This window comes from Streptomyces sp. NPDC002536, from assembly GCF_053594995.1.
Window position 1 is genome coordinate 1 of sequence record NZ_JBSFWU010000025.1, and the last position, 40,401, is coordinate 40,401.

Genomic DNA, 40,401 nt, shown 5'->3' on the forward strand with positions numbered 1-40,401 from the left:
TTCCCCCACCAACCACCGACCACTCTCTCGCAACCCGACGCTCTTCCGATCTCGCGCCGTCGCTACGCGACGGAAGCAGTGCCGAACTCCGTTCGGCACTCCGGGACTTCGTCCCGAGAATCCGGGCCACTCCGTGGCCCGGGAGGCCAACTCCGTTGACCTCAGGCTCGGATCGCTCCGCGATCCGGCCTGACGGAACACGCTCCGCGCGTTCCTAGGGCTGGCTGGAGGGGACGGGAGGTGGCGGTGCCTCGGGTGACGGGGACTCAGAGGGCCTGATGTCGACCTGTCGTTGGGATGGAGTGCGGATAGGACATGCCAGGAAACGCTCACTACAAGGGTCCCAGGATAGCAGGAACGAACAGACCAGAACACTCCCAACAAGCAGCGTGCGTCATCCTGCCAGACCCGCTAACTTATGGATAGACAAGCAACCTCCACCACAGGGCCCGGAGACCGGAACGGGGACACAACGCGCGGCCCGGAAAACCGTTCACGAAGAGGATAGAAAGCCAATCATCCGGCCCTCTGGTTTCCGGCATAACCGGATTCTAGCTGACCCAATAAAACGTCAGACGCGAGCGAGGAAGGGAAATTGCATGCCGGGGAAAGAACTGTTTCCGCATCAGGTGGAGGCCGTCGATGCCGTCCTCCGCGCTCTGCAGACACCTGCTGGCGGACACATGCCGGCTGAGGGGCTACGGACCCAGGTCATCGCCGCGACCGGCTCGGGCAAGACGCTGATCGCCACTGAGGCCGCCCAAAAACTGGCTGCGCGGCGGGTGTTGGTCTTGGTGCCGACCCTGGATCTGCTGACACAGACCGCAGCCGCATGGCGGGAGGACGGCCGTACCGGGGCGATGATCGGGGTCTGCTCGCTACGGGCCGAGGACTCCGACAGCGTGCCCTGCACGACGGATCCGGCCGAACTCGTGGCATGGGTACGGGGACTGGAGCGGGTGACGGTCTTCGCCACCTACGCCGCCGTCGGCCTCGGCATCCTCCAACGCGCACACGACGAGGGGCTGGGCGTGTGGGACCTGATGGTCGTCGACGAGGCGCACCGCACCAGCGGAGACGCGGGCAAGCCGTGGGCGGCCGTGCATGACCAGGCCAAAATCCCGGCGGCCCGCCGGCTCTACATGACCGCCACAGCGCGCGTCTGGGAGGCAGCCGGAAGCGGTCGTGACGAGGTGCCGCGGCTGATCGCGAGCATGGACCCCGGCTCCGCCGTCTTCGGGCCCGTGGCGTTCAAGCTGACCCTGTCCGATGCCATCAGCCGCGGACTGGTCGCCCCCTACCAGGTGCTGTGCGTCGACATCAGCGACCCCGAGCTCCACGACGCGCACCAGGTCGCCGGCCCCGGCTCGGACGCTGTGCGTGGGGCGCGGCTGGCGGCGCTGCAGACCGGGGTGTTGACGGCGGCGGCGCAGGAGGGGCTGCGGAAGGTGCTGACGTTCCACAGCAAGGTCAGCGAGGCCGAGGCCATGGCCACTGGAGTCGTCGACGTCGCCGAGCGGCTGTGGCAGGACGATCCACGACGATTCCCCGTGCCGGGTCGGGTGTGGGCCGACTGGCTGTGCGGCGAGCACGCCCCCGGCCACCGACGGGCCGTGCTCGCCGAGTTCGCCTCCGACGTCATCGAGCGCCCGGGGCGCAGCGGCGGGGAGCAGGAGCTGCTGCCTGCGGCACTGCGCGTGCTCAGCTCTGTGAAGGTGCTGGGTGAAGGGGTCGATACAGCGAATTGTGATTCCGTCGCCTTTTGCGATGCGCGGGGCTCGATGGTCGATATCGTGCAAATGGTCGGCCGCGCTCTGCGCATCAAGCCCAGTGAAGGAAAAATCGCGTCACTTATCGTTCCCGTATTCCTCGCGCCAGGCGAAACTCCGGACGAAATGCTGACCTCTCCGGCCTACAACACCCTCGCCAAGGTCCTCGAAGCACTCCGCGCCCACGACACCGACACCATCGAAGCTCTCACCGACCCCCGGCGGCGCAGCGGCAGTTACATGCCGGAGGAGGAAACCGGTGAGGGCGACCAGGAGTGGCCGGAGGGTGAGCCGGGTCCGAGTGCGCCCGCGCGGGAGTTGTTGAAGTTCAGCACGCCGCGGGATCCGGCGCAGTTGGCCCGGTTCGTGAAGCTGCGGGTGATCGAGCCGGAGAACAGCTTCTGGAGGCGTGGGATCGAGGCCGTCGTGCGGTACGTGGAGGAGACTGGCGCTCAGCAGCTGAAGGTGCCGTACGACTTCGTCACGCCGGACGACTGGTCGCCGGCCGGGTTTCCGCTGGGCGCGTGGCTGGCCGATCAGCGGCGCTTTCACAAGGCCGGACGTCTGGCCCCGGCCCGCGCCGCCGAGCTCGACGGGCTCGGGATGGTGTGGTCGCACCAGGACGTCGCGTTCGAGGAAGGACTCACCGCCGCCCGCAACTGGGCTTCGGTCCACGGCCATTTCCTGCCGCCGGCCACCGCCGTCTGGGACGGTTACCCTGTCGGGACCTGGGCGAAAAATCAACGCACCGCCGCCCGGCTCGCGGATGCCATCGCGGAGCGCCGCGAGGCCGGCCTCCCCGTCAGGTCCAGTGCCAAAGCCCTCACCGAGGCACGGCGTGAGGCGCTGGAGGAGATCGACCCGGGCTGGTGCCCGGCGTGGAACACCGGATGGCAGCGATGCTTCCGCCTCACCCAAACCCATCTCGAGGGCGGCGGAGCGGTGCCGACCGTTGCGGGTGAGGTGATCGTGCAGGGCGAAGACCTCGGCCGCTGGGTGACCTCCTGCCGCCTCAGCTGGGACATGCTCCGGCCCGTCCAGCAATGGCTCCTCGCCAACGTCCTCGGCCTTGCTCCGGCCGAGGAGGACGAGCGGCCCGTGAAACGCACACAGGAAGACAAGTGGGCACTCAACCTACGTGCCGCACGGCAGTTCCACGCCCGTGAAGGACACCTCAACGTCCCCAGGAAGCACATCGAGCACTTGGAGCCGGAAGGCGGGCTGGCAGGCCGTCAGGGCGGTGCCGAGGAGCTTGTGGCGGTGAAGCTCGGCATGGTCCTCGACAACATCCGCAAACGCGCCCACAAACTCACCGCACAACGCCGCACCGACCTCGACACATTGGGCATGCGCTGGACCACCACCGCAACCAGCAAGGGATCGCGGTAGAAGCGACCAGAATGCTGGAGGGCCGGGTCCATCTGGATCTGCTGGCCTCCCCTGACAAAACAGGTTCCATCGCTGGCGAGCGTGGCGTGCCCGGCGGCCGCACTTGCGCGGAGCAGCGCTAGACGGCGACGAAGCGGCGGTTGCCGTCGGCGGCGAGGATGCGGCCGAAGCGCATGCCGGGGAAGTGCGCGGCGACCAGCAGGTCCTCGGTGCCGGCGGCCTCGTCGGCGATGCGGTTGCGCACCGCGGACGCGGCTGCTGGGTCGACGTCCCAGATCACCTGCCAGTCGCGCTCGCCGAACTGGACCACCGAGTGGACGACGTCGCCCAGCAGCAGCGCACGGCGTCCGCCGGAGGAGAGCACGTACACGGTGGTGCCGGGGGTGTGGCCGGGCAGGTGGAGGGCGTCGATGCCGGGGGCGAGGGTGAAGTCGGTGTCGAACAGCTCCAGTCGGCCTTCGAGCGGGGTGAGCTTGGCGACGGCTTCGGGAGTCGCGGCCTGCCCGGTGACGAAGTGCTGCCAGTCGGCGCGGTGGGCGCGGTAGGTGGCGCGCGGGAAGACCGGCCGGCCCTCGACCGCGGCCCAGCCGACGTGGTCGAAGTGAAGATGTGTGAAGACCACATCGGTCACGTCCTCGGGCGCGACACCCTGGGCGGCGAGCGAGTCCAGCAGCGCGCCCCCGCGGTAGCGGCCGTCGTCGAACGGGCCGACCCCGGCGTCCACCAGGACGGTCCTGTGCCCGCTGCGCACCAGGAAGCCGCCGAGTGGCAGGTTCAGGGTGCCGTCCGGCTCCCGGTGATGGTCGTGGCAGGTCCACGGGTCGTCCGTGCCGGGGCGGGTGAGGATCTCGGCGGCGGTCTCGGTGCCCACCCCGTCCATGACCGCCAGGACCTCGATGTCGCCGATCTTCACGTACAACCCCTCCCGCAACCGTCCGTCATGGGCCCGCGCCGGAACCGGCGTCCGCTCGCGGGTCGTCGGCTGCAACCGCCCCCGGTAGCCGGGCATTCCCACGGGGGACCGCCACGAGCACCGCCGGGCAGGCCGGCCCAGGCATTGCTGAAGTTCTCCGCCCCGCGCGACCCGGCGGCTCTGGCACAGTTCATCCGGCTACGAGTGATCAACCTCAGGACATCCAGCCGGTGACTCAGCACCAGCTGGCACAGGCGCTGCGCTGGTCATCGCGGTGCGGTCCTGCACTGCGCCAAGGGGCCGAGCAGCCGGTTCAGGACGGCGTGATCGTGACCGCCGCCCAGCCGTACCGCACCGGCGAGGTGGAGGAAGTTCCGTACCCGGGTGGCGGATCTCGCGGTAGTCCGCCCGGCGACGGTCGCCGCCTGAGAGCATCGCCTCCCATGGGCAAGTGCTCCCGGCCCGGGCCGCCGAACCAGCCGCCCCGTGCCCCCAGCGGCGCACGTTCAGCGTCTGGTATTCCTCCATCCGCGGCACCTGGGACTGATCGAGAGGATGGAGCTCCACCCGGGTCCCGCGACCCTCGCGGTACAGACGCCCCGCCCGCCTCAGCTACCACCTCACCGCATGAAGGTGAAGCTGCTCCCCGGCCTGCCCAGACTGAAGCCGAAGGTGCCCACATCCATTAATGGATGCTCTTATCTTTCGCTAAGAACGTCCCCCTAGCGTCTCGTTCATGATGACGCAACGTGGTGCAGTCGGATCTGTTGTCCTCACGGCCGTCGCCCTGACGGCCGGCGCCGGGGTCGCCGTCGCGGCTCCCGCCCCCGCCCCTGCCAAGGCCGCCGCCGTGTCCCACGGCAAGGTGACGGACAATCTGTACATGTCGCTCGGCGACTTCGAGGATGCCACGTCCGGCGAGAACCCGAAGATCAAGGCCATGATTGACCGTCCGGACATCGGCGGCGTGCAGGTAGTGGCGCCCTGGAAGGCCCTCGAGGGGAAGAAGGGGGAGTACAAGTGGTCGCGGCTGGACGATGCCCTGAAGTATCTCCAGGAACGTCACAAGAAGTTGTTCGTCCAGGTCCAGGACCGGTTCTTCGACGTCGCCATGAAGGACGCCAACATCCCCCAGTATGTGAAGGACGAGGGCGGGGTCGCGCCGACGATCGATGAGAACCCTGACAACCCCACCACCCACGGGGCCATGGCCGCCCAGTGGAACAAGAATGTGCGGGCGGACTTCCAGGCCATGCTGAAGGCGATGGCGCGGAAGTTCGACGGAAAGCTCGCCGGGGTGAACCTCCCGGAGACCGCGGTCGAGGTGGACACCAAGACGGACCAGACCAAGTACACCTCGAAGTCCTACATCGATGCCGAGATCGACAACATGCGCTACGGCAAGAAGGTCTTCACCAAGACGCAGTTCATCCAGTACATCAACTTCCTGCCGGATGACGACGACCACAAGCGCATGAAGGAGATGTTCGACCTCGCCAGGGACAAGAAGATCGGCATCGGGGGACCGGACACCCTGCCGGACCGCAAGTACCAGATGGAGAACTCCTACAAGTTCCTCCACGCATACAAGGATGCCCTTCCCCTCATCGCGATGGCCGTCCAGGAACCCGACATCAACGCCAAGGACCCCAAGACAGGCAAGCCGTACACCCGCGAACGGTTCACCGACTTCGCCCACGACTACCTCGGTGCGCGCCACATGTTCTGGACCACCGAAGCAGACTGGCTGCAGAAACCCGCTACATGACACATACACGAGTGCGGCTCCTCAAACCCGCGTGAGCGACCGACCGCTCCCGGGGCGACACAGCCACACGACGTGATCACCACATGGCCAACGGGAACTGCACAGCAGGCTCGCTCCCGGACTCACAGCAGGCCCCGGCCGCTCTCCTTCGTGGAGGGCGGCCAGGGCCTGCTGCGGAACGGGACGGAACCGGAGGGCGAGCGGGAACTCCCCACCGGGCCAGCCACCGCCCGCCGACATGCCGCCTGTCGGCGCCGGTCGCGGACCCTACCGCGGAGGCACCAGCCATCTGCGCCAGCCCGCCCGGCCAGGAGGCCGCCTCCGCCTCCTGTGTCTGTGCAGAAGGCCACCTATTCCCCCTCCAGACGGTCCCCGGATACCTTCTGTCCGGGGACGCTCAGGCCGGAGAGGGTGCTGCCGGCCCCGTTGCGTGTGCCGCGGTTCGTCGGTCGTCGACGAGTGCGTGCCAGTGATGCTGGTCGGCATACTCCCGGTCCAGGTATGCCTGCAGTTCTTCCACGACGACCGGCCAGCCCCACGGGCCCCGGCGCGCGTGCTCGGCTGCCGGCACGCGAACCCACCAGGCGTAGCAGGGATCGTTGTCGCTTCCGAAGGTTCCGTCGTCCTTGCAGCCCTCGTAGACGCACCCCAGCCGGGCGGCAAGCTCGGTCATCGGCGCGCGGGTCTCCTCAGCGAGCATGAACCCGATTCCTGCAGTCTCGTACGGCGCGCTGATCCGGTTCTCGGGATCGTCCACGACGATCTGCCAGACGACCCACTCGAGACCAGACCAGCGGTCCGTACCGAAAGTGTTCCGCACCATAAACGGGGACCCTCCTCGCAGTACGGCGCGCCACCGGATACGGGCGCGCCGTTGGACGAGGCCATGACGATACTCCGGCCGTGCTGCGGTGCAGGATCTCGTGCCCTGCGTCATGTGCCATCGCTCTGAACAGCGGGTTCGTCGGCTGTCTCAGGAACTGTCCGGCGCTTTTGTCTCACGAGCTGTGTCACTTCCTCTGCAGAGACCGCGCAAATCGCCGTGACGAGCTGCTCTCCATCGGGAGTCAGCCGTTGCGGGGTTTTGGACGTCGCCCGGACGAGGAGCTTGCGGCCAAGTTCTCGTTCAAGGCGTAGGGCGTGTTCCGAGAGTTGTCGGGCAGGGGCTCCGATCTCGGCTGCGGCTTGCATCATCGAGGGATAGGCGGTGGCGGCAGCAAATCGTTCAAGACGCAGCCATGCATAGCGGCTGGTCATGGCCGGTGCGAGAACCTCGGTCGGAGACAGACCGATCGAGCCGGTGGGTTCAGGCGTGAAGTCGGCCCCATACTGCTGGCTGTCGGAGCAGAGCCCGTAGGTGTCGAGCGCGTGCGGCAGAGGGATAGCCCTGCTCGCGGTGTCCGTGCCGGAGATCTGAAGGCCGTCAAGGAGGTGGAGCGGAGGCACCCATGCGACGGGCTCGCCCTTGATCCCTTGTCCGGTCAGGAACTCCTGCGCTTCCCGCTCCAGAGCGGCAAGCGTTTCCGGCGGAGCAAGTCTTCTGAACTGCGCTTGCTGCGATCGGAGTTGAGCTGCAGAGGCTGATGCCTTGCGTATCACCAGTTCCTGTTGTGTCCCGCTGATCCTGCGGATCAAGCCGTTGCGGGCGGCTCCGATCAGCCGCGTGAGATCCGCTGGGGCCGCGGTCCGGGTGAGGATCTCTTGCCACCGGTGGTCCGGAAGCAACTGCTCGTAGTCGAGAGTCCGGCGTCGCTCATAGTCGATGACCGCGGGGCGGTCATCGAGATGGTCGGCGAGGTGGGTGAGCGCGAGCGATAGCTCGTTCCATGACTGCTGGCGGACAAGGCGCCGTGTCACCCGGGAAACGGTGAGAGGGTCGATCGGCGAGCTGAGCCTGTCGATGGCGTTCTTGAACGTCATGTCCTGCCCCGTCGTCAGGAGCAGGACGGACAAGGCGGAGGCCAGTGTCCGGGGCGGATATCCGTCGAGTGTGCCCAGTCGTGCTGTCCATGGCGGCCAGCAGATCGTCGGGACTTTCCTCGCCCGTTCCCTTGCGGGGGAAGGACCTGCCTCCGGTCGCCGGGGAAAGCCGGTCGCCGTGCGGTAGCGCAGTTGCAGGCTGGGGCGAAGTGTGGGAGCGATCGAGGCGAGGTGGATGGCCTCGAGGACCGGGCTCAGCTCGCGGCCCCAGTCTTCGATGCTGCTGGCGATGACTGGTTGGGTCAGGTGTGGGCGACGGGCCTGGTGGATGGTTCGGATCAGTGCCCCTCCGGTCCGGACGTCGGGGTCGTTGAGGATGTGCAAGGCGATAGTGACCGCGACTGCGGTGCTGGTCGCACGCGTGGGGGCCATGAATCCGGGGCGGCGGGCAGGTTCTCCCGGTGACAGGAACCCTGGCCGGGGATGGTGCGGGACTGAAGAGGCGGACGACTTGGACCTGAGGTAGGCAGTGATCAGGTCGTCCGGCAACAGCTCGGGCAGGTACTCGTCCGGCAGGTTGGTCAGGACGCGTTGGGCGACGGCCCGGATGTCCAGGAGGACCTGACGGGTGGTCTGTGGGCGGTGAGTGTAGGCGCCTGAGGTGATCACCGTCGGGTTCTCGATGATCTCCTTGAGTTGCTTCTGCGCCTGCAGTGCCGGGTGCTTTTCGGTGAGTTGAAGTGACGAGGTGTTCGCGAGCCTATGTCCGCATCCTCGGGTGTATGGGGCGCCCGGCTGGCGGGGGGCATGGCCGCAGAATCCGGGACGCGGAACGGACTGTCCGGAGTGGGGGCGGTGGCGGGGGAAGCGGCCGCAGTCCGGGCAGTCGTCGGCGAGGAGCCGCCGGTGTCGCGTGCAGGCGAATGCCCAGCCCAGGCGCCAGAACAACTGCCATCGCCCCTGGTGTTCGCGCAGACAGTCAGGGCAGTAGCGCGATCCGCTGCCCCTCCCCCAGAGGAGTTTGCGGTCGACGTGACGGCGCTCGAGGTCGAGGTGAATGGCGTGCGGGAAGTAGCGGACGAGTGTCATCGCAGTGATGGTCTCGGGGGTCAATCCGCTTGCGCGGGCCAGGCGGTGAGCTTCCTCATCCCGCAGCAGGATCGTCCAGTCGGGCGGTCTGAGATCGCCGGCGCCGCGGGACTGCTGGGTCCTGGACGGGAACCCGAGATGGTGAAGGGTCTGCCCGAAAGGGGTGTCCGTTCTCGCGGACACCGCCTCCAGCCAGGAGTCCAGCGCCTCCCCGGGCAGCGGGTCAACGCGCAGCGGGAGGGTACGCGTGAGTACGGGCCTCAGGCTGCCTTTCGCCGGGTGCGGCGCGGGCGGGACGTCAGCTTGCCCCGATCGAGGGCGGCCGCGAGTTCCCGGCGGGCTTGTTCGGCGGCCTCGTCGTTTTTGACCTCATCCAGCAGGCCGGTCTCCAGCCGTTCGACGCCGCAGCGCATGGCGCGCTGGCAGCCACGGTTGACCAGGGTCATCAGCGAGCCGATGTGGCCGGTTGAGCGGGCGAAGAGGTAGTCGGACAGATCGTCGGCGAGCATGCCGGGATAGGCGTCGGTGAGCACGATGCGCTGTTCGAGGGTGAGCAGCAGTCGGCGCCATTCGCGGCGCCCGACGTCGGTGTCGATGGTGAAGGGGCGCATGCCCAGGCGGGTGGTGCGGCGGCCGGTCTGTGCCAGCACGGTCTCCTTGGCGGTGCCGCCCTCGGTGAACAGGCCTTTGTCGGCGAGGTTCACGCCGACCATCAGCAGCGTGACCGGGAACTCGTTCGCGATCCACTTCAGATGGTTGCTGACCTCGATGCCGCTGCTGTGGTGCCATCGGAGGAAGTGCAGGTCGTCCAGGATCAGCAGGCGAGTCTCACAGGACAGTACGCAGTCCAGGGCGCGTTTGCCGAGCTGGGCGGTGGTGCCCCGCTCGCGTCCGGGGTGGCCGAAGAACTCCAGCACGGCCCGGTTGAGGTCCTTCATCCCGGTGTTGCCGCTCAGCCCGACCCGGCACACCGGCCACCGCTCATGCCCCTGCCCGGTCAGCTCTCCCTGCTCGGCGATCTCCCGGCGGTGAAAGGCCCGCGCGAACGCCAGCACCGCTGTGGTCTTGCCCAGACCGGGGAACGCATCGACGGCCACAGCTCCCTTGGCCTTGTCGCCGTCTTGCAGATTGCTGTCGATGATGTCCCACAAGTCCTCGTGCAGTGATGTCAGTTGCGCGGTGCGCACCGGGCCGAGGTTGGCGTGCCACACCCGCCGCCGCCGGTTGTAGGCGGCCCGCGCACCGGAGCTCAGAGCGGTCAGTTCCGTCCTGGTCAGCGGCTGTGGCCGCTCACGCCGCGGGGCAGTGACGAACGCGTGGAAGTCTTCCTTGCGTGACAGCGCCAGATTGCCCAAGTCCAGCGGGTCCGCCGTAGTGTTCACACGTCCTCCAGGGCGTCGGCATAGAAGTCGTCCCCGTCAGAGCCGAGGTCGTCGTCGAAGTCGGCGGCGTCGTCGTCACCTGTCTGTGCCAGAGCATCGGCTGCAGGCTGGTGCGCGCAGGGGCCCGGTCCGGGGATTGCGGGTGGCGGAGCGGCCTCGGTGGGGATGATTTCGGGGAGCGCGATCGCGGCCTCGCGGGCCAGCCTCAGCGCCATGCGCCGCTCGGTGCGCGTGTTGCCCAGCCCCAGCCGCCAGCGCTGAAGCAGGTCGGCCACGGCCACCCGGTCGTCCGGAAAGCGGTAGGCCGAGGCGGCCAGCTTCCGGGCGAATGTCAGGGCGTCCTCGCTCAGCGGCATCCCGTCCGGCGGCGCGTGCTCCCACAGCAGGGCGCGCCATTGGCGGTCGTCGGGGCGGCGGAAGTAGATCCGGGTGATGTCGTCGGGGTCCACCTGGAACGGCCAGGTGTTCGTGCCCGGGCCGTCGTAGGGGCTGCGTGTGCCGGGGGCGGGCAGGCCCGTTCCGCGGTAGCGGCGGCCGCCGATCTCCACCCCGTAGTGCTGGATCGTGCGCCACTCGGTGCGCAGGAACTCAAAGGCCAGATCCCGGTCTCTGGGCGCTTCGATGTAGCCGGCCCGGGCCATGCCGTGCTCGAACATGACCGCCGGAGACAGCTGAAGCCCGGGCAGGCCCGGCTCGACCAGGCCCGTGTGCGGGCGGTGGTGGTAGACCACCGCCACCCACTGGCGGATGATCGCCTCCAGCTCGTCCAGGAAGAAAAACGCCTCATCCTCCGGGCTGCTGCCGCGGGAAGCGAGGTCGGGACCCTTGTAGCCGGGCAGCGCCTGCAGCAGGTCCTCGCGCAGCGTGCGGAAGAACCGCTCCAGCGGTCCCTTGTCCCGGCCGGTGCGCAGCCGGGCGGGCTGGAGGGAGATGCCCATCCGGCGGCAGACGGAGGTCAGGTGCTCCGAGACGTAGACCTTGCCGTGGTCGACCACCAGGGTCTCGGGCACCAGCGGCGGCGTGGCCAGCCCCGGGCCCTGGACGGCACCGGCATCAAGGAGCACGGTGCGGGAGATGCCGTGTTCGGGCCACACCGCATGCCACGGCCAGTCGGGAGGAGCGGGGCGGGGACGGAAGCACTGGTAGAGGACCGCGCTGACGTCCACCGCCTTCGTCGAGACGGGAGTGAGGCGGATCCCGGTGATGCAGCGGGTGTACCAGTCCATGCCGATGGTCAGCTCCGCCTGTACCCAGCGCAGGGTGAGCGGATCACACGCGAAGACATCCAGCCGGGTGGAGTCCATCAGCAGGTACTCCCCCGGTCTGGCCGGGCGCAGCTTCCCGTACGGGCCCGGCGGGCGGGCGGCGATGTCCCGGTTGCGTTTCGTACTCAGCCTGAACAGCGGGTGCTCCCGCTCGAGTTGGGCCAGCACCCGGTAGGCGGTGGCCTGGCTGGGCTCCGGCACCGTGCCGGCCCCGAACCGGGCGGTCGTCCTGGCCCGGGTGCGGGTGATGACCATCTTGCGGGACGGTTTCGATGCACTGGTGTGCTCGGCCATCACCTCCCGCGCCGTTGCCACCCAGCGGTCGTCCACACGGGCCTGGGCCCTGCCTGTTCCCCGTCCCTGGCTGGCGAGCCCGGCCTCGCCGTGCTGGCGGTAGGCGGCGGCCCAGCGCCGGATCGTGCGGTCGGTGACACCGAGCTCGTGGGCTTTGGCACGGTAGCGGGCCTCCAGCGGCACCGCGGCGGCGTACTCGGGCCGGGGCTCACCGGGCCGGGCCAGCTCAGCACTGCCCGAGCGGTATCCCGTGAGCACCTCACGGACGTGCCCGGCACGCTCCATGACCTGCTCGCGCTGTGCGTCGTCCAACTGGGACAGCACCACGGAAGCGATCTCTTGCGCGTCGTGCGAGGACGGTCCCGCCTCCTCGGGAACGATCTCGGCGCGGCCGGAGAACAGCAGCTCCCTCACCGACAGGCGCACCAGACGTCCCCGCCCGTCCTTCAGGACAGCTTCGTTGCCGGCCGCGGTCGCGGTCATCTCGACGATCTCGGCCATCTCGCCGTCGTAGCGGAAACGTGTCCCGACACCCACCCGCACCGCGGCCCCGCTCACGACGCCCTCCGCAGTACCCGCGACGAACTCAGCAGCCGGCCGAGGTCCACGGTGAAGTGGCCGTTCCACAGCAGGTGGTAGACCGCCGCCCGCACCAGGGGGCCGGGCCGGCCGGGCAGGCATGCCGCAGCGTAGCCCAGATCCCTGCCGTCGAGTTTGATACGGCGCAGTTCCTCCACGAGTTCGGGGCTGAACAGCCAGGGCCTGCGGTAGCCGGCCAGGAACCAGATGTTCGCCAGCACCACCGGCGGCGGCTCGTGAAAGACCTCATACCGCCAGCCACGTGCTTCAACGGCCTGCCGGGTCCAGCCCAGTGTCCGCTCGACCTCCGGCCGCAGCAGCCGGGAGGCGGGCTTGACGTCCACCACCACCGGCCCGTCATCACCGGTCAGGAGATAGTCCGGGATGTGCGTGCACGGCCGGCCGTGCACCACGGCCGTCAGCAGGAACGGCTGGGCCACAATGCCGCGTACCGACGGGTCGAAATCCGCGAACAGCAGCCTCGCCAGCTCCAGGCGCGACTCGTAGATGACGTGACCGCCCGTCGTCGCGGACCAGTACGTTCCCGAGTAGTGCCGCTGCCCCTCGTACCAGCGGAACGTCCGCCACGGCGCCGCCGGCTGCAGGAACGCGGCAGGCGCCGTGTCCCACGCCCGCTCCTCGACCGCCCCGTCGCGGTGACGCACACTCACCCTGACCGCCGTGACCTCCCGCTCCGGCCCAGGCATTCACGCCCCCACTTCCGCTCCAACCCGCGCCACGCTGGCATGAGTTGAAGCGGACAGAGGGCCCTTTTGCAGGCCCGTCACCCGATCGGGTGAGCCAGCTGACCAGCCATTCTCACTGTCGCGTCAGATCTGACAGCCCGCGTAAGAACGCCCCGCGGCCGGGAGCAGCAGCCCGGTAGGTTCTCATCCGCCATGTCATGTGCCGACGCCATGACCAGGGCAGTTGCAGAATTCTCAGACCATGTCACCCAGAGGAATTCTCATACTCCGTGTCAGATCCTCACCCCGGACGCCCAGCCCGAAGCCGTGACCAGCGCATTCTCAGAACATGGCATCCGCCTGACACCGGATCTGAGAAAATGACACGGAATCTGAGAACCTACAAGTCTTCTACGCGGCGAAGCCGATGCTGGTGACGTACTCGTACTGGCCCCACTGCGACCCCAGGTCGACGATCGTGTCATCCCAGGCCGCATCGAGGCCCTGGTCATCGCCCGCCGCCCAGGCACCGACGATACGGTCCCAGCGGCGCACGTTCATCGTCCGGTACTCCACCACCCGCTGGTGCGGCCGGGCCACCTGGGACTGGTCGAGGGGGTGGAGCTCCACCCGGGTCCCGCGACCCTCACGGTTCAGGCGCCTGAGGAGGTGACGGGCCACGTTCTGACGGCGCACCACCCGGTACGCGGCGTCGATGCGTTCCAAGTTCGCCTTCGACGGCGCCCGCTTGCCCTCCAGCCACGCCTTGAGCGTCCGGTCCGTGACCGTCAGCCCCGCGTCCTGCGCGGCCTGGCGGCTCTTGCCCGTCTTCGTCAGGTAGTGCAGGCGCGCTATCCAGCCGCGCTTGGCCGTCACCGGGGTGGCGATGCCGCCCGCGAGCTCGTCGAGCTTGCGGGCCACGGCGTCACTGCCCTTGATACCCCGGGCACCGAACTTCCCGAAGTCGAGGTTCTTCTCCGGCACTACTCCCCACCCTCCCCTTCCGTCTCCGTGTGCCCGGCGGTGTCCGTTCCGGCGGCGTAGATGTTCTTGACCTTGACTTCGGTAACGCCCCGGCCTTCAGGGAAGACACTGCGCCAGTCACCGATGACGTGGAGTTCGTCGGTGCCCATCGCCCGCACGACCGTCAGGCCCTCGTCATGGGCCTTGAGCGCTTTGAGCCACAGGTTGGAGAACGCCTGCGAGCGGATGATGTGCATCCAGTCCGGCCGGTACAGCTCACGGTTGTAGTTCGACTCCCCCATCGTCGAGACGAACTTCGAGTACATCGCCTTCACATACTCCAAAGTGACCTCGTCGCCCTCGGCGATAGCGGTGTCGCGCGCGTCCTTCAGGGCGATGCGGAACTTCTCCAGCAGGTTCTCCGTAGCACCGGAGGTGTAGGACTCGTGGATCTCAGGGGGCGCGCACAGAGCGTACTTCGGCCCGGACAGGCGCAGCAGGAGACGCAGGGTCGGCTCGGTCACCCACAAAGGTCCCGGCTCGTCCCGGTTCCCGATCGGGTTGGGCAGCACTGCCTCGTGCTCCCAGGCGGGCGGGGTGATCAGGTAGACACCGGCGCGACGACGGTCATGGGCGAGGCCGCCGTCCTGATCGAGCGCCACCAGGCCGGCGCCCTCATCCGCCTGGGCCGCACCCACCACGGATGGCGACAGACCGACCTGGGCCGCAGGATCGGCTGCTCCGCCTCCACGATCTCCCGCCTGGAACGCCACGACACTCCCGACCTGGCCCTGCTGCGGCGTGCCGCACGCGAAGTCGGGCTCCCCGCACATGTTCTGGCCGTTGCTGTCGGCCTCGGTGTGACCGCAGCCACTACAGTGGCGCCATCCGGTCCGCGTCACGCCCAGGAGGACCCGTTGCGCCGCCGCACACTGCTCGCCGCCGCCGGAGTGGCGGGCCCCCTCCAGCTCCTCGCCGGCATCGACGACGCGCTCGCCGCCATCCCCGCCCCGCGCACAACCGCCGCCCTGCCCGTCGCTGGCAGACTGGCCCGCGCCGAGGCCCTGTTCGACAGCGGCCGCCACGCCCAGCTCCTCGAAGCCCTCCCCAACCTGCTCGCCGACGCACATGCCGCAACCCGCACCCGGACGGACACCACCTACGCGACGCTGTCCGCCTGCTACACCCTGGCCTCCCGCGTCCTGACCAAGGTGGGGCACTACGAGCGGTCACGCCTGACCGCGGACCGGGCCATCACCTACGCCGACCTCTCCAGCAGCCCCGTCGCCACCGCGGCGGCCTCCCGGGAGCTGAGCATCGTCCTGCGCCACCAGGGCCAGCCCCAGGCAGCCCAGCGCCTGGTCGATAACGCCCTCGCCGCCGTCGAAGCCACCGGACTGGCCACGCAGGCGTACGCGATGGCGTACGCGCAGATGCTCTGCACCACCGCCTACACCGCTGCCCGAGCCGGCCACCGCGACCAGGCCCTCACCTACATCCGCGAAGCCGCACGCGCAGCCACACGCCTGCCCGAACAGCCTCCCACCGGCGCCACCTTCGCCATCAGCCCCGCCGCCGTCACCCTCTACGAAGTCGGCGTCCACTGGGCCCTCGGAGACGCCGGAGCAGCCCTCCACGCCGGCCGCACACTCCACCCCCGCCAATTCCCCACCGCCGAACGCCGCGCCCGCATGCACACCGACCTCGCCCGCTCCTGGTGGCAATGGAACAAACCCCAGCAAACCGCGGACGCTCTCCTGGAAGCCCTCCGCGCCTCACCCGCCGAAGTCCGGGACCGGCCCGCCATCCGCCAGGTCGCCACCGACCTCATCCAGCGCCACCCCCGCACACACGGCGTACGGGAGCTCTCCGCCGCCATCGGGCACCGATAGCGGCGGCGGGCCCTTGGTCTGGGCTGTATGGGGGCAGGGCTCACACCCTTGCTGTCGCGGTGGTCGTTGATCGGCTAGGAACTGATCTGCCAGGAGGAACCATCTACGGGACCTGAAGCGTGCGTCGATGTAAGGAGTGCGCCGATGTCCGATCGGCTTTACACGTTGACCGTGCAGTTCGAGGAACCCTGTGAGTACGAGGCTGCGGCCGCCTACGCGGGGGCGCACCTGCCCGCATGGCCCGGAGCGGAGTGTGCATACGTGGCCAACGAGATGACCATCATCGCAACTGGTAACCGCGGCGCGATGATCGAACCCATGAAGGCGCTCGCCCAGCACATCGCAGAGGAAGCCTGGGAAGGCTCTCTTGCTCTGACGCAGAAGCTGCTCACCCCAGCAGAGGAAGCCGCCCGCGAGGGCAGAGTCACTGCTGCGGCGTACGTCTCATCAGTGAACTCTCGCCACCGGACGTTATGTCTCGGTCTGGCAGGCTGTGATGTGCGACGAGCTGGTGAATCTCGCCGCGGAATGAGGGGGCTAATGGAAGCGTTCGGGCGTGAGCCAGCGGAAGTGCGGATACCGCGCGCAGCCCTGGATGCCATGGCCGCGGCGCTGAGCGTGCGCACGGTCGCGATGCGCACCTGGCCCGACGGCATCGGATGGATGTACCCGCTGGGGACGTGGGACGAGCCGCACGTGGAGGTGGCACTCATGCCCGGCGGCGAGGAGGTGTGGCTGCGGATGTCCACCGACCGCTCCAGCGTTGTGGTGTGGACCATCGAGCAGTGGTGGGACTTCGCCGGAGAGCTGCCCGGGGCGACGCCGCCCGCCTGATGATCATCCCTCCAGGATCAGCCCCTCCGGTGCATCAGCCGTACGCAGGAGAATGCGGCAGCCGGCGATCCCGGCGAGCCAGCCGTCCGCGCTCGGCGCGGGCACGCAGCCCACCGTCGTCGCACCCGACCGCGCTACACCCTCCACGTGCTTCTGCCAGACCTGCACGCACTCCACCGCCACCTCGAAGTCCGTCACCTGCCCCGGCGGGCGCACCCAGAGACGGGCGTAGAACATGCCGGTGTCCGCAGCGGCCTCCGCCAGACCTTGCCGCTCCCCCAGCACCCGCGTGGCCGCCACGATCTCCGGCGGGACGTCGACCGGCGCGAGCATCGCGGCCGCCGGGTACGGCAGATGCACCACGGCATCGGCAAGCTGCTGGCCCAGGACCTGGAGATCGGTACCCGGCATCACGGCGACCGGCACCAGCAGCAACGCCTCACCCGTGGCCGTCACCGCCCGGCCTCCTCGTCCTCACCAGTGGTGGAGCGGGGCGGGTCGTCACGCAGTTCGATGTCGTCCATGGGCACCGGCCCTACGAGCCATCAGGCCGGAGAGAACTCGTTGCGGGCGGTTGGGCCGGCCGTGCGATGAACGCTCGCTGCCGTCGCTTCTCTGCAGACGATCCCTCGTCTGTCACGCCACGTGACGATCAGTCGAAGATGCGCGACGGCTTCTCAACTTGACTCTGTCGGTGATCTTGTAGTTTCCCGGTGCGCCAGCATGATCAGGGTGCATGCTCAGGGCTCTTCGAAGCCCGATGCAGTTGCCGAGGTGTCTGTTGTCGCTCCGTCCCCGTTCCGGTGAGCTGGTTCCCGCTCTGACTGCGCAGATCGCGCGGGCGAGCAACCCGAAGGGGACGACGGAGATGTGGGTGCGGGACCGGTTGGACGGGCTGTGGCACGACGAGGACTTCGTCGACTGGTACCCGCGCGACGGACGCCCCGGCCTGTCACCTGCGCAGTTGGCGACGGTGAGCGTGCTGCAGTTTCTGCTCGGCCTGTCGGACCGCCAAGCGGCGGAGGCGGTCCGCTGCCGCATCGATTTCAAGTACTGCCTGGCCCTGGACCTGGATGATCCCGGCTTCCACCACAGCGTGTTGGCCGACTTCCGTGAGCGGCTGCTGCATGACGGACGCGCGGACCGTCTCCTGGATCTGGCTCTGGCCCAGCTGAAGGACGCCGGGCTCGTGCGTGAGCGCACCACTCAGCGTACTGACTCGACCCACATGCTGGCCGCGGTCCGCGACCTGACCCGGCTGGAACTGGTCACCGAGGCGGTTCGTGCCGCGCTGGAAGAGGCGGCCCGCACGGTGGAGCATCTGCTGACCGGCCTGGTCGACGAGGACTGGGGCCGCCGCTACGGCCGTCCGGTGCGTCTGGGCAAGAACCCCAGCCGTCCCAAGACGAGGATCCTGTCCGCCGGCGAGGACGCCTGCCGCCTGCTGGAACGCCTGCACCGGCCCGGCCCGCAGGCCCAGGCCCTGCGCCAGATCGTCGTGCAGAACTACTACCGCGACCCAGCAGGCCGCCTGCGCTGGCGCACCGATGAGGACGGCGGACTGCCACCCTCGTCAGCGGCGATCGTCTCCCCATATGACACCACCGCGCGCTACGTCCGCCACGGGCACATCATCCGCTGGAAGGGGTTCGCCGCCCACCTCACCAAGACGTGCGGTCCCGACAGCGTCAATGTGATCACGGACGTGGCCACCAGTTCGCCCACGGACATGGCATGCGCTGCTGCCGCTACCGAGGACAGTCGAAAGCCCACCTGCAACACATCCTCACGGCCATCGCCGTGAACATCGAACGACTCAGCGGTCAGTCAGCGACCGAGGAACCCTCGGCACCGAGACCATCGACCGCCTTCCAGGCCTTCCTGGACCAGAACGAGATCCCCCGGTCAAAGTCCTGGCGAACCCTCGGCAGCTGAGCCCGACCGCCCAAGATCCCCGACAGAGTCAAGCTGAGTCTCGGTCGCAGCGCGTCGGAGGCGGTCGGCGACATGTGTTGACCCTTTGTTGAACGTGAGGCAGCAGTGTCCATGCCAGCAGCCGGCGCGCAGCGCTCCGGCTCCTCGGAAACCGTCCTCACCCATGGAGCAAACATGAGATCCACACGCACCGCACTCGCTCTGACGCTGGGCACCCTGGCCACTGTGGCGGCCGCCACCCCGGCCCTGGCGCAGCAGGGCACCGCCCCCAAGGCCGCCGAGGCCAGGCACTGCGTGGTCAACGTCGACAGTGGTGCCCGGTCCTGCTTCAGCACCTACCGGGAAGCCGTTGCATTCGGCACGCACGGCCGAGTGACCGACGCCCCGAACGACGCCAAGGCCGCGACGCTGGACAAGACGCTCCAGACGCGGATCAACAGCTCGGCGGGCGCCCGGAAGGCGCTGGCCGCGGCGCAGTCGGACCAGGTCCTCGCCACGATCTACGCGGACAAGGACTTCGGCGGCGATTCCCTCATGCTCATGGGCAGCAGCTGCGGCACCCGCTACTTCAACCGCTTCGGGGCCGACTGGAACGACCGCGTCAGCTCCGTCAACACCGGCGCCTGCAGGACCATCACCCTCTACCAGAACGCCGACTTCCTCGGCTTCAGCCAGTCCTACAGCGGTGCCGTCCCCTACGTGGGCGACGCGATGAACGACCAGGCCAGCTCGGCCACCTTCTCCTACTGAGCGGCCGGACGCACTCATGCGGGGCGATGCGGGGGGCACGGTCCCGTACGCCCCGCATCGACCGGTACTCACCCCTCTGCCATTCCGGATGACCGCTCTCCGGGCGGCCGTCATCTCGAGACCTGCGCGTTCACCCACCACGCCGGGGTGACATCGCGGTCTCCGCCGCGGGATTGTGGTGTCGTGGATCCGATGGGCCGCCGTGACGGCCCGGCCCAGCTCGGGTCCGGCCCGTGACCGGAAGAGCACGAACGGCCTGAAGGTTCTTGCGCATCATCACGGTTCACCGGTGCGGCTATCCCCCTGCTCATTTGGCAGCACGCTGGGTCACGGGCAGGCGCTGTTGCCGGAGGAGGACGTGTCGTGAGCCACTACTACGCCCGCAAGAAGGACGCCCGACGGCGCCAAGACGCCACCGGCCAGCAGTATCACCAGGCTCTGGCCGACGTGCGTGAGGACCGGTACACCCACCTCGACCGTGTCGAACGGGGGGACTACCCTGCCGCCGCCGTCCGAGACGACGACCCCGTTCCGCTGGAGCTGCGCAACCTCGTGCGCCACCACGCCAACTGCATCGCCCGGTACCTCCACCAAGCGCTGAGCCTGGGCCGCTACTACAGCGACGACTTCGGCGAATGGCAGCGCAACGGACTCCGCCGGCTCACCGACGCCCAAGACCACCTCTTCCTGCTGATCGGCACCATCACCGCGTACCTCCAGGAACAGCACGTCTCCCCGGACCGGCTGCGCATGTACCTGGACGTACGGGACCACCAGGCCGTCCAGAAATACTTCACACCCCAGGTCCGGCAGCACCTCGACGGGCTCACCGGCAAGCCCGTCGACGGATCCGAGAGCTTCATTCACCACGTCGGACAAGGCCTCGCCGACGGCAGCTGGTCGGAACCCGCCTTCGAGGACACCCTCTCGAGGCGTTCCTCGCCGCCTTGCACGCCAACCACCCGGACGACCAGCAGGCATTCGACTATCTGCCGGCAGCGCTGGAATCCTGCGCCCGGACGGCTGCCGGCGCGACGCTCGTAGCCCCGGACGAGGAACCCGCCCGGACCTGATCACCGGTGTGCTGGCGTCCGCCCGGTGCCGGACGGACGCCAGCACGCCCCGGGCACGATGCCCCTGCCGCAGCTCGTCGCGGGGCAAGCGGGCACTTCGCGCTCAGGCGGCCGACGCGAGGACGGCATCCACACGCTCCCGGATCCGCGCGGCCATCTCGCCGTACTTCGGCTCGGTGAGGTTGTAGTCGAAAGCCGAGAAGCGCAGCTCGATCAGCCCCGTCCGTGCCGCGTCATCCAGCCGAACCACGCCCGGCGTCAAGTCGCCGTAGATGTGGTCGAGGTGGCGGGCGGGGGCGACGGGCAGACCGAAGTCGGCGTCAGTCAGCGCGGTGACGAGGCCGTCGTTCAGGTACCGGGCACCAGTGCGGTGGATGAGGTCGATGCACCAGCGCACGGGACCGAACCCGTCGTATCCGTTGATGCCCAGCCCTTTGTAGGCCGTCACGAAGTCCGCGGCGACGGCCGTGTGGAAGATGCCAAGACGGCGCAGCAGTCCACTGGTGCACCAGGCGCCGGCGTGGAAGTTCCGTGTGTACTCGTCGCCGTTCCACTGCTGCTCGAAGAGCAGTTCCTCTTCTGTCCAGTCATCCGGTCCTCGCCACAAGGCGCGCCAGCCGAGATCCGCGGTGTGCTCCAGCACGGACGTCTCAATCCGTCGCCACGTGGCCGCCGGCAGTCCGGTCAGCCACACGGAAGTCTTCCGGCCGGACTGGTGCAGCTCGATGCCCTGGGCCGTGCGCTGCCGGATGCGCAGACCCACAAGCCCGTGGACCTCACCTTCGGGTTCATGGACCGGCAGCAGGAAGCGCAGGAGCCTGTCCCCCCGGTCCTCGCTCTCCGCCTCCAGTTCCAGGGAGTCGAGGGCAGGGCGGACGCGTCGGATGCCGAAGGTGTACTGGGTGAAGTCGCGGTGTGACTCCACCACCTGGTGGAAGACGTCGGCCTCGAAGTGGAGCTGATCGCGGGAGGCCGGTGCGGGAATCGGCGGCTGCTCCGGCGCCAGTGCGGAGCGTGCCTGGTCATACGTTTCGCCGGTGTAGGCGGTGCGCCGCGCGGCCAGCTTGCTGACGCGGTTGTGTCGCATCGGGAGGTTCCTCTTCCCCGTACCGCCGGCCCTTCGGTACGGCGAGTGAGCCGTTCCCGTATCACGCTGATCGAGCAACAACACGTGGTGCGAAGCTGACCTCCTTCGCTCCCTGCTTCGACGCTGTTGGGCCGTAGCGTCTGAGGAACACGGCTACACCACCGGCCGCGACGAGCACGGTAGACCGCAACGTGACCAGCCTGACCGGTACCAGGCCCGCGTCGTGCCCGGAATCCACCCGTTCAGCCGAGAGTCCAGTCGGCGTCGGGGACGGCGCGGCAGGTCGGATCAAGAGCCGCCCTGCTGGCGGGCTAAGGCTGCGGGTCCGCTCTTTACGCCTACAGCCTTCTTCAGCCCGGCACCGCAGACTGCGTCCGCGGGTGCTTCGCAGAGCTCGGCACGCCCGCGGCGTGGGTGGGCGAGGCGGTGGTCGTCGCCGAACTCCTGCAAACCGTCTCCCGCGGGCACAACCAGGAACTGGCCGATCCGTTGAGAGCGTGGGCCGAGCAGTTGTGCAACCGCGCTCGGTGACAACAAGCGCTGTCCTTCGGCAGGGAAGTTAGTCGTGTGCAGCCCGCTGACCTGGGCCGACTAGGTTGGATGTCAACGAGTCTGTTCGTACTGGTGGTTCGGAATGACGGCGGCCATCTTGGAACTCCGGCTGGCGGCCAGGGGACGGGGGAACCGCCCTCTCGTCAATGATCACATCTACTCCGTATCGTCTCTGCCTGCACTGTCTGTCCAGCGGCGACTTCGTGCCCGCCCTGGAGCAGTTCCCCGGCAATTCCTCCGGGCCCTCGCCAGCCATGGCGACCCGGCTGGCCCAGCAGGGGCAGGTCGGCCACACGGCGTTCATGGACCGGAACCTGTCCGGGTGGGACTACGTCTGCGGTCCAATCACCCGATCTTCCAGGCGATCCCAGAGAGGGTGATGGATGGGGGTCCCACCCGGGGCTCGGGGCATGCAGGCAGTACACGATGTACTGCGCCAGGTAGGCGGCGTAACCCTCGCATGCGGCTGCAACAGCGATCTGGCCGAGGCGGGCCGTCGGGCGGCTCTCGAGGCCGTCGATCTGACAACCGGGCGGGTTCGTACCGACTTCGCCCTCGGCGCCCTTGCCGGCGAACGGCGCGGCGGCCTTCTCGGGTGTGCCCGCCCGGGCACCGCTCCACATCGGTAGCCCGCATGCGGTATCACTGATACCGTCGATACCATGCCTGATCCGAAAGCAATGAGCCTGCGGTTCCCCGACGCAGAGCAGCGCAGGGCGATCGAGGCCGCGGCCCGGGAGGCCGGGGTCAGCATGCAGGAGTACATCCTGCGGGCTGCTTACGAGCGCGCCACGGCTGTCGAGGTGAAGTTCCTGGAGGCGTTCAGGGCCTCGATGGCGCGCAGCGGAGACGCCTTCGATGCAGAGCCCGGCGCGTGCGACCCTTCCCCCGAGCAGCGTGCCGCCGAGCAGCAGGCCTGGGCTGGCTTCGGGCCGCGGAAGCAGGATCGCGCCGCGTGAGTGCTGACCAGTCGCCGCTGCGGATCGACGTCCCCTTCCTGCTCCATGCCGCCGAGTTGCTTGTCGGCGACCCTCAAGTCGACGACTACGGCCCGCTGTTCGGTGCTGTCGCCCGCATGTACGCCCGGGCGATGGACCGGGACATCTACGGCTCCCTGCACCTGAAGGCCGGCGCACTGCTGGTCAGCCTCGTGCGGATGCCATGCCTGGAACACTCGAACGACCGGTTCGCGTGGCATGCCACCGAGGCGTTCCTGGACCTGAACGGCATCCAGCTCGAGTACCAGCCCAAGGACGCCGTTGTGCTCGTCCGTGACGCCGCCGCGGGCACGGCGGGCGTCGCTCAGGTCGCTCGCCAGCTCCATACCTGGACCATCACATAGCCCCTGCCGCACGGCCCGTCGCACCAGGGCGGCCGCGATCCCGTGCCACGGGATCGCATGCCCAGGTCGGCACCCCGGCGGCTCGAGCACGCTCTCCTCCGAGGGAGGGTCCGGTGCGCGGGGTCATGACACCGGGCTGATGTTGCCGTCCTCGTCCATCTCGAAGCGGCCCGTCGTCTTTCCGTCGACCTTGGTCTGGTCGAGCCAGTGTTTGGACAGGTTGTGCAGGTTCTTGTGCTGGACCTCCCAGGGCATCTGGTGACTTGCGCACTTCGCCGTGACCAGGATCTTGTGAGTGCCCGTGATGGCGTCGTAGAGCGCGGGGACGTGGAAGTCGAGTACCGGGTTGGAGCTGGGCGGTGTCGTGTTGGCCGTCTTGTCGAACTCGCCGTGCACGATCAGCACGGGCACGCTTCCGCCGAGGACTCCTCCTTGCCCGGCCGTGGTGTTGTTCCAGCCCCACGTGACGAAGTTCCGGTACCGGCTCGCGCCCACGGGTTTCTCGGTGGACAGGTCGACCGGTCCCCAGGTGCGACCGATGGGGTCGATGTCCATCAGAGCACTCCACACGACGTCGACCATGCCGGGCTCACGCTGGTCCGCGCAGTGCACCTCGTTGGTCCAGGCCTGGTCGAGGCCCTTCAGGGTGAGGACGTGGGTGGGGAAGCCCGGCACCGGCAGCGTCGGCGGGTCCGGCGGGCCCAGCGGCGGGAAGATCGGGGCAAGCAGGAACAGGCTCTCCACCTTCCCCGGATTCTTGACCGCGTACGGCCCCATCGCGAAGGCGGCCGCCGACCAGCCGATGAAGGCGACCTTCGAGACGTTGCGTGTGCTGCAGATGAACTCGACGACGGTGGCGAGCTCGTCCTGGTCGCTCTGGGAGTTGGTCAGCACGAAGGGGTAACTCGCGGTGCGCGGGCCCGACAGCGGAGGGTTGACCGCACCCTGCTCATTGGGGCCGACGTTGCACGGGTCCTCCATCCGGGGACGCGGCGACAGACCCGAGCCCTGGAGGTCCATCATGAACACGTCGTACCCGGCCCGGGCGAGGGCTTCGGCCCACCCGTACGAGGTGTGCTGGAGATCGTAGGCCGCCAGCGTCGGAATGCTCCTGCCGTGCAGCATGAGGACGGCCTTGCGGTCCGCAGGCGGACCGGGCAGCGTGCCGTCGTACTCCCGCACGAAGAGCTCGACCTTCTGACCCGCCGTTGCGGGGACGGTCGAGGTGTGCGGCACCACATGGTCGGTCGCCGTGATGGCCATGGGGCGAGCTCCTTACCGGCTGGATCGGGACGGTGGCCCGTCCGTAACCCAACAGTCGGCGAGGCGCCTGCCCCGCGCCACAGCAGAGCCGCCGTCCAGCGCAAGGCGGCCGGGGTGGATTCTGCATCCGGGCTCACGCATGACGCCGGCAAAGGCACTGACCCGATGACCTCCGCTCGCCGCCCCTCCCCCGCAGCGCCCACCCTAGACCGACTGTCGAGCGTCAGACCGTTGTCAGGAACTACTCCGGCAACCAGATCGAAGACGACGCGACGACGGGCTATCGCAACGGCCGCGACCAAGCGGTCACGCCGCGGCGCGGTGGGCCGGGCAGCGGGGGCCATCACCGTCACAGCCGCCACCTCCTGCACTGCGGGCGGTCGGTGTCGACGAGCACGCCGGTGGCCACCAACTCGCCGACGAACGCGGCAATCTGTTCGCCGACGACCTGCGGGTCCTGGCCGGTGCGGACGGAGATCTCGCCGGCGAGCCCCGTCGTGTTCCCGCGGACGGTGACGGCGTGCCAGATGCGGGAGGCGTCTGCGTCCAGCATCAGCCACCGTCCGCGCCGGACATCGAGTACCCCTGTTCCATGGGGGCCGGTGGCGTGGTGGACATAGCGGGCAGGGGTCAACATGCCGCCTCCAGCCCCGTTTTCTGGCCGGTCAGCCACCAGCATGTCACGAGCAGGTGGTGCAGGTCGGCGATGGCCGTGGCGCTGTGCCCGCGCGCTGTCTGTGCGAGCACCGTCTGGACGGCCGCAGGGTCGATGAGCCCGGCCGCGGCCAGGGGGCTTGCGCCGACCAGCTCGGTCAGCCGGCCGTGGTGGCGGGCGAGCCCGGCGATGCGCTGGGCGGTGAACGAACCCTTCGAGCGCCGGGAGGTCAGCCAGTCGGGCAGCTGCGGCAGCGCGGCCCGCAACAGCGGCTTGTAGGCCACCAGCCCGCGCCGGGCAAGGGCAGGCACGGCGAACGCGGCGCGTACGACCTGGTTGTCCAGGTAGGGGTACACCGGCTGGATGCCGAGGGCGTGGGCGTAGGGTTCCCAGCCGCGGGCGGAGGCGCCCACCGACCGCAGGGCAGCCCACTGGTCGAACTCATCAGCGTGCTCCGGCTGCTGGTCACGGGCGGCCTGCCGCAGCAGCGCGGCGACCTGGTGGCGGCCGTGGCCGGTCAGCCAGGATGCGCCCGCTCCCAGACGGCACCACGACCATCCGCCCGTGGCCCGCTCCCCCGCGGCGGGCCCGTGCTCCAGGGCCTCGGCAGCGCGGAGCAGGGCAGTGCTCCTTCCGAGACCGGCAGCCTGCTTGAGTGTCTTCCAGGCCGGGCCGGGCGCGGTGTTGCGCAGCCGGGCGAACGCCACGACCTGGCGGTGCGCCTCACGGCGGCGGCCGTCCTGCAGGAGACGGGCCCAGCAGGAGGCGGACGCATCCAGTACCACGTCCCCGCCGTGCCCGGTCAGGTGCACGGGCAGGTCCCGCACCGGGGCGAGGTAGCAGGCGTCCATCGTGTACGTGGCCGCTTCCAGTACCGGCTCGGTTCCGGCAGGCTGTCCGGCGGGGAAGCCGAACGGCAGCTGGGCGTCGCTTCCGGCGGCCGTCGTGTGCTCGATACGGGTGTGTTCGGCGACGCGGGATGCGAACGCGGTGTCCTCGGCGCTGGTGTAGCCGTCGGTGTACGTCACCGCGTGCACGCGTGCGGTCTCGGCGGCGAGCACGACGGCTGCCGAGGAGTCCAGTCCGCCGGACAGGTCTGCCCCCACTGCCCCGTCGGCGTCGTGGACCCGGCGCTGGACGGCATCGGTGAGCGCGCGGCCGAACTGCGCGGCGCCTTCGTGGAGTTCGACGACCGGCTCGATGGCGGTGACGTCGATGAGCTGCGGCGGCGCCCCGGGCGTGAGCAGCAGCCCGAACCCGCCCGGCACCAGGTGGATGCGTTCGTAGGGGCTGTGGTGCGGCCAGTGGTGTTCGCCTGCCGTCAGCCGGGCTGCCAGCCAGGGAAGATCCGGCACGAGCGGGCACCCCAGGAGCCGGGCGGCGGTCGCCCACGCCGTCCTTTCGCCGTGCAGCGTGTAGTAGATGGCTCGCAGGCCGGCCAGGTCCCCGCACACGAAGTGTTGCCGCCCGTTGTCCGCGATCACCCAGTACGAGCCGGGCCACCGGGTCAGCTCGGCCCACCGGCCCGCCCGCACCGCGGGAAGCGCGGTGCGCAGCTCCTGTTCGGTGAGGGTGCAGTCGCCCACAACCGCGACGGTGGCCGGCCCTTCGCCGACCGCGCGTGCCCGCATGTCTGGGGCCCGGCGGACGTCGCCGAGTCCTTTGATGGTCACTCCGTCCGTGGCGGCGGTGCCGCCGGTGATCCACTGTTGTTCCATCGCGCCCCCCGGGGCCAGGACCCTGTGACGTGCCCGGGGGCCGGCCGCTCGGCGGCCGGCCCCCGGATTTCTCAGTCACGCTCGGCGATGCGTCACGAGCCCTCGAAGTAGTTGGACTTGTCCGCGTCGTTGGCGTTCTGGCGGCCCAGGGTGAGGGTGGCCACCAGGTGAGTGCTGACCTGCGGCGCGAAGGCGCCGCTGCATGGCGCCGGGGCGGAGGTGTCCGCGACGGCGGGCCTGGTGGCGACGGTGGTCTGCTCGGCCATGGCCGGTCTCCCTGTGTCATCGGTGGATACGCCGGTGGTGCTGCCCTCTATCTCACCGCGAGCGAAGATCCGTCTCCAGAGACGGAGATGGGGACTTGCTGGGAGCGGATCTGGGAGAAATCTGGGACGGGCCTGGAACGTCAGCCTGCCCGTAGGAGGCTGACTACGGCCTGGTGGTAGATGGCGTACACGGTGGGGAGTTCCGCGAGGCGGGCGCGCTCGTCGATGCCGTGCAGGCCCTCGTACGGCACGCCGAAGCCGGCGGTGGCCGGGATGCCCTCGGCCGCCAGGAGGTTGCCGATGTTCGACGGTCCCGCGGTCTTCGCCCGGGGGGAAAGGCCCGCCTTGGCGGCGGCGTTCAGGAGGGCGGCGGCGGGCTGCTCATCCCCGGTCAGGCGAAACGGCGGCCACGTTGCGACCGGGGTGACCTCGGTGGGCGCCGGGGCGGGCAGCTGTGTGTCGAGCTCGACGACGGCCTTGCGCACCAGAGTTTCGGCGTCATGAGCGTCGAAGTTCACGGTGGTGCGGACGTCGATGTTCAGCTCGCACCGGTCGGGGGTGACGGAGAAGCCCTGACCGCCGTGGAAGGCGGTCACCGACAGCTTCGGTGGCAGCGGGAACCCCGATGCAGCATCTACGCCGGGCAGTTCAGCGGCGTCCAGGAGGCGCACGAGGTGAGTCGCGCGGAAGATCGCGTTGACCACGGCCTTGGTGGCCCCGGAGTGTCCGGAAGGGGCATGCACAGTGATCACTGCCCGCCACAGTCCCCGGCCGCCGACCACGACCTCCTTAAGGCCCGGGTAGCCGATCATCACCCCGGCGGGGCGGATGGCAGCCTCATCGGCGAGGTAGGCGCGGGCGCCGCCGAAGCTGCCGGTGTGCTCATCGACGTCCAGAAGCACCGCAAGCCCGCCGCTCAGATCGGCGGCACGAGGCATGAGGTCGGCGGCGATGTGGCAGAACATCGCGGCGGCGAGCTTGGAGTCGGCCGAGCCCCGGCCCAGCAGCCAGCCGTCCACCACCTCCCCGCAGGCCGGCGGAAACGACCAGGCGGCCTCGTCGCTGTACGGGGCGGTGTCCACACACGCGTCCAGCGTCCACCACGCGCCCGGACGGCCGCCGGGGATCTCCACCAGCAGCCCCACCAGGGCGCCCGCGTCGTCGTGCAGGCGCCGGTGTGGCACGGCACGGGCAGCAAGCCAGTCCTCCAGCACGGCAAGCACGGGCCCGTAGTCATCGATCCCCGCCCTGCTGGGACGCCGGATCAGCTCCTGAGCCAGCTCGACCACGGACGCCGTACGGCCCCGGGCGGCCTGCTGAAGGTTCTCACTCAACGGATCTCCCCATCAGGTGTCAGTTGTGGCCTACCGGCAGCGCGCGGACGGCCTCGAGCGTCTCCACCGGCCGCGCGGACGCGCACGCCTCCCGGCCATGGTGGACCAGCCCTACCGCCCCCTCACGGCTGAGCAAGACGCCGCAGTCGAACCCGTCCGCCCCGTGAAAGGACGGCAGCGGCACCACCGCGGCAGTCTCCGAGGCGACGAAGAAGCGTTCCAGCACCTCGGCCGGCTCGACCATCCCGATGTGCAGCGTCTTGACGCCGTTGCGGCGCGCGGCCGGATCACGCAATTCCAGCAGCCGCACCAAGTGGCCGACCAGCGCCCGGTGCCTGGGCGGGCCGTACAGCACGCGGTAGTGGACCAGGTCCGGCTGTTGGGCAACAGCCGCCTCAATCGCCGCCAGATAGGCCTTCTCCCGCGACCGGGAACCGGTGACAACCAGTTGCTCCTGCGCCCCGGCCACAACCCCCACCATCGACTCGATCAGGTCGGTCCAACGGGTCAGCACCTTCACGACCACGGCCGTGCCGAAGGTCTCCAGCACGCTGGTGGCCGCGCCGTCCTGGTGGGCGAACAGCACCTCCGGACGCTCGCGGTACAGCCGGCACAGCCCGGCCCGGTTCCGTGTGCCCGTACGGCGCCGCCCGGACTCCCACGCACTCATCAAGCTCGCCTCCGTTGCTCCCCCGGTGATCGCGTTCAGCACGTTGGCGGCCTCCTCCAGCGTCATGTTCCGCGCCACCCGCGCCCGCTTGAGCGCCGAATCCGCATCCCTGGCTGCGACCACCAACACCGCCCCCTCCCCAGCCCGACAGCAGTTCAGCGAGCCCGGGCCCAGCGGCCCTGGGCCCGGCCGCCGCGGCCAACGGCGCAAAGCAGGACAGTTGTCCTGAGGGTGTCGATCCATTCGCTCAACTGGGCGGCCCGGCACACGCTGGCTCCTGCCCCCACCTCCACATCGAGCTGCTGGACTGCCGAGGGGGCCTACAGCGCTGTGCCCGGGACCAGGGACTCACGCAGAGCCGCGGTGTGTCTACTGTGAGGACCTCCGCGACAGGCTATGACAACTTTCACCGGCCCCTCTGGTCTTCTCGAAGGCGCTTCATGACCGCTCGGCCCCCACACACCTGGAGCGTGACGATCAGTACCCGCGCCGGGATCCCGACCGTCACCTGCAGCTCCCGCCACTCCTTCCCTGCACAGTCGGGCATCCCGTTGATGGATCAGGTACGGCGTCACCTCGCCAGCCATCTCGCCGCGACGGCCTTACCCTTCAGTGTTCAGGCTGAGCTTCGTGGTGAGTTGGCTATCACCATCCGCTTGTGATCTCCCCGGCTCCAGCTCAGCGTTGTGATCGCCACCAGCGGCGGTGGCGCGCGGTCTCCCCGGCGTCAGAATCCGATGTGGCCGGCGGAGCCGGCTGTACCCCAACCTCCACGTACAAAGGGGTTGCCACGATCATCCGGTGCCGCAGCCGCTCCGGCGGGAAGTTGCACAACACGCGGGCATGCCCACGCAGGTACCCAGGAGTCCGGTAGAAGTGAGAGATCATGGAAAAAGCGGACCTGGCCGCGAACTCCTGATCACTCAGCCTGGTAGAGGCCAATATCTCAGGGGACGTCGTGTCCCCACGGGCCTCCCGCCGGACCAGGTCGGCTGCCATGGCGTGCAACCAGTCCGAGCCGGATCCCATCCTGGTCGGCGGATGATCACGGTGATCCCGCACATGCTGCTTCGAGCCGCATAGCAACAGTTCGATGTTGGGGCAGAACTCACCATCGCGGTGCGGGCAGTAGCCCTCCTCCAGTGATGCGTAAGCGAAGACGTCCCGTTCGTGGAATCCAACGTCACTGGCTGCGGCGCCGTAGCGGAACGGACCACGGAACTCCAACCAGGCATCGACTCCAAGATGGCCGCACGCCGCTGGCTCCCATGAACGCGCCCAGCACTGCTTCACCAGATGCTCCAGGACGCGCTCCAGGCGTTCGGCAGACGTTCGCTCCCCGGCCACGCCCTCCCCCACAGCGACGCGACCGCCGGAACCCATCACGCTGGCTTCGGCCTCAACGGCTCGATCCGTGAGCCTCCTTCGCTGCCGCTCGTGGAAGTCATCGAGCTTGGCCATGGACAGGTACTGCAGCTCCCGCATGTCCCCCGCCTCCGGATCGCTTCACCACCGCTGTCGGTCTATGTCGAGAGTCGCGGAAAGGGGGCTCGCGATCAAGAACGCGCGAGCCGTAGGCCAAGAATGAACTGGCTACACCCAGAAAGCGTGTACACACTCAGCCGTCGTCCTTGCTGTCTGGCCGGGTTCTGTAGCGGGGGGACTTTTTCCCGAGGCGCCACTCCAGGATGGTCCGGTCGCCTTTCGCGAGGTTGCAGTCGAGGCAGGCGGGGACCAAGTTTCCGATGCCGTCGACGCCGCCCCGGGAGATCGGGACGACATGCTCCTGGTGCAGGGATGGGGATCTCTCGCCACAGTAGGCGCAACTGTCCTCGTACCGACCCCACAGCCGTGAGAGATCACGGTCGGTCACGCTGTATCGCTTGGCTTGGGCGAGCATCGCTCGGCGCTGGTGGTTTCCGCGGCGCTTCGCAGCCCGGACCTTCTCCCGGTTCGCCTCGAAGTAGGCACGACGGGAGCAGCGGCCCGAGCAGTAGACACGGTGCGCAGTGCTGAGCGGCATCTTCTCTCCACAGTGGCCGCAAGGGCGTGAACGAAGAGCAGTACCGACCTTGCGCTTGTACTGGGCCTTCAGGTAGCAGGACTGCCCGCAGAACTTGGCGTCGGCACGGCGATGGGACATTGCGCCTCCGCACCAGGCACAGGCGTCAGCTTTCGGCCTGGGGATGTGATTGGCGCGGTACCAGCAGCCATGACCGCAGTACTTGCGGAGGCCGTGTTCCCGCACCTCGATCGGCCGACCGCAGACCTCACACTGCCGGTCCCGCTTAGCTTCCGCGCGCTCGACCTTGCGCCGTTTCGCCTGCGCCAAGCTGTTCATGGTGACCTGGCAGTCGATAGAGCAGTAGAGGGCGAGAACACCTCGCTCGGCCGGAACGGTCAGACCACAGCCCTTGCAAGCCAGGGGTCCCGAGCGCACCTGAGGCTTGTCGAGATCCCGGCACGGCTGACAGCGCTGCGGCTTGCGCCCTGACTTGTCTCCTGACACGTCGAACGGGCTCCCACAGCGCTTGCACTGGAAAGTGATCGATACCGGTCGTGCGGCGGCCCGCCTCTCGCGACGCCTGAGCAGTCGCTCCTCGTGCGACGTGGGCTGATACGGAACATGCCCCCGAGCGTCATAGCAGCACTGCTGGCAGCAGTACCTTGCGCTGGCCTGGCGATGATTGATGTCGGCCCCACAGACCTCGCACCTTCTATCGCCCCGCAGCAAGCGAAGCTCTTCCATGCGGGCCGCGTGATAGTCCCTGGACCTTCGGGCCGCCACAGCGGCCCGATGCTCCTCGGAGCAGTAGCGGGGAGGCGCACCAGGACGGTGCGGCCGAATGAACGGGGTGTGGCACTCCTCACAGATAAGTACGGCGGGACGACGTGCTTCCACGGCACAGGTGTCGGAGCAGTACTTCGCAAGTCCGTGCCGGTGGCTGATGTCCACCTTGCATACCGAGCATCTCCTCATGGCGGGTACCTCGTTCTTCATGCATGGCCGCACGGCACCTGATCCTGGTTGGACCGCAAGGTAGGCCACAGCACTGACAGTCGATACTGGACGAGGGAATGTCCGGCCGAGCGATGTTCATCTGAGCTGGTCACCGAAGTCGGCCAGGGTCTGGTCGGTAAGGTCGGCCGATACGGCCGTATCCGCCCAGAGGAAGGCCGCAGCCTTTTTTCCAGCTCTGCCGCAACCTACCTTCCGTCAGCTCCGGTTAACACCACCCGAAGATCACCAACGGCATCCGCTGATCAGGGCCTTCCATGAGCCGCATTGCCAGCCAGCGGTCCATCCGGCACCGGTCCCAGTGCGCCGCCGGGAAGGGACGCCAGGCGTTGTCGCGGTCCTGCAGGTGAAGACTGATGGCACGGCGCGGACGACCGCTGGTGTTCAGTCCGCTGCCGTGGTAGGTGCGGCAGTGGTGGAAACTGATGTGTCCCTTGGGGATGACGACGGGGACCTTGCGCACCTCGGCGCCGTTGAACGCGGCGTTCTCCTGCAGCATGTCCTCGAGTTCGAGACGGTCACGGTCGGCGAAGTGCCGGGTGGTGGAGTCGTCCGCGCCGGTCTCCCGCCAGGTGTGACTGCCGTCGACCATGCTGATCGTCCCCATCTCCTCGTCACAGTCGTGGAAAGGGATGAAAGCAGTGAGCATGCTGTCGGAAGTGCACGTCTGCCAGTAGTGACGGTCGAAGTGCCAGGGCACGATGTTACGTTCGTCGACAGTGCCGCGCGAAGGGTTTCCTTGGTATCGGAATACGGCCTCCATGCCTCGGGCAGCTGAGAAAGGTCGTACAGGGCCTCGGCCAGGTCAGCTGACGGTAACGACGCTTCCCGGGTGAGAGCCGTATAGGCGGCCCGGTGTTGCTCGGTGCTCAGATCGCACTCCCGCCACAGCCCCTTCAGATCGGGCGGCACTCGTCGAGGGGGAGCGCCTCCAGCCAACGCCCCGGCCGCTTCCAGTTGCCTGACACATACGTCGAGTTCATTCTCGGACATGGCCAGGCTGGCGTTCGCCACCACCGCGCGAAGCCACTGCGCGGTCGATTCGATCCGAAAGAGGGTTCCGGAGAAGTCGAACATCGCACCCTTGACCATGCTGCCGATTCTGGCCGCGCCGACGAGCCGACCGCAAGCATGAGGCCTACCGAGACGCTTCGGTAAGGAAGTACTCCTCCGAGTACCTGATCATGGAGACCCCTGAGGAGTACCGGGTCTCGTCACGGTCGACGTCCTGTCCGCCAAGGACGCCCAGGTAGCGACCCAAAATCTCTGCCCCGGCGGCCTCACTCAAGACAATGCCACCACCGAAGCGTGGATTCACCTCCGTGATGCACACTGGTTCCTGTGGGTCCGTGGTAAGAAAGCCCTGGACGCAGCATGGGCCTTCAAGATTGACAGCGTCGATCGCTCTTCGGACGGCCTTTAGTCCCCTGGGATCGTGAAAGGTCGTACCCGCCACACTCATTCCGCCTTTCACCCGGTCCCGCGTCCGGAGAGCGCACACCGACTGCCCCTCGCGCCAGCGAAGGCAGTCGGCGGTGAACTCCTGCCCTCTGACCAGTGGCTGGACGATGGGTGCCGGCACGAGATCGCAGAGCACGGCTGCCTGCTTCGAAGTGGAACATCGGTAGACGTGCCGACCGCCCCGCCCGGTGCGGGGTTTAACAACAAATCCAGATGTCGACTCGATGGAGCCGATCTCTTCCGGGAGATAGGTGGACGGAGTAGGAATTCCGTTCTTGCCCAGGACTTTAGAGAAGAGGAGCTTGTCCAGGCACTGCTCAATAGTCGAGGGGCTTGGAAGCCAGGCGGCGAGTCCCAGCCGCGACAGCTCATCCGCTGCGTTCGTGAGCACCATCAGCTCTTCGTCCAGCGTCGGAACGAGTGCGGTGGCGGCAGTCGCCTCTGCCACCTCGCTGAGCTGAGCAAAGTAGCGATCATCCGAGGCCGGCAAAGCCAGGTGGGCTTCTACGCCCGGTAGGTGGAGCCCCGAAGCCAGCGAGTCGCAGTCCAGCGCAACAACACCGATTCCCCGGTTCCTCAAGGTTTTGGCCAAGCCGAAGCCCGCGGCCCCGCCAACACCGGTGACCATTGCCTTGGACAGCGGGCCTGCGCTACGGCTTTCGCTCCTGGCTCTTCTGATCACCGAATCCCTCCCCTGCTCTCACCACCACTGCATGAATCCGTCCTTGGCTGGAGTCGGCGACGGTTGACCGATAACGCACCGAAGCTTCTATTGCTTTGTCATCGCTGACGAGTGATTCGACGGCCGGCGATGTAAAGCACGTCGATGTCTTGGCGGAGGAACAGCTCAACGGCTTCGGCTGGGCGTTCCACGATGGGTTCCCCAGGGCGGTTGAGCGAAGTATTCAGGACGACAGGGACTCCGGTGAGTTCGTGGAACCGGCTGATGAGCCAGTAGTAGTCGCCGTTGGCCGCGTCGACAGTCTGGATGCGCGCGGTGCCGTCGACGTGCGTCACAGCGTCGAGTCCCGGCGCGATGACCTCGGCGTTGAAGAGCATGGACGGTGACGGCAACGGCACCGACCCGAACCAGTCGGACGCGTGTTCCGCGAGCACTGACGGTGCCAGTGGGCGCCATTGCTCGCGCCGCTTCACGCGGTTCACCCGGGACCAGTTGCCAGCAGGCCGTGGATCGGCCAGCAAGGACCGATGGCCCAGGGCTCTCGGTCCGGCCTCGCTGCGGCCGTCGAACCAGGCGACGAGCCTGTCCTGGGCGAGATCCTCGGCAGCGCGGACGGCCGGATCGTCGCACCGCTCGATGACAATCTGATCCGCCATCTCCACCAGGGCCCGGTCCACCTCGTGCTCCTGGTACGTCGGCCCGAGGTACGGACTGGCGCTCCTCGGCCCGTCGCCGGGCAGCGGGTTACCGAAGACGTTGTGGTAGACGGCGAATGCCGCACCGATGGCGAGCCCGCCGTCATCGCACATCGGCTCAACGAAGACGCGGGCGAAGCTGCCGGCCGAAGCGATACGGGAGTTCGACGGGCAGTTCAGTGCGGTGCCGCCGCTCAGGCAGAGGTTGTCCGTGTCCCGGCCGAGCATGACCAGCAGCTTGCGCAGCGAGTCTGTCGCTGCCAGCCGTATCCGCTCCAGCAACACCTGGGTGCTCGCCGCGATGTCGACGTTGATCGGCGCGGTGGCCCGGGCCGGGTCACCGTACGGCTCCAGATCGTAACCGGCGCGCCGGCCCGCGTCGATGCAGTGCCGCAGCCAGTCATCCGGCACATCGGTGAACCGGCCCTGGTAGTCGTGGTGGTTGCCGACGAACCGCTCGTCGAAGAACGTCGGACGCCCGTGTGCGGCGAGGCCCATGAGTTTGCCCGCCCCGTCCGGGCGGCCGAGGCCGAGCCTGGTGGAGACCTGCTGGTAGAGGAAGCCGATGTTCAGGGTGTGCGGCATCAGCGGATAGATGGCTTCGTCCTCGGCATAGAAGTACATTCCGGGGCTGCATGCCTGCTCCTCGAAGCTGCGGCCGTGCATCCGCGCCTCGCCGATGGAGAACCCGTCGTGGGTCAGGATGCCCGCCTGCCGGAACCCCGACTGGTAGTACGAGCAGGCAGCGTGGGCGAAGTGGTGGTGCACGGCGTAGCCCGGTATCCGGGAACCGTCGATCTCGACGACGACTGGGGCGTGGAAGCCGTGCCTGAGCTCGTCCGAGAGGCACGGAGAGTCGAAGGGGCCGTGCAGCCCGACCGGCTCCCGCCAGCTCTCGTGGAACGAGAAGTGGTCCACCCAAGGGACTCCTCGAGCGAGAACGTCCGCCTCCTTCAGGGATTCTGGGGTCATCCGCGCGAAGACCTGGCCCACCGGAGTCTGTGACAGGTCCGGACCGGACAGCAGATGGGACAGCGTGCGTTCCCCGGTGGCCGCGATCTCCTCGTGGCTCAGACCAGCGAATCGCGCCGCGAAGGGACGGTCGAACTCGTCCTCGCCGCAATACCGGACGATCAGCCGTGACGGGGCGTCCACCAGGAGTTCGACGGCTTGCGTGGAGGAGACCGCGACGGCGTCGACGTCGTCCGGGCCGATCCCGGCTGCCTTGAGCGTCGCGCCGATGGTGTCCACGTCCAGACCGAGACGGTGCTTGATCCGGCTGACCCTCTCGCACAGGGTGAACGCGACGATCTCGCCAGACCGGATGACCACCACGGCGGCGTCGTGGCCGAAGTGCAGCCCCAATACCGTCGAGCCCGGTCTGGTTTCGCGTCGCTTCTCGGCAAACCGCATACCGTTTCTCCGTTCAAGCAGGCCGTTCGTAGGAGATCCCCCGCATCGCTCGTCCCCGCGATAGCGCTGTGACGCGGTCCGCCGCACGGGCGCGCGGTGAGGCTACGGGGCCGAGGGCGGTCACGGCTCGTCAAGACGGTCGGAAACCTTCGTCCACCGACGCGAGGTGTCGTCGTCTGCCGTCAGCGTCGTGCCGTCGGACGAGTGCAGCCGGATCGAGCCGCTATCCCGACGGGCTCCCAGCGGCACGTCGACCGACTCACCGACGATGATGCTCTCCGTGCCGTCCGCCATCACCCTCCCGCTGAACGCGTTGGTGAAGGTCCGGCCCTGATCGTGGCTCATGCCCAGCCACCAGACGATGTCGCCGACCTGTCGCAGGTAGTACGTGGCCGCGTCGTCCGCGGTCCAGATCCCCGTGAAGCTCCCGCGTGGCACCGGTGCAACGACGTCGACCGAGTACACCGGACAGATCGTGTATGAGCCGTCCCCCTCGGGCTCCGTCCCCCGCGAGGCGAGGAACCCGCAGACCCGTACCCGGGTACCTGGCGGGAGGTCGCGGTCGCGGATCCGCGCCGACCCGTCCGGCGCGACGGATGCGTCACCGTTGACCGGACGCCCGTCGAAGAAGAGCACGCTGCTTCCGTCGTGCTGCATCCAGCCGGGGAAGCGCGGCGATCCCGTGCGCCCCAGGATCGTGCAGACGACGGTCTGTCGCCGCTCGGCGAGCCCGGAAGACGGCCGCCCCGGAGTGGCCGGCTGCCGTGCCGCCCCGGGGCTCTGCAGCAGACCGTCGAGCTTGATGGTGAAGGAGATGTCATTGCCTTCGGCGGCGAGGTTCCGGACGACCGTGCCGTATTCGACCACGGACTCCGCGCACGCGACCAGCGCGCGGGCCTGCGCCCCGCCGGCACCGAACCGCTCGGTGAACTCGGCGACGGCATCCCACCGCACGGGCAGGTCGGTCCGGTGCCATGCCGAGCAGCCGAAACGGCCGGTCGCCCGCAGCCTTCTCATCTCATCGGCCGACACCAGATCCAGATCCATCGAGCCGCTCTGCGGGACGTCACCACGCGGGGTGTCCGCCCATTCCCCGAGCACCGCCGAGCCGATCACCCGGCCGCGGTAGACGTTGGCGAACCTGAGGCCGAGGTGGAACTCGTCCGCTCCCAGTGGTGAATCGGCGCTCAGGCCCACCCACCACAAGGTCTCCGCCTTGTGGCGGACGAAGTAAACGGCCCGATCCTCGCCCAGCCACGTGCCGGTCAGGGCTCCGTCCCTTGCTGTGACCATAGCCATGACTGTGTACAAGGGGAGATCAGTACGCAACCCCTTGTAGCCATATGACAGTTGTGTGATAGTCGGACCCGCCGAATTGGGGGGTACACATGTCGGGCGAACTGATCACCGAGCTTGCCTCGACCGGCGCACTGGCCCTGGTCAACGCCGTTGCGACCGACGCCTGGCAGGGCGCCCGGGCCGGCTTCCTGAGACTGCTCGGGCGTGGTGAGGCCGAGCGCGAACGCGTCGTGGCGAGCCGGCTCGACGAAGTCGCGACGCAGTTGGAACGAGCCAGCGAGGAGCACCAGGATCAGGTGCGGGAGACGCTGTTGGTCGTCTGGCGCGCCCGGCTCGCCGATCTGCTGGAAGAACAGCCGGACACGGTCGGGGAGATGCTGACCCTGGTTGCGCAACTCCAGGCCGTTCTGCCAGACGCACAACCACAAGTCAGAGGGGCGGTCGGCACCGGATCGGCCTTCTCCGCCAACACCGGCGGGTTGAACATCACGAACACCGGCACAGTAGGGGACATCACCCTGCAAGGCGACCCGCGTCGCCACGAATCCTGAGCGATCCAGGATGACCTACACCGGCCGGTCGACCGGCAGAATCGACCAGCGGACCACCGGCGGTGTCAACGTCGCCAACAGCGGGAACATCAACTCGATTGTCATCAGCTGCCCCCGGCCTCCTGCCGAGGAGCCGTTGTGGATGGTTCCGCCGCCAGCCGGGCCGGTAGTCGACCGGCCGGAGCTGACTCGGTCGCTGCGGGCCGCCCTGCTCGCCCCAAACACCGACCTCGTGGCCGTGACCACCGGGCTGGAAGGTGCGGGCGGCTTCGGCAAGACCACCTTGGCATCCCACGTCTGCCTCACCGATCCCATGCTCAGGACGCGGTTTCCCGGCGGCCTGCTGTGGGTGACGATCGGTCAGCACGTCACTGGCACGGAGCTGGCCGGTAAGATCAATGGACTTTGCGAGGTGCTGGCGGGCAGGCCGTCCACGGTGTCCGACCCGGAGTTGGCCGGCGCCCGGCTGGGCGCTCAACTCGACCAGCGACCCGACATCCTCCTGGTCATCGACGACGTGTGGCAGGCAGCGCAGCTGAGACCATTCCTGATTGGCGGGCATCGGTGCCGCCGGCTGGTCACCACCCGCAGCCGTTCCGTGCTGCCCCACGGCACGCTCTCACTCTTGGTCGACGTGATGGAGCGAGCCGAGGCCGCGCAGGTGGTGACAGGGGGCATGATCGGTATGCCCCCTGCGGTGGTGCGACGTCTGCTGGCTCTGACCGGCAGGTGGCCGGTCCTGCTGGCCCTAGTAAACGCGGCCGTGTCGGAGTACCACCGGCAAGGGGCCACGTTAGAGGAAGTGAGTGCCTGGGTAGTCCGCCGACTGGCGGCCGAAGGACCGACCGCCCTCGACGTCGGCGACGCACACAGTCGGGAGAAGGCCGTGGCCTCTAGCGTTCAGGCAAGCCTCAATCTGCTGAGCCCGGACGAACGGGAACGTTACTTTGACCTCGGCATCTTCCCGGAGGACACCAACGTACCCGGCGAGGTGCTGTCCCTGCTCTGGGGAGCCACCGGTGGGCTGGCCCCGAACACGTCCGAGCAGTTGCGGGTCAAGCTAACGTCACTACGACTGGCAACCGGGTCCTGGCAACAGGGCCCGGCGCTGCGACTGCACGACGTCTTTCGCAGCTACATCCGCCATCACCAGGGACCCGCCCGTTTGGCCAGCCTGAACCGGACATTACTCGACGAAGCTCGCTTACTCGTGCCCCCGTCCCGGGCCGACGAGCCGGAACGCACCGCATGGTGGCTGCTACCCGACGACGTCGACTACCTGTGGCGGAACCTCGGTTATCACCTCTCCGAAGCCGACCGGTCCACAGAGTTGACCGAGCTCGCCTGCGACCTGCGCTGGCTGCTGGCCAGGATCGAGCGGTACGGCCCGGTGGCGGCCGACACGGATCTGACCCTGGCCGCGACGCCGGTCGCTCAGGAGCTGCGCCAGGCCATCGGCAGGGCCGCACACCTGCTCGTTCCGCTCGAACCCGGCCTCGCCGACACCCTGCTGTCCCGTCTGCACGGCACGGCCTTGGACGACAGCGCCGCAGTCACGGCGTCCACGCCGGCCGGAGCCCACCTGACGCCGTTCTGGCCGCTTCCCGATCGGCCCGACCCGGCGCTACGCCGCGCCCTGGAAGGCCACACCGGTTCGGTCCGCGGATGTGCCGTCTCGCCGGACGGCCGGTGGATCGCCTCCGCCGGTCTCGATCGCACGGTCAGGATCTGGGACGTCGACTCCGGCTCGCTGCACACCACCTTGAGTGGCCACCTAGGCTGGGTCTGGGGCTGTGCCTTCTCTCCGGACGGCAGTCGGCTCACCTCGGTCGGCGACGACGGAGCGGTTCGGCTCTGGGACGTGACCACGGGCGTGACCCAGGCAGTTCTGAC

At 68.4% G+C, this 40,401-nt stretch carries 33 protein-coding genes and 3 pseudogenes; 13 read left to right on the forward strand and 23 right to left on the reverse strand.

The genetic code is table 11. The features are described from left to right. Positions 1-599: 599 nt before the first annotated feature. A complete protein-coding gene (locus ACWD4B_RS11895; protein WP_451420622.1) occupies positions 600-3,158 on the forward strand; it encodes a Helicase associated domain protein in 2,559 nt (852 codons plus the stop codon). A 118-nt stretch (positions 3,159-3,276) separates the two neighbouring features. On the opposite strand, the gene ACWD4B_RS11900 is transcribed toward ACWD4B_RS11895, so the two are convergent. Both ACWD4B_RS11900 and ACWD4B_RS11905 read right to left on the reverse strand, forming a co-directional pair. Next, complete coding sequence (locus ACWD4B_RS11900) at positions 3,277-4,071, reverse strand: MBL fold metallo-hydrolase (protein WP_451420623.1); 795 nt, start codon at positions 4,069-4,071, stop codon at positions 3,277-3,279. A 474-nt stretch (positions 4,072-4,545) separates the two neighbouring features. Next, positions 4,546-4,668 (reverse strand): annotated as a pseudogene (locus ACWD4B_RS11905) (transcriptional regulator); the annotation flags it as partial. Positions 4,669-4,807: 139 nt separating this feature from the next. Here ACWD4B_RS11905 and ACWD4B_RS11910 point away from each other — a divergent pair. Further along, the gene (locus ACWD4B_RS11910; RefSeq protein WP_451420624.1) at positions 4,808-5,839 is read left to right on the forward strand and encodes a hypothetical protein; all 1,032 of its coding nucleotides are present in this window, start codon (positions 4,808-4,810) and stop codon (positions 5,837-5,839) included. A 397-nt stretch (positions 5,840-6,236) separates the two neighbouring features. Here ACWD4B_RS11910 and ACWD4B_RS11915 read toward each other — a convergent pair whose 3' ends face one another. The 7 genes and pseudogenes from ACWD4B_RS11915 to ACWD4B_RS11945 all read right to left on the reverse strand — a co-directional run. Next, on the reverse strand, positions 6,237-6,662 hold the full coding sequence (locus ACWD4B_RS11915; protein ID WP_451420625.1) for a hypothetical protein: 426 nt from the start codon (positions 6,660-6,662) through the stop codon (positions 6,237-6,239). 110 nt (positions 6,663-6,772) lie between these two features. Then, entirely contained in the window at positions 6,773-9,112 is a 2,340-nt protein-coding gene (locus ACWD4B_RS11920) for a TniQ family protein (protein WP_451420685.1), read from the reverse strand. Further along, on the reverse strand, positions 9,109-10,230 hold the full coding sequence (locus tag ACWD4B_RS11925; RefSeq protein WP_451420626.1) for an AAA family ATPase: 1,122 nt from the start codon (positions 10,228-10,230) through the stop codon (positions 9,109-9,111). The genes ACWD4B_RS11920 and ACWD4B_RS11925 overlap by 4 nt, the downstream gene beginning before the upstream one ends. Next, positions 10,227-12,347, reverse strand: coding sequence for a transposase (locus ACWD4B_RS11930; RefSeq protein WP_451420627.1), 2,121 nt, complete (start codon positions 12,345-12,347; stop codon positions 10,227-10,229). Before ACWD4B_RS11930 ends, ACWD4B_RS11925 begins: the two co-directional genes overlap by 4 nt. After that, entirely contained in the window at positions 12,344-13,039 is a 696-nt protein-coding gene (locus ACWD4B_RS11935; RefSeq protein WP_451420628.1) for a TnsA-like heteromeric transposase endonuclease subunit, read from the reverse strand. The genes ACWD4B_RS11930 and ACWD4B_RS11935 overlap by 4 nt, the downstream gene beginning before the upstream one ends. A gap of 426 nt (positions 13,040-13,465) precedes the next feature. Next, a complete protein-coding gene (locus ACWD4B_RS11940; protein ID WP_451420629.1) occupies positions 13,466-14,038 on the reverse strand; it encodes a transcriptional regulator in 573 nt (190 codons plus the stop codon). Further along, positions 14,038-14,658 (reverse strand): annotated as a pseudogene (locus ACWD4B_RS11945) (hypothetical protein); the annotation flags it as partial. The gene ACWD4B_RS11940 and the pseudogene ACWD4B_RS11945, both read right to left, overlap by 1 nt. On the opposite strand from ACWD4B_RS11945, the gene ACWD4B_RS11950 reads away from it, so the two are divergent. Then, positions 14,647-15,909 carry a helix-turn-helix domain-containing protein gene (locus tag ACWD4B_RS11950; RefSeq protein ID WP_451420630.1) on the forward strand — a complete coding sequence of 421 codons (1,263 nt, stop codon included), beginning with the start codon at positions 14,647-14,649 and terminating at the stop codon, positions 15,907-15,909. The pseudogene ACWD4B_RS11945 and the gene ACWD4B_RS11950 overlap by 12 nt on opposite strands. A 144-nt stretch (positions 15,910-16,053) precedes the next feature. Then, complete coding sequence (locus tag ACWD4B_RS11955; protein ID WP_451420631.1) at positions 16,054-16,743, forward strand: hypothetical protein; 690 nt, start codon at positions 16,054-16,056, stop codon at positions 16,741-16,743. 3 nt (positions 16,744-16,746) lie between these two features. On the opposite strand, the gene ACWD4B_RS11960 is transcribed toward ACWD4B_RS11955, so the two are convergent. Then, positions 16,747-17,199, reverse strand: coding sequence for a hypothetical protein (locus ACWD4B_RS11960; RefSeq protein WP_451420632.1), 453 nt, complete (start codon positions 17,197-17,199; stop codon positions 16,747-16,749). A 325-nt stretch (positions 17,200-17,524) separates the two neighbouring features. On the opposite strand from ACWD4B_RS11960, the gene ACWD4B_RS11965 reads away from it, so the two are divergent. From ACWD4B_RS11965 to ACWD4B_RS11980, 4 genes are all read left to right on the forward strand, one after another. Beyond that, a complete protein-coding gene (locus ACWD4B_RS11965; RefSeq protein ID WP_451420633.1) occupies positions 17,525-18,547 on the forward strand; it encodes a transposase in 1,023 nt (340 codons plus the stop codon). Beyond that, positions 18,478-18,678: a hypothetical protein gene (locus ACWD4B_RS11970; protein ID WP_451420634.1), complete on the forward strand. Its 201-nt coding sequence runs from the start codon at positions 18,478-18,480 to the stop codon at positions 18,676-18,678. The genes ACWD4B_RS11965 and ACWD4B_RS11970 overlap by 70 nt, the downstream gene beginning before the upstream one ends. Before the next feature lie 174 nt (positions 18,679-18,852). Beyond that, entirely contained in the window at positions 18,853-19,428 is a 576-nt protein-coding gene (locus ACWD4B_RS11975; RefSeq protein ID WP_451420635.1) for a hypothetical protein, read from the forward strand. A 363-nt stretch (positions 19,429-19,791) separates the two neighbouring features. After that, positions 19,792-20,472: a hypothetical protein gene (locus ACWD4B_RS11980; RefSeq protein WP_451420636.1), complete on the forward strand. Its 681-nt coding sequence runs from the start codon at positions 19,792-19,794 to the stop codon at positions 20,470-20,472. 132 nt (positions 20,473-20,604) lie between these two features. Here ACWD4B_RS11980 and ACWD4B_RS11985 read toward each other — a convergent pair whose 3' ends face one another. Beyond that, positions 20,605-21,588 (reverse strand): hypothetical protein, encoded by a 984-nt coding sequence (locus ACWD4B_RS11985; protein WP_451420637.1) that lies wholly within the window; start codon positions 21,586-21,588, stop codon positions 20,605-20,607. A 722-nt stretch (positions 21,589-22,310) separates the two neighbouring features. On the opposite strand from ACWD4B_RS11985, the pseudogene ACWD4B_RS11990 reads away from it, so the two are divergent. The 3 genes and pseudogenes from ACWD4B_RS11990 to ACWD4B_RS12000 form a co-directional block, all read left to right on the forward strand. Further along, positions 22,311-22,475: pseudogene (locus tag ACWD4B_RS11990) on the forward strand (IS256 family transposase); the annotation flags it as partial. Between the two features lie 327 nt (positions 22,476-22,802). After that, positions 22,803-23,099: a hypothetical protein gene (locus tag ACWD4B_RS11995; protein WP_451420638.1), complete on the forward strand. Its 297-nt coding sequence runs from the start codon at positions 22,803-22,805 to the stop codon at positions 23,097-23,099. Continuing rightward, complete coding sequence (locus tag ACWD4B_RS12000; protein WP_451420639.1) at positions 23,096-23,482, forward strand: fic family toxin-antitoxin system, toxin component; 387 nt, start codon at positions 23,096-23,098, stop codon at positions 23,480-23,482. Before ACWD4B_RS11995 ends, ACWD4B_RS12000 begins: the two co-directional genes overlap by 4 nt. A gap of 123 nt (positions 23,483-23,605) precedes the next feature. Here the strand turns inward: ACWD4B_RS12000 and ACWD4B_RS12005 are convergent, their stop codons facing one another. The 12 genes from ACWD4B_RS12005 to ACWD4B_RS12060 all read right to left on the reverse strand — a co-directional run bounded on the left by ACWD4B_RS12005 (position 23,606) and on the right by ACWD4B_RS12060 (position 37,951). Further along, positions 23,606-24,745: an alpha/beta fold hydrolase gene (locus tag ACWD4B_RS12005; RefSeq protein ID WP_451420640.1), complete on the reverse strand. Its 1,140-nt coding sequence runs from the start codon at positions 24,743-24,745 to the stop codon at positions 23,606-23,608. Between the two features lie 349 nt (positions 24,746-25,094). Next, positions 25,095-25,382, reverse strand: coding sequence for a PqqD family protein (locus tag ACWD4B_RS12010; RefSeq protein ID WP_451420641.1), 288 nt, complete (start codon positions 25,380-25,382; stop codon positions 25,095-25,097). Then, positions 25,376-27,118, reverse strand: a complete 1,743-nt coding sequence (locus ACWD4B_RS12015; RefSeq protein ID WP_451420642.1) for an asparagine synthase-related protein — start codon at positions 27,116-27,118, stop codon at positions 25,376-25,378. The genes ACWD4B_RS12010 and ACWD4B_RS12015 overlap by 7 nt, the downstream gene beginning before the upstream one ends. 92 nt (positions 27,119-27,210) lie before the next feature. Beyond that, a complete protein-coding gene (locus ACWD4B_RS12020; RefSeq protein ID WP_451420643.1) occupies positions 27,211-27,384 on the reverse strand; it encodes a hypothetical protein in 174 nt (57 codons plus the stop codon). A 140-nt stretch (positions 27,385-27,524) separates the two neighbouring features. Next, positions 27,525-28,718 carry a M20 family metallopeptidase gene (locus tag ACWD4B_RS12025; protein WP_451420644.1) on the reverse strand — a complete coding sequence of 398 codons (1,194 nt, stop codon included), beginning with the start codon at positions 28,716-28,718 and terminating at the stop codon, positions 27,525-27,527. Between the two features lie 19 nt (positions 28,719-28,737). Beyond that, positions 28,738-29,517, reverse strand: a complete 780-nt coding sequence (locus ACWD4B_RS12030; RefSeq protein WP_451420645.1) for an XRE family transcriptional regulator — start codon at positions 29,515-29,517, stop codon at positions 28,738-28,740. A gap of 549 nt (positions 29,518-30,066) precedes the next feature. Next, on the reverse strand, positions 30,067-30,873 hold the full coding sequence (locus ACWD4B_RS12035; protein ID WP_451420646.1) for an SAVMC3_10250 family protein: 807 nt from the start codon (positions 30,871-30,873) through the stop codon (positions 30,067-30,069). A gap of 133 nt (positions 30,874-31,006) precedes the next feature. Beyond that, entirely contained in the window at positions 31,007-31,897 is an 891-nt protein-coding gene (locus ACWD4B_RS12040; protein ID WP_451420647.1) for an HNH endonuclease, read from the reverse strand. A gap of 718 nt (positions 31,898-32,615) precedes the next feature. Beyond that, positions 32,616-33,107 (reverse strand): phytanoyl-CoA dioxygenase family protein, encoded by a 492-nt coding sequence (locus ACWD4B_RS12045; protein ID WP_451420648.1) that lies wholly within the window; start codon positions 33,105-33,107, stop codon positions 32,616-32,618. A gap of 438 nt (positions 33,108-33,545) precedes the next feature. Next, positions 33,546-34,550, reverse strand: coding sequence for an ATP-grasp domain-containing protein (locus tag ACWD4B_RS12050; protein WP_451420649.1), 1,005 nt, complete (start codon positions 34,548-34,550; stop codon positions 33,546-33,548). A 98-nt stretch (positions 34,551-34,648) separates the two neighbouring features. Continuing rightward, positions 34,649-36,658 carry a carbamoyltransferase C-terminal domain-containing protein gene (locus ACWD4B_RS12055; RefSeq protein WP_451420650.1) on the reverse strand — a complete coding sequence of 670 codons (2,010 nt, stop codon included), beginning with the start codon at positions 36,656-36,658 and terminating at the stop codon, positions 34,649-34,651. 120 nt (positions 36,659-36,778) lie between these two features. After that, entirely contained in the window at positions 36,779-37,951 is a 1,173-nt protein-coding gene (locus ACWD4B_RS12060) for a hypothetical protein (RefSeq protein ID WP_451420651.1), read from the reverse strand. A 95-nt stretch (positions 37,952-38,046) separates the two neighbouring features. On the opposite strand from ACWD4B_RS12060, the gene ACWD4B_RS12065 reads away from it, so the two are divergent. Together ACWD4B_RS12065 and ACWD4B_RS12070 are read left to right on the forward strand one after the other, a co-directional pair. Further along, positions 38,047-38,508, forward strand: a complete 462-nt coding sequence (locus ACWD4B_RS12065; RefSeq protein WP_451420652.1) for a hypothetical protein — start codon at positions 38,047-38,049, stop codon at positions 38,506-38,508. Between the two features lie 10 nt (positions 38,509-38,518). Then, positions 38,519-40,401 (forward strand): NB-ARC domain-containing protein (locus ACWD4B_RS12070; RefSeq protein ID WP_451420653.1); only part of this gene is annotated, 1,883 nt, incomplete at its 3' end.

Excerpts from the sequence above, each read along its gene's own strand:
- ACWD4B_RS12060 (WP_451420651.1), bottom strand. The coding sequence starts at position 37,951 with ATGGTCACAGCAAGGGACGGAGCCCTGACCGGCACGTGGCTGGGCGAG.
- ACWD4B_RS11950 (WP_451420630.1), top strand. The coding sequence starts at position 14,647 with ATGGGCGAGGCCGCCGTCCTGATCGAGCGCCACCAGGCCGGCGCCCTC.
- ACWD4B_RS11975 (WP_451420635.1), top strand. The coding sequence starts at position 18,853 with ATGAGATCCACACGCACCGCACTCGCTCTGACGCTGGGCACCCTGGCC.
- ACWD4B_RS12020 (WP_451420643.1), bottom strand. The coding sequence starts at position 27,384 with ATGGCCGAGCAGACCACCGTCGCCACCAGGCCCGCCGTCGCGGACACC.
- ACWD4B_RS11970 (WP_451420634.1), top strand. The coding sequence starts at position 18,478 with ATGCGCTGCTGCCGCTACCGAGGACAGTCGAAAGCCCACCTGCAACAC.
- ACWD4B_RS11895 (WP_451420622.1), top strand. The coding sequence starts at position 600 with ATGCCGGGGAAAGAACTGTTTCCGCATCAGGTGGAGGCCGTCGATGCC.
- ACWD4B_RS11985 (WP_451420637.1), bottom strand. The coding sequence starts at position 21,588 with ATGCGACACAACCGCGTCAGCAAGCTGGCCGCGCGGCGCACCGCCTAC.
- ACWD4B_RS11955 (WP_451420631.1), top strand. The coding sequence starts at position 16,054 with ATGTCCGATCGGCTTTACACGTTGACCGTGCAGTTCGAGGAACCCTGT.
- ACWD4B_RS12015 (WP_451420642.1), bottom strand. The coding sequence starts at position 27,118 with ATGGAACAACAGTGGATCACCGGCGGCACCGCCGCCACGGACGGAGTG.
- ACWD4B_RS11910 (WP_451420624.1), top strand. The coding sequence starts at position 4,808 with ATGATGACGCAACGTGGTGCAGTCGGATCTGTTGTCCTCACGGCCGTC.
- ACWD4B_RS12055 (WP_451420650.1), bottom strand. The coding sequence starts at position 36,658 with ATGCGGTTTGCCGAGAAGCGACGCGAAACCAGACCGGGCTCGACGGTA.
- ACWD4B_RS12065 (WP_451420652.1), top strand. The coding sequence starts at position 38,047 with ATGTCGGGCGAACTGATCACCGAGCTTGCCTCGACCGGCGCACTGGCC.
- ACWD4B_RS12035 (WP_451420646.1), bottom strand. The coding sequence starts at position 30,873 with ATGCGGGAGCTGCAGTACCTGTCCATGGCCAAGCTCGATGACTTCCAC.
- ACWD4B_RS11995 (WP_451420638.1), top strand. The coding sequence starts at position 22,803 with ATGCCTGATCCGAAAGCAATGAGCCTGCGGTTCCCCGACGCAGAGCAG.
- ACWD4B_RS11915 (WP_451420625.1), bottom strand. The coding sequence starts at position 6,662 with ATGGTGCGGAACACTTTCGGTACGGACCGCTGGTCTGGTCTCGAGTGG.
- ACWD4B_RS12005 (WP_451420640.1), bottom strand. The coding sequence starts at position 24,745 with ATGGCCATCACGGCGACCGACCATGTGGTGCCGCACACCTCGACCGTC.
- ACWD4B_RS12010 (WP_451420641.1), bottom strand. The coding sequence starts at position 25,382 with ATGTTGACCCCTGCCCGCTATGTCCACCACGCCACCGGCCCCCATGGA.